Source organism: Burkholderia sp. SIMBA_062, assembly GCF_046534765.1.
In the GTDB taxonomy this organism is placed as follows: domain Bacteria; phylum Pseudomonadota; class Gammaproteobacteria; order Burkholderiales; family Burkholderiaceae; genus Burkholderia; species Burkholderia ambifaria.
The window spans coordinates 1-46,518 of the sequence record NZ_JAWRYD010000048.1; the positions used below are offsets into that span (position 1 = coordinate 1).

At 66.9% G+C, this 46,518-nt stretch carries 45 protein-coding genes and 3 tRNA genes; 34 read left to right on the plus strand and 14 right to left on the minus strand.

Annotation, left to right across the window (positions count from 1 at the left end; translation table 11 throughout):
- Positions 1 to 114: 114 nt before the first annotated feature.
- The 3 genes from SB786_RS32680 to fdxA all read right to left on the minus strand — a co-directional run bounded on the left by SB786_RS32680 (position 115) and on the right by fdxA (position 766).
- Positions 115 to 190, minus strand: a tRNA-Asn gene (locus SB786_RS32680).
- Positions 191 to 261: 71 nt separating this feature from the next.
- A tRNA-Asn gene (locus SB786_RS32685) sits at positions 262 to 337 on the minus strand.
- A 105-nt stretch (positions 338 to 442) separates the two neighbouring features.
- Positions 443 to 766, minus strand: a complete 324-nt coding sequence (fdxA, locus tag SB786_RS32690; RefSeq protein ID WP_006753067.1) for a ferredoxin FdxA — start codon at positions 764 to 766, stop codon at positions 443 to 445.
- 285 nt (positions 767 to 1,051) lie between these two features.
- Here fdxA and pncB point away from each other — a divergent pair, with 285 nt between their 5' ends.
- The 5 genes from pncB (at position 1,052) to SB786_RS32715 (ending at position 7,078) form a co-directional block, all read left to right on the plus strand.
- Complete coding sequence (gene pncB, locus SB786_RS32695; protein ID WP_410731078.1) at positions 1,052 to 2,251, plus strand: nicotinate phosphoribosyltransferase; 1,200 nt, start codon at positions 1,052 to 1,054, stop codon at positions 2,249 to 2,251.
- A gap of 86 nt (positions 2,252 to 2,337) precedes the next feature.
- Positions 2,338 to 3,000: a LutC/YkgG family protein gene (locus SB786_RS32700; RefSeq protein WP_410731079.1), complete on the plus strand. Its 663-nt coding sequence runs from the start codon at positions 2,338 to 2,340 to the stop codon at positions 2,998 to 3,000.
- 92 nt (positions 3,001 to 3,092) lie between these two features.
- Positions 3,093 to 4,523: a sodium:proton antiporter gene (locus tag SB786_RS32705; protein ID WP_410731080.1), complete on the plus strand. Its 1,431-nt coding sequence runs from the start codon at positions 3,093 to 3,095 to the stop codon at positions 4,521 to 4,523.
- 81 nt (positions 4,524 to 4,604) lie between these two features.
- Complete coding sequence (locus SB786_RS32710; RefSeq protein ID WP_410731081.1) at positions 4,605 to 5,594, plus strand: 2-hydroxyacid dehydrogenase; 990 nt, start codon at positions 4,605 to 4,607, stop codon at positions 5,592 to 5,594.
- A complete protein-coding gene (locus tag SB786_RS32715) occupies positions 5,591 to 7,078 on the plus strand; it encodes a DNA recombination protein RmuC (RefSeq protein ID WP_410731082.1) in 1,488 nt (495 codons plus the stop codon). Before SB786_RS32710 ends, SB786_RS32715 begins: the two co-directional genes overlap by 4 nt.
- A gap of 94 nt (positions 7,079 to 7,172) precedes the next feature.
- Here SB786_RS32715 and SB786_RS32720 read toward each other — a convergent pair whose 3' ends face one another.
- From SB786_RS32720 to SB786_RS32745, 6 genes are all read right to left on the minus strand, one after another.
- The gene (locus tag SB786_RS32720; RefSeq protein WP_410731083.1) at positions 7,173 to 7,658 is read right to left on the minus strand and encodes a GNAT family N-acetyltransferase; all 486 of its coding nucleotides are present in this window, start codon (positions 7,656 to 7,658) and stop codon (positions 7,173 to 7,175) included.
- On the minus strand, positions 7,655 to 7,930 hold the full coding sequence (locus tag SB786_RS32725; protein WP_006476519.1) for a hypothetical protein: 276 nt from the start codon (positions 7,928 to 7,930) through the stop codon (positions 7,655 to 7,657). The genes SB786_RS32720 and SB786_RS32725 overlap by 4 nt, the downstream gene beginning before the upstream one ends.
- A 37-nt stretch (positions 7,931 to 7,967) precedes the next feature.
- Entirely contained in the window at positions 7,968 to 9,263 is a 1,296-nt protein-coding gene (gene glp / locus SB786_RS32730; protein ID WP_410731084.1) for a gephyrin-like molybdotransferase Glp, read from the minus strand.
- 105 nt (positions 9,264 to 9,368) lie between these two features.
- The gene (gene mobA / locus SB786_RS32735; protein ID WP_410731086.1) at positions 9,369 to 9,986 is read right to left on the minus strand and encodes a molybdenum cofactor guanylyltransferase MobA; all 618 of its coding nucleotides are present in this window, start codon (positions 9,984 to 9,986) and stop codon (positions 9,369 to 9,371) included.
- Between the two features lie 28 nt (positions 9,987 to 10,014).
- Complete coding sequence (gene moaA, locus SB786_RS32740; RefSeq protein ID WP_410731087.1) at positions 10,015 to 11,127, minus strand: GTP 3',8-cyclase MoaA; 1,113 nt, start codon at positions 11,125 to 11,127, stop codon at positions 10,015 to 10,017.
- A gap of 130 nt (positions 11,128 to 11,257) precedes the next feature.
- Positions 11,258 to 14,425 (minus strand): Rne/Rng family ribonuclease, encoded by a 3,168-nt coding sequence (locus SB786_RS32745; protein ID WP_410731088.1) that lies wholly within the window; start codon positions 14,423 to 14,425, stop codon positions 11,258 to 11,260.
- A gap of 722 nt (positions 14,426 to 15,147) precedes the next feature.
- On the opposite strand from SB786_RS32745, the gene SB786_RS32750 reads away from it, so the two are divergent.
- The 4 genes from SB786_RS32750 to SB786_RS32765 are packed head-to-tail and all read left to right on the plus strand — an operon-like array spanning position 15,148 to position 18,229.
- Positions 15,148 to 16,152, plus strand: coding sequence for an RluA family pseudouridine synthase (locus tag SB786_RS32750; RefSeq protein WP_410731089.1), 1,005 nt, complete (start codon positions 15,148 to 15,150; stop codon positions 16,150 to 16,152).
- Positions 16,153 to 16,157: 5 nt separating this feature from the next.
- A complete protein-coding gene (locus SB786_RS32755; protein ID WP_034176397.1) occupies positions 16,158 to 16,817 on the plus strand; it encodes an HAD-IA family hydrolase in 660 nt (219 codons plus the stop codon).
- Complete coding sequence (locus SB786_RS32760; protein ID WP_410731090.1) at positions 16,814 to 17,224, plus strand: Rieske (2Fe-2S) protein; 411 nt, start codon at positions 16,814 to 16,816, stop codon at positions 17,222 to 17,224. The genes SB786_RS32755 and SB786_RS32760 overlap by 4 nt, the downstream gene beginning before the upstream one ends.
- A gap of 12 nt (positions 17,225 to 17,236) precedes the next feature.
- On the plus strand, positions 17,237 to 18,229 hold the full coding sequence (locus tag SB786_RS32765) for a S49 family peptidase (RefSeq protein WP_410731091.1): 993 nt from the start codon (positions 17,237 to 17,239) through the stop codon (positions 18,227 to 18,229).
- Between the two features lie 69 nt (positions 18,230 to 18,298).
- Here SB786_RS32765 and SB786_RS32770 read toward each other — a convergent pair whose 3' ends face one another.
- Positions 18,299 to 19,021, minus strand: a complete 723-nt coding sequence (locus tag SB786_RS32770; protein ID WP_175754845.1) for an SAM-dependent methyltransferase — start codon at positions 19,019 to 19,021, stop codon at positions 18,299 to 18,301.
- Complete coding sequence (locus tag SB786_RS32775) at positions 19,018 to 19,647, minus strand: Maf-like protein (RefSeq protein ID WP_006759763.1); 630 nt, start codon at positions 19,645 to 19,647, stop codon at positions 19,018 to 19,020. Before SB786_RS32775 ends, SB786_RS32770 begins: the two co-directional genes overlap by 4 nt.
- Positions 19,648 to 19,903: 256 nt before the next feature.
- Between SB786_RS32775 and SB786_RS32780 the strand changes: the two genes are divergently transcribed.
- The 22 genes from SB786_RS32780 to nagZ all read left to right on the plus strand — a co-directional run bounded on the left by SB786_RS32780 (position 19,904) and on the right by nagZ (position 39,777).
- A complete protein-coding gene (locus tag SB786_RS32780) occupies positions 19,904 to 20,539 on the plus strand; it encodes a DUF177 domain-containing protein (protein ID WP_410731092.1) in 636 nt (211 codons plus the stop codon).
- A 98-nt stretch (positions 20,540 to 20,637) separates the two neighbouring features.
- A complete protein-coding gene (gene rpmF / locus SB786_RS32785) occupies positions 20,638 to 20,817 on the plus strand; it encodes a 50S ribosomal protein L32 (protein WP_006759765.1) in 180 nt (59 codons plus the stop codon).
- Between the two features lie 129 nt (positions 20,818 to 20,946).
- Entirely contained in the window at positions 20,947 to 22,053 is a 1,107-nt protein-coding gene (plsX, locus tag SB786_RS32790) for a phosphate acyltransferase PlsX (protein WP_006759766.1), read from the plus strand.
- Positions 22,054 to 23,043 carry a beta-ketoacyl-ACP synthase III gene (locus tag SB786_RS32795; protein ID WP_410731093.1) on the plus strand — a complete coding sequence of 330 codons (990 nt, stop codon included), beginning with the start codon at positions 22,054 to 22,056 and terminating at the stop codon, positions 23,041 to 23,043.
- An 85-nt stretch (positions 23,044 to 23,128) separates the two neighbouring features.
- Complete coding sequence (fabD, locus tag SB786_RS32800; protein WP_410731094.1) at positions 23,129 to 24,061, plus strand: ACP S-malonyltransferase; 933 nt, start codon at positions 23,129 to 23,131, stop codon at positions 24,059 to 24,061.
- A 36-nt stretch (positions 24,062 to 24,097) separates the two neighbouring features.
- Complete coding sequence (gene fabG / locus SB786_RS32805) at positions 24,098 to 24,847, plus strand: 3-oxoacyl-ACP reductase FabG (protein WP_006752487.1); 750 nt, start codon at positions 24,098 to 24,100, stop codon at positions 24,845 to 24,847.
- Positions 24,848 to 24,991: 144 nt separating this feature from the next.
- Positions 24,992 to 25,231, plus strand: a complete 240-nt coding sequence (gene acpP / locus SB786_RS32810; protein WP_004197638.1) for an acyl carrier protein — start codon at positions 24,992 to 24,994, stop codon at positions 25,229 to 25,231.
- A gap of 162 nt (positions 25,232 to 25,393) precedes the next feature.
- On the plus strand, positions 25,394 to 26,626 hold the full coding sequence (fabF, locus tag SB786_RS32815; protein WP_410731095.1) for a beta-ketoacyl-ACP synthase II: 1,233 nt from the start codon (positions 25,394 to 25,396) through the stop codon (positions 26,624 to 26,626).
- Between the two features lie 12 nt (positions 26,627 to 26,638).
- Positions 26,639 to 27,103, plus strand: a complete 465-nt coding sequence (locus SB786_RS32820) for a hypothetical protein (protein ID WP_410731096.1) — start codon at positions 26,639 to 26,641, stop codon at positions 27,101 to 27,103.
- Positions 27,104 to 27,194: 91 nt separating this feature from the next.
- Positions 27,195 to 27,794, plus strand: coding sequence for an RNA polymerase sigma factor RpoE (gene rpoE / locus SB786_RS32825; RefSeq protein WP_006752490.1), 600 nt, complete (start codon positions 27,195 to 27,197; stop codon positions 27,792 to 27,794).
- Positions 27,795 to 27,881: 87 nt separating this feature from the next.
- The gene (locus tag SB786_RS32830; RefSeq protein WP_006759771.1) at positions 27,882 to 28,499 is read left to right on the plus strand and encodes a sigma-E factor negative regulatory protein; all 618 of its coding nucleotides are present in this window, start codon (positions 27,882 to 27,884) and stop codon (positions 28,497 to 28,499) included.
- A gap of 5 nt (positions 28,500 to 28,504) precedes the next feature.
- Positions 28,505 to 29,557: a MucB/RseB C-terminal domain-containing protein gene (locus SB786_RS32835; RefSeq protein WP_410731097.1), complete on the plus strand. Its 1,053-nt coding sequence runs from the start codon at positions 28,505 to 28,507 to the stop codon at positions 29,555 to 29,557.
- A 16-nt stretch (positions 29,558 to 29,573) separates the two neighbouring features.
- The gene (locus SB786_RS32840) at positions 29,574 to 31,073 is read left to right on the plus strand and encodes a DegQ family serine endoprotease (RefSeq protein ID WP_410731098.1); all 1,500 of its coding nucleotides are present in this window, start codon (positions 29,574 to 29,576) and stop codon (positions 31,071 to 31,073) included.
- A gap of 7 nt (positions 31,074 to 31,080) precedes the next feature.
- Positions 31,081 to 31,317, plus strand: coding sequence for a glutaredoxin family protein (locus tag SB786_RS32845; protein WP_410731099.1), 237 nt, complete (start codon positions 31,081 to 31,083; stop codon positions 31,315 to 31,317).
- A gap of 213 nt (positions 31,318 to 31,530) precedes the next feature.
- The gene (lepA, locus tag SB786_RS32850; RefSeq protein WP_006759775.1) at positions 31,531 to 33,324 is read left to right on the plus strand and encodes a translation elongation factor 4; all 1,794 of its coding nucleotides are present in this window, start codon (positions 31,531 to 31,533) and stop codon (positions 33,322 to 33,324) included.
- A 16-nt stretch (positions 33,325 to 33,340) separates the two neighbouring features.
- Positions 33,341 to 34,234: a signal peptidase I gene (gene lepB, locus SB786_RS32855; protein WP_410731100.1), complete on the plus strand. Its 894-nt coding sequence runs from the start codon at positions 33,341 to 33,343 to the stop codon at positions 34,232 to 34,234.
- 160 nt (positions 34,235 to 34,394) lie between these two features.
- Entirely contained in the window at positions 34,395 to 35,663 is a 1,269-nt protein-coding gene (gene rnc, locus SB786_RS32860; protein ID WP_410731101.1) for a ribonuclease III, read from the plus strand.
- A 60-nt stretch (positions 35,664 to 35,723) separates the two neighbouring features.
- On the plus strand, positions 35,724 to 36,623 hold the full coding sequence (gene era / locus SB786_RS32865) for a GTPase Era (protein WP_034177432.1): 900 nt from the start codon (positions 35,724 to 35,726) through the stop codon (positions 36,621 to 36,623).
- A complete protein-coding gene (gene recO / locus SB786_RS32870; protein WP_410731102.1) occupies positions 36,610 to 37,449 on the plus strand; it encodes a DNA repair protein RecO in 840 nt (279 codons plus the stop codon). The genes era and recO overlap by 14 nt, the downstream gene beginning before the upstream one ends.
- A complete protein-coding gene (pdxJ, locus tag SB786_RS32875) occupies positions 37,446 to 38,222 on the plus strand; it encodes a pyridoxine 5'-phosphate synthase (RefSeq protein WP_410731103.1) in 777 nt (258 codons plus the stop codon). The genes recO and pdxJ overlap by 4 nt, the downstream gene beginning before the upstream one ends.
- 69 nt (positions 38,223 to 38,291) lie before the next feature.
- Entirely contained in the window at positions 38,292 to 38,732 is a 441-nt protein-coding gene (gene acpS, locus SB786_RS32880; protein ID WP_410731104.1) for a holo-ACP synthase, read from the plus strand.
- A gap of 16 nt (positions 38,733 to 38,748) precedes the next feature.
- The gene (gene nagZ / locus SB786_RS32885) at positions 38,749 to 39,777 is read left to right on the plus strand and encodes a beta-N-acetylhexosaminidase (RefSeq protein ID WP_410731105.1); all 1,029 of its coding nucleotides are present in this window, start codon (positions 38,749 to 38,751) and stop codon (positions 39,775 to 39,777) included.
- Positions 39,778 to 39,934: 157 nt separating this feature from the next.
- On the opposite strand, the gene SB786_RS32890 is transcribed toward nagZ, so the two are convergent.
- The 3 genes from SB786_RS32890 to earP form a co-directional block, all read right to left on the minus strand.
- A complete protein-coding gene (locus SB786_RS32890; RefSeq protein WP_410731106.1) occupies positions 39,935 to 41,320 on the minus strand; it encodes a sigma-54-dependent transcriptional regulator in 1,386 nt (461 codons plus the stop codon).
- Between the two features lie 272 nt (positions 41,321 to 41,592).
- The gene (efp, locus tag SB786_RS32895; protein WP_410731107.1) at positions 41,593 to 42,150 is read right to left on the minus strand and encodes an elongation factor P; all 558 of its coding nucleotides are present in this window, start codon (positions 42,148 to 42,150) and stop codon (positions 41,593 to 41,595) included.
- Positions 42,151 to 42,291: 141 nt separating this feature from the next.
- Entirely contained in the window at positions 42,292 to 43,479 is a 1,188-nt protein-coding gene (gene earP, locus SB786_RS32900) for an elongation factor P maturation arginine rhamnosyltransferase EarP (protein WP_410731108.1), read from the minus strand.
- Positions 43,480 to 43,555: 76 nt separating this feature from the next.
- Between earP and uvrC the strand changes: the two genes are divergently transcribed.
- The 3 genes from uvrC (at position 43,556) to SB786_RS32915 (ending at position 46,517) form a co-directional block, all read left to right on the plus strand.
- Positions 43,556 to 45,604 (plus strand): excinuclease ABC subunit UvrC, encoded by a 2,049-nt coding sequence (gene uvrC / locus SB786_RS32905; RefSeq protein ID WP_410731109.1) that lies wholly within the window; start codon positions 43,556 to 43,558, stop codon positions 45,602 to 45,604.
- Between the two features lie 108 nt (positions 45,605 to 45,712).
- Complete coding sequence (gene pgsA, locus SB786_RS32910; RefSeq protein WP_410731110.1) at positions 45,713 to 46,300, plus strand: CDP-diacylglycerol--glycerol-3-phosphate 3-phosphatidyltransferase; 588 nt, start codon at positions 45,713 to 45,715, stop codon at positions 46,298 to 46,300.
- A 141-nt stretch (positions 46,301 to 46,441) separates the two neighbouring features.
- A tRNA-Gly gene (locus tag SB786_RS32915) sits at positions 46,442 to 46,517 on the plus strand.
- Position 46,518: the final 1 nt, after the last annotated feature.

The following is a 46,518-nucleotide window of genomic DNA, read 5'->3' on the forward strand; positions in this document are numbered from 1 at the left end:
GGCCTACGGCTACCGCGACAGCGCTTACTTCTTCCTCAAGATCAAGGCCGCCTATCCCGGTAATCCGTGAAGAACCAAACAAAAGGCCCGTCGAATGACGGGCCTTTCGCTGTCTGGCTCCCCGACCTGGGCTCGAACCAGGGACCTACGGATTAACAGTCCGGCGCTCTACCGACTGAGCTATCGGGGAATAAATCGGTACATCTGCTTGGTTTGTTTCCAACAAGAAACCCGCGCACATTCAACGGGCCTTTGCTTTTTTGGCTCCCCGACCTGGGCTCGAACCAGGGACCTACGGATTAACAGTCCGGCGCTCTACCGACTGAGCTATCGGGGAACAAACAACAACAGCAGAGAAACGAGATTTTATGGGGCGTTGGCTAACCTGTCAATACCTTTGGGCGGCGGTGCGCAAAAAATATTGCGCGGCGCCGCTGCGCGATCAGCGCTCGAGCAGGTGCAGCTTTTCCTGCACGTCCTTCCACTCGTCCGCGTCGGCCGGTGCCGGCTTGGTCTTCGTGATCGACGGCCAGTTCTTCGCCAGCTCGGCGTTCAGCTCGGTGAACTGCTGCTGGTCGCCCGGAACGTCTTCTTCGGCATAGATCGCATTGGTCGGGCACTCGGCGACGCACACGGCGCAGTCGATGCACTCGTCCGGATCGATGGCGAGAAAGTTGGGACCTTCACGGAAGCAATCCACCGGGCACACATCCACGCAGTCCGTGTATTTGCACTTGATGCAGCCTTCGGTCACAACGTGAGTCATTAAAACGCTCCTGCTTGGCGGTATATATGGGGTGGCGTTTGCGCCAAAAGCGGCATTGTAACTGAAGCGCAAAACCCGCATGACGTGGTCGGCTTTCCGGCTTATATCGTTTCGTGATTAGTTTATGGGGCCCACGGGGGATGCCGCGCGTGCGGCAATGGCGGCCCGGCCGGAGCGGGCAGGGGCGCTTTCACGATGGTCCGGCCCGCATTCGGGTAACATGGCCGACGACCGGGCGGCGCGCGGTGTGCCGGACCCTGTCTCGATATTGGCGGTGCCGCAATCATGATCATTACTTCGCTGCTCGACACGGATCTCTACAAGTTCACGATGATGCAGGTCGTCCTGCATCACTTTCCCGCCGCAAACGTCGAGTACCGGTTCCGGTGCCGCACGCCCGGCGTCGATCTCGTCCCGTACATCGACGAGATCCGCGACGAGGTGCGCGGCCTGTGTTCGCTTCGCTTCACCGACGTCGAACTCGACTATCTGCGGCGGATGCGCTTCATCAAGAGCGATTTCGTCGACTTCCTCGCGCTGTTCCACCTGAACGAGAAGTACATCTCGATCACGCCTTCGCCGAAGGGCAGCGGCGAGATCGACATCGTGATCGAGGGGCCGTGGCTGCACACGATCCTGTTCGAGATTCCGGTGCTCGCGATCGTCAATGAAGTCTATTTCCGCAACACGCAGCGCGAGCCCGACTATCGCGAAGGCCGCGAGCGGCTGCGCGAGAAGATCAAGCTCCTCGGCGCGAAGCCCGAGTTCGCCGACTGCAAGATCGCCGACTACGGCACGCGCCGGCGTTTCTCGAAGGTGTGGCACGAGGAGGTCGCGCTGACGCTGCGCGACGGGCTCGGGCCGCAGTTCGCGGGCACGAGCAACGTGTTCTACGCGATGAAGCACGAGCTGACGCCGCTCGGCACGATGGCGCACGAATACCTGCAGGCATGCCAGGCGCTCGGCCCGCGGCTGCGCGATTCGCAGACTTACGGTTTCGAGATGTGGGCGAAAGAGTATCGCGGCGACCTCGGGATCGCGCTGTCGGACGTCTACGGGATGGATGCGTTCCTGAACGACTTCGACATGTACTTCTGCAAGCTATTCGACGGCGCGCGCCACGATTCGGGCGATCCGTTCGAGTGGGGTGAGCGCATGCTGCGCCACTATGAGGCGAACCGCTGCGACCCGCGCACCAAGGTGCTCGTGTTCTCGGATGCGCTCGACATCCCCAAGGTCATGCAGCTGTACGAACGATTCCGCAACCGCTGCAAGCTCGCGTTCGGCGTCGGCACCAACCTGACGAACGATCTCGGCTACGTGCCGCTGCAGATCGTGATCAAGATGGTTCGCTGCAACGGGCAGCCGGTCGCGAAGCTGTCGGATTCGCCGGGCAAGAGCATGTGCGACGACCGCGCGTATCTCGCGTACCTGCGCCAGGTGTTCGGCATCGCGCAGCCGGCCGGCGACGACGCATCGCAGTAGGCGTCGGCCGTCCGGCCAGGTGCGTCGCGGCGAGGGCGGCCGGTATAATCCGACGGTATCGCACGCTCATGTCACGAGGACCGTTCATGGACACTTCCGCTGCCCGTCGCCAGATCCTCGCACGCATTCGCGCGGCGCAAGGACGCGCGCCCGAACCCGATGCAGCGGAACGCGACGGCGTCGCCGAGTATCTCGCTCGCCATCCCGAAGGGCCGCGCCCGCCGATGCCGGCCGACCTCGTCGCCGCATTCGTCGATGAAGCGGCGCGCCTGTCGACGACGGTCGACGAAGTCGCGACGCTGGCCGATGCGCCCGCCGCCGCCGCCCGCTATCTTGCCGCTCACAGCCTGCCGATGCAGGCCGTCGCATGGCGCACGCTCGCCGAGCTCGACTGGGCCGGCGCGGGCCTGACGGTCGAATGTCGCAAGCCGCGCGACGGCGATCTCGTCGGCCTGACCGGCTGCTTTTGCGCAACCGCCGAAACGGGTTCGCTGGTGCTGCTGTCCGGCCCCGACACCTACGCATCGGCCGGGTTGCTGCCGGAGACGCACATCGCGATCGTGCCGGCGTCGCGGATCGTCGCGGGCCATGAAGATGCCTTCGCGCTGATTCGCGCGGAGCGCGGCGAATTGCCGCGCGCGGTCAATTTCGTATCGGGCCCGTCGCGCACGGGCGATATCGAGCAGACCATCGTGCTGGGCGCACACGGCCCGTACCGCGTTCACGCGATCGTCGTGCGCGGCGCATGACGCGCGCGCCGGCTTCAATCTCGTCGTGCGCGGCGCATGACGCGCGCGCCGGCTTCATCCTCACTCGACTCACTCGCACAAGGAAGTTCTGCATGAAACGACATGCCGCCTGGGCGGGCATGGCGTCGGGAGCCGCGCTTGGCGCCGTTCCCGCGCTCGCATCGGCCGCCACGCTCGACGGTGCCACGCTGTCCGCACTCTGGGGTATCCCGTTCGCCGGGATCCTGCTGTCCATCGCGGTGTTCCCGCTCGTCGCGCCGGTGTTCTGGCATCACCACTTCGGCAAGATCGCCGCGGCGTGGGCGATCGCGTTCCTGGCGCCGTTCGCGGTCGCATTCGGCGCGGGCACGGCGTTCGGTACGCTCGTGCACGCGCTGCTCGAGGAATACATTCCGTTCATCGTACTGCTGACCGCGCTCTATACGGTCGCCGGCGGCATCTGCGTCAACGGCAACCTGCACGGCACACCGAAACTGAACACCGCGATCCTCGCGCTCGGCACGCTGCTCGCGAGCGTGATGGGCACGACCGGCGCCGCGATGCTGCTGATCCGCCCGCTGCTGCGCGCGAACGACAACCGCAAGCATGTCGTGCACGTCGTGATCTTCTTCATCTTTCTCGTCGCGAACGCGGGCGGCTCGCTGTCGCCGCTCGGCGATCCGCCGCTGTTCCTCGGCTTCCTGAACGGCGTGAGCTTCTTCTGGACGACCACGCATCTCGCGCTACCGATGCTGTTCATCTGCGCGGTGCTGCTGACGCTGTTCTTCGTGCTCGATACGTACTTCTACCGGAAGGGTGGCGAGGAGCGGCCGGCCGCGCTCGACCCGACACCCGACGGCGCCGCGCTGTCGATCGACGGCAAGGTCAACTTCGTGCTGCTCGCGGCCGTGATCGGCCTCGTGCTGATGAGCGGCATCTGGAAGCCGGGCATCACGTTCGACGTGTGGGGCACGCACGTCGTGCTGCAGAATCTCGTGCGCGACGTCGCGCTCGTCGTCGTGGCGCTCGCGTCGCTCGCGTTGACGCCGCGCTCGGCGCGCGAAGGCAACGCATTCAATTGGGCGCCGATCGAGGAGGTCGCGAAGCTGTTCGCCGGGATCTTCGTGACGATCGCGCCGGTGATCGTGATCCTGCGCGCGGGTGCGCAGGGCGCGTTCGCGCAGATCGTCCATCTCGTCACGGGCCCCGACGGCAAGCCGATCGACGCGATGTACTTCTGGGCGACCGGCCTGCTGTCGTCGTTCCTCGACAACGCGCCGACCTATCTCGTGTTCTTCAACCTCGCGGGCGGCGACGCGCAAGCGCTGATGACGACGGGTGCGACGACGCTCGCTGCGATTTCCGCGGGGGCGGTATTCATGGGCGCGAACAGCTACATCGGCAATGCGCCGAACTTCATGGTGAAGGCGATCGCGGAGTCGCGCGGCGTGAGGATGCCGAGCTTCTTCGCGTATCTCGGCTGGGCGCTCGTGATACTGGTACCGGTATTCCTGCTGACGTCGTGGCTCTTCTTCCCGGCGTAGGCTGATTATTTTCAACCAAGCGCGGACGGTTTCGGCGGCGCACGATGCGCCGCGTTCCGGCCGCGGCATGCGGAGATGGCGATGCAGAAGATCCTGGTCGCACGTCCGATCTTTCCGGACGTGATCGAACGGCTCGAGCAGTATTTCGAAGTCGACTGGAACAACGGCGACGCACTCGCGCCCGATGCGCTTGCCGCGCGTCTCGCCGACAAGGACGGCGCGCTGACGGCGGGCGACCCGGTCGGCGCGGCCGCGCTGGCGGCGGCGCCGCGCCTGCGCGTCGTGTCGAACATGGCGGTCGGCTACAACAACTTCGACATGGCCGCGTTCAACGCGGCGAACGTGCTCGGCACCAACACGCCCGACGTGCTGAACGAGTCCACCGCGGATTTCGGCTGGGCGCTGATGATGGCGGCCGCGCGCCGGATCGCCGAATCCGAGCACTGGCTGCGCGCCGGGCACTGGCGGAAGTGGGCGTACGACGGTTTCCTGGGCAGCGACATTTACGGCTCGACGCTCGGCGTCATCGGCATGGGGCGCATCGGCCAGGCACTCGCACGCCGCGCGCGCGGCTTCGGGATGCAGGTGATCTATCACAACCGGTCGCGGGTCGCACCCGAGATCGAGGCCGAGCTGAACGCCGAATACGTGGCGAAGGACGCGCTGCTGGCGCGCGCCGATCACGTCGTGCTCGTGCTGCCGTACACGAAGGAGAACCATCACACGATCGGCGCGGCCGAGCTCGCGAAGATGAAACCGACCGCGACGCTGACCAACATCGCGCGCGGCGGCATCGTCGACGACGCGGCACTGGCCGCCGCGCTGCGCGACGGGACGATCGCCGCGGCCGGCCTCGACGTATACGAAGGCGAGCCGAGCGTTCATCCGGCGCTGCTCGAGGTGCCGAACGTCGTGCTGACGCCGCACATCGCGAGCGCGACCGAGAAGACGCGCCGCGCGATGGCGAACCTCGCGGCCGACAACCTGATCGCCGCGCTGGGCGTCGGGCCGCGCGCGGGGCAGCCGCCGAATCCGATCAACCCTGACGTGATCGGGAAGCCGCGCGCATGACGACGACGTTGTTGCTGGCGGCGGTCGTCGTGCTGGCCGTCGCGCTCGCGGTGGCGATCGTCGCGCTCGTGCGCGGCGGCGGCCGCCATGACGATGCGGCCGTGCTCGGCGACCAGATCGAGGACGCCGCGCACGCGCAGGCGCTCGCGGTCGAACGGCTCGAACGCGAGCTGCGCGGCGAAATCGTCGAGAACGCGCGCGGCTCGCGCACCGAGCTGGCTGGCAGTTTCTCGCAGCTTCAGCAGACGCTCGCGACCCAGCTGACCAGCATTGCGACCGTGCAGAACAACCAGATCGATGGTTTCGCGCAACAGCTCGGCAAGCTCGTCGCCGGCAACGCGCAGCAGTTCGACGCGATGCGCGAGAGCGTGCAGCGCCAGGCGCAGCAGGCGCGCGAAGAGCAGACGGTCGCACTGCGGCTGTTCGGCGACACGCTGAACCGGCAGCTCACGCAACTGACCGAGGCCAACGATCGCCGGATCGGCGAAGTGCGCGCGACGCTCGAGCAGCGGCTGAAGGACATCGAGACGAACAACGCGGCGAAGCTCGAGGAGATGCGCCGCACCGTCGACGAGAAGCTGCATGCGACGCTCGAACAACGGCTCGGCGAATCGTTCAAGCTCGTGTCGGACCGGCTCGAGCAAGTGCACCGCGGGCTCGGCGAGATGCAGACGCTCGCGGCCGGCGTCGGCGACCTGAAGAAGGTGCTGACCAACGTGAAGACGCGCGGCACCTGGGGCGAGGTGCAGCTCGAGGCATTGCTCGAGCAGATGCTCACGCCCGACCAGTACGCGAAGAACGTCGCGACGGTGCCGAAGAGCAGCGAACGCGTCGAGTTCGCGATCCGGTTGCCGGGGCGCGCCGCCGGTACGGGCGATGCGCCGCCGGTGTGGCTGCCGATCGACGCGAAGTTTCCGCGCGAGGACTACGAGCGGCTGATCGATGCGCAGGAACGTGCCGATTCGGTGGCGGTCGAGGAAGCGGCCCGTGCGCTCGAGGCGCGCGTGCGGATGGAGGCGAGGACGATCGCCGAGAAGTACGTCGCACCGCCGCATACGACCGATTTCGCGCTGCTGTTCCTGCCGACCGAGGGGCTCTTTGCGGAGATCCTGCGCCGCCCGGGGCTGACCGACCTGCTGCAGCGCGACTATCGCGTGACGGTGGCCGGCCCGACCACGCTGACCGCGTTGCTGAACAGCCTGCAGATGGGCTTTCGCACGCTCGCGATCGAGCAGCGCTCGAGCGAAGTGTGGCAGGTGCTCGGCGCGGTGAAGACCGAGTTCGGCAAGTTCGGCGATGTGCTTGCGCGCACGAAGGCGCAGCTCGAAACGGTCACGCGCTCGATCGAGGCAGCCGAGCAGCGCACGCGCGTGATGAACCGCAAGCTGAAGCAGGTCGAGGCGTTACCGGGCGATACGGCGGCCGGGCTGCTGGGTGCGGAAGTCGCGGACGGCGCAGACGGCGCCGATGCGGACGAGGCATGACGCACGACGTATGCGGCCGCAACCGGCTGAAACGAAAAACGGGCGCCGCGGCGCCCGTTTTTTTGCAGCGGCGACCGGCGTGGCCGGCCCGCGTTCAGCGTGCGGCGAGCGCATCCAGTGCGTCGCCGGTTACGCGCACGATGCGCCACTCCGGCAGCACGGTCGCGCCCATCTTCTCGTAGAGATCGATCGCCGGCTGGTTCCAGTCGAGCACCGACCATTCGAAGCGCCCGCAGCGGCGTTCGACGGCGAGTGCCGCGAGGTGTTGCAGCATCGCGGTGCCGAGACCCGTGCCGCGCTGCGACGGCTGCACGTACAGATCCTCGAGATACAGCCCGCGACGGCCGAGGAACGTCGAATAGTTGTGGAAGAACAGCGCATACGCGACGATCGCGCCGTCGCGCTCGGCGACGAGCGCTTCGGCGGCGGGGCGCGCACCGAACAGTGCGTCGGCCAGATCGGCGTCGCTCGCGACGAACAGGTGCGTGAGCTTCTCGAACTCGGCCAGCTCGCGCATCAGCGCAAGGATCGCGCCGACGTCGCGCGCTTCGGCCGCGCGGATCAGCGGCGTGCCGCTCATGCTTCCTCCGGCGGATCGGACAGCACGATCTCGATGCCGCCGAAACGCGATGCGACCCAGTTGTATGCGTGGCAGGCGATCCACAGCAGCACGAAACCGAGGATCGCGTTCAGCAGCAGCGCGCTCAGGATCGTGCTCAGCTCCACCATCCCGTAGCGGATGTACGCGACCAGGATGCCGAGCAGCACGATCGGCACGCTGAACGTCAGATAGACGAGGATCAGCGCCTTTGCGGTCTGCCCCGCGGCGATCGACGAGATTTGTTTCTTCATGTGCGGATTGCCCCCGTAGAGATATATCGATTGGAATTCAGATCAGGCCGTCGAGCGGCAGGATGTCGACCGGGGCGCCCGCGTCGACTGCCGCGGAATCGTGGCCCAGGACGATGAAACAGTTGGCGGCCGCGAGACCGCTCAACGATGCGGAACTCTGCGAACCGGCCGGCGCGACGTGCCACTGGCCGTCGGCGGCACGCGTCGCCACGGCGCGCAGGTATTCGGTGCGGCCCGGACGCTTTTTCAACGCCAGTGTGCTGAGCGCCGTGTACGTCGCGGGCGGCGGCGTGTGCGCGCCGGCCAGCGTCAGCAGCGCGGGGCGCACGATCGCGTAGAACGTCACGGCGGATGCGACCGGGTTGCCGGGCAGCCCGAAGAACAGCACGTGGCCGGCGCCGTCGCCCGCGCGCGCGAGCGTGCCGCATGCGAGCGGGCGGCCCGGCCGCAGCGCGAGGCTTGCGAAGGTCACGTCGCCGAGCCGCGCCATCACGTCGCGCGTGAAATCGGCTTCGCCGGCCGATACGCCGCCCGACGTGATCACCGCGTCGGCCCGTGCGTCGGCGGCATCGCGCAGCGCGCGTTCGAGCGCGGCCGGATCGTCGCGGACGATCCCGAGATCGAGCGCGTCGATGTGCAGCCGTTCGAGCATCGCGACCAGCATCGCGCGATTGCTGTCGTACAGCGAGCCGGGGCCGAGCGGTTCGCCGGGTTCGCGCAGTTCGTCGCCGGTCGAGAACACGGCGACGCGCACGCGGCGGCGCACCGTGGCTTCGCGCAACCCGAACGATGCGAGCAGGCCGAGATCGGACGGGCGCAGGATGCGGCCGGCGGCGAGCGCGCAGGCGCCGCGCGCGAGATCCTCGCCGGCCCGGCGGCAGTTTGCGCCGCGTGCGACGTCGTGTGCGGCGAAGCGGATCACATCGCCGTCGACGCGCACGCGTTCCTGCGGGATGACCGTGTCGCACCCGGCCGGCATCGGCGCGCCGGTCATGATGCGAATGCACGCGCCGGCCGTCACGGATCCGTCGAATGGATGGCCGGCGAACGCCGCGCCGGCGACCGTCAGCGTGATATCGGCGGTCGCTGCCAGCGCGCCTGCGCTGCCGTCGAACGCGTAGCCGTCCATCGCCGAGTTGTCGTACGCGGGAATGTCGAACGGCGCGTTCACATCGACCGCGAGCACGCGGTCGAGTGCGTCATGCAGCGACACCGTGTCGCACGCGTCGACCGGCACCGCGAACCGGCACGCGAGCGCCTGCGCGTCGGCGAGCGACAGCGGGGCGGCGGAATCGGGTGCGGTTCGGGAGGCGGGCGAGGATTGCGTGATCATCAGTCGGACTGCGCCGCAAGGCGTATCGGGTTCGTGGCCGGTGGCGCGCGGAGGGCGCCTGAGCGCGAAGGCGCATGCGGCGGGCGGGAACGGATGCCGGTGCCGTCAGCGGCGGGCAAGCGCGGCGAGTTCATGCCAGGAATTGGCATTGTAAAACGCACGCTCGTCGCGAAACTCGACTTCGACCGTCTTGTGGCGTGCGTACCACGCACGGACCTTGCGCTCGCCGGCCGCGAGCGCGGCGGCGAGATCGTCCGCAAGCGACGTACGCAGCAGCGCGCAGGTCGGCTGCGGTGAACGCACGTGCTGCGCGTCGACGGTCACGGCCACCGCGATGTCGGCCCGCTGCGCGTCGAGCGCCGCGTGCAGCCGCGCGACGAGGTCGGCCGGCAAGTAGGGCGTATCGCACGGCGCGCACGCGACGAGCGGTGCGCGCGCCGCCCGCATGCCGGCGAGCAGGCCCGCGAGCGGGCCGGGGAAATCGGGTGTTTCGTCCGCCACGACGCGCGCGTCGACAGGCCCACCGAGCTCGGCGTAGCGATCGGCGTTGCGATTCGCGCTGATCAGCATCTCGTCGACCTGCGGCGAGAGCCGGTGCAGCACGTGCAGCGCGAGCGGCGTACCGTCGAGCAGTTGCAGGCCCTTGTCCGCGCCGTCCATGCGCGTGGCACGGCCGCCTGCGAGCAGCAGGCCGGCGATGGAGGGCGAGGTGGAAGCGGACATCGCGGGAAGTTGCCTCGGGCGACGCGCGTCAGCCGCCGATGTAGGACATTTCGACGCGCTTGCCAGCGCCGTCGGGCACGCCGTTGGCGGCCGCGCTGCCGCGCAGCTGCGAATAGCAGTCGGTGCGGGCCTGCCAGATCCGGGCGATCGCGGTCGCGATCTCGGCGTCGCTGGCGCCGCCGCGCACCAGGGCGCGCAGGTCATGGCCCGTCGATGCGAACAGGCACAGGTACAGCTTGCCTTCGGTCGACAACCGGGCGCGCGTGCAGTCGCCGCAGAATGCCTGCGTGACGCTCGAGATCACGCCGATCTCGCCGCCGCCGTCCGCATAGCCCCAGCGCTGCGCGGTTTCCGCCGCCGTGTGCGCGTCGAGCGGCACGAGCGGGAACCGCTCGGCGATCCGCGCGACGACGTCCGCGGACGGCAGCACCTCGGTCATGTTCCAGCCGTTCGACGTGCCGACGTCCATGTATTCGATGAAGCGCAGGATTACGCCGGTGCCGCGGAAACGCTCGGCCATCGGCAGGATCTCGCCGTCGTTGGTGCCGCGCTTCACGACCATGTTCACCTTGACGGGCGCGAGGCCCACGGCCTGCGCGGCGAAGATGCCGTCGAGCACGTCGGCGCTCGCGAAGTCGGCGTCGTTCATGCGCTTGAACAGCGTGTCGTCCAGTGCGTCGAGACTGACCGTCACGCGCGTGAGGCCGGCGTCCTTCAGCGCGCGCGCCTTGCGCGCGAGCAGCGAGCCGTTGGTGGTCAGCGTCAGGTCGAGCGGGCGGCCGTCGTGAGTCGTCAGGCGCGCGAGACGCTCGATCAGGAATTCGAGGTTCTTGCGCAGCAGCGGCTCGCCGCCGGTGATCCGGATCTTTTCGACGCCGTGGGCGACGAACAGCCGCGCCACCCGCTCGATCTCTTCGTGCGTGAGCAGCGCGCTGTGGGGCAGGAACGGGTAGTCCTTGTCGAATACGTCTCGCGGCATGCAGTACACGCAGCGGAAGTTGCAGCGGTCCGTCACCGAGATGCGCAAGTCGCGCAGCGGCCTGGCGAACCTGTCGGCCAGCGCGCCGTCGGGGGTATGCGCGACGCCGGAGATATCCGGCATCCCGCTGACGTCGGCGAGGGGAATGATGCGTCGGGACATGTTGAAAGAAGTGCGAGTCAGGCCTCTATTTTAGCCGCAAGCGGCCGGCCGGGCCGGGGGGCGGAAACCCGCAGCGCGGAAATGAAAAAGCCCGCCGGAGGCGGGCTTTTCTGGTCGGGCGATGCGCCGCTTAGCGGTGCGTTTCGACCTGCTGCATCGGCGTCGGGTCGACCGGCGGCTGCGCCTTGCGCTCGCGCGGCACGCGGGCCGGACGCGGCAGGCGCGATGCGGCTTCCTGTGCAGCGCGGAACTTGTCGGCGTCCGTGTTCACCCACACGAGACCGGCTTGCTCCAGCACGGCATCGAGGCTCGCCGAAGCAGGCGCGGCGGCCGGCTGGGCGGGCGCCGGAGCCGGCGTGGCAACGGTTTCGGCCGGTGCGGCTTCGACGCGAGCCGGTTCGACGTGAGCCGGAGCGACCGGTGCCGGAGCAACGGGTGCCGGAGCGACTTCAGCTGCGACGACCGGTGCCGGTGCGGCTTGCTCGACGGGCGCGGACTGCGGCGCTTCGACGCCAGCCGGTGCGGCCGGCACTTCGAACGCATCGGTCGGCGAAACCGCGACCGGAGCCGGGCCGGCTTCCGATTCAGCGGCCGGCGTGACCGGTGACGGTTCGGCTGCCGGTGCGACCGGCGCGGGCTCGAGCGGTGCGACCGGCGTCGCTTCGACACGAACCGGTGCCGTTTGCGACTCGACCGCGGCCGGTGCGACCGCTTCGGCACGCTCCTCGACTTCGGCTTCCGCAACCGCGGCGCCTGCTGCCGAAACGGCTGCCATGGACGCCACGGCGACCGGTGCGGCCGCACGGGCCGGCTCGACCGCGTTCGGGGCTTCCGTCGTCACGGCGTGCACGGGGGCTTCGCCGTCCGCGCCTTGCTCGGCGTGCTCGACCGCCGAGCCTTCGTCCTCGCGCTCGCGACGACCACCGCGGCGGCCGCGGCGGCGACGGCGACGTTCCTCGCCGTCACGTGCGCCGGCTTCCGCGTCGGCACCGACATCGGCGCCCGGCAGCGCTGCGACAGCCTGGTCGGCTTCCGCTTCCGGATGGTTCTCGCCACGGTTGACGGTCTCGAGCGTCGCCGCGTGCTGCACCGGCTTGCGGCGCTCACCACGCTCGCGACGTTCGCCGCGTTCCTGGCGCTCGCCGCGGCCGGCTGCCTCGACGGCTTCGGGCTGCTCGACGCGCTCACGCGGTTCGCGGCTCTCGCGCGGCTCACGGCTTTCACGCGGCTCGCGCGGTTCGCGGCCTTCGCGCGGGCCTCGGCCCTCACGACCTTCGCGACCCTCGCGGCTTTCGCGCGGCTCGCGGCTTTCACGCGGTTCACGACCCTCGCGCGGTTCACGCGGTTCACGAATTTCCTTGCCTTCGCGTTCCTGGCGTTGCGGCTGGCCACGGCCCGTCGCTGCCTGCTCGCGGCCACCCTGGGCCTGCTGGACACCGCCGCGGCGGTTGCGGTTGCGATCGCCGCCGCGCTGCTCGGTCTTCTCGGTCCGCTCGCGGGCCGGACGGGCAGCCTGTTCCTTCGCCGGTGCCGGTGCAACCGGCGCGGGCGCCGGAGCCGGCGACACGCCGAACAGACCCTTCAACCAGCCGATGAAGCCGCCGCTGCTTGCCACGGCGACCGGGGCGGGCGCCGCAACCGGCTCGGCCGGGCGCTGCGGTGCCGCGCCCGGAGCCGGACGCTCGGGCGTGATGCCCTTGACCGCCGCTTCCTGCTTCGGCTTCACGTCGGCCGTGCGCTTGCTGTAGCCGGTTTCCGACTCCAGTTCGCGGGCGGCTTCCTCGGCCATCTTCCAGGACGCGCGCGGATCGTCGAGGCGCGCGTCGTCGTGGCGCAGGCGCTCGAGCTTGTAGTGCGGCGTATCGAGGTGCTTGTTCGGGATCAGCACGATGCCGACCTTGAAGCGCGACTCGATCTTGTTGATTTCCTGACGCTTTTCGTTGAGCAGGAAGGCGGTCACCTCGACCGGCACCTGGCAGTGGATCGCCGCGGTGTTTTCCTTCATCGCTTCTTCCTGAATGATCCGCAGGACCTGCAGCGCGGACGATTCGGTATCGCGGATGTGGCCGGTGCCGTTACAGCGCGGGCACGTCACGTGGCTGCCTTCCGACAGCGCCGGACGCAGGCGCTGGCGCGACAGTTCCATCAGGCCGAAGCGGGAGATCTTGCCCATCTGCACGCGCGCACGGTCGTGCTTGAGCGCGTCCTTCAGGCGCTGCTCGACTTCGCGCTGGCTCTTGGCCGACTCCATGTCGATGAAGTCGATCACGATCAGGCCGCCGAGGTCGCGCAGGCGCAGCTGGCGGGCTACTTCGTCCGCCGCTTCGAGGTTCGTGCGGGTCGCCGTTTCCTCGATGTCCGCGCCCTTGGTCGCACGCGCCGAGTTCACGTCGATCGCGACGAGTGCTTCGGTGTGGTCGATCACGATCGCGCCGCCGGACGGCAGCGGCACCGTGCGCGAGTACGCGGTCTCGATCTGGTGCTCGATCTGGAAGCGGGAGAAGAGCGGCACGTCGTCGTGGTAGCGCTTCACCTTCGACACGTTGTCCGGCATCACGATGTCCATGAACGCACGGGCCTGATCGTGGATCTCGGTCGTGTCGATCAGGATTTCGCCGATATCGGGCTGGAAATAGTCCCGGATCGCGCGGATCACGAGGCTCGATTCCAGATAGATCAGCATCGGCTGGCCGGCATTGCCGCTTTGCGACGCCGCTTCGATCGCGCGCCACAGCTGCAGCAGGTAGTTCAGGTCCCACTGCAGTTCCTCGGCGCTGCGGCCGATGCCCGCGGTGCGGGCGATCATGCTCATGCCGTCCGGAATCTGCAGCTGCGCCATGGTTTCGCGCAGTTCCTGGCGCTCGTCGCCTTCGATCCGGCGCGACACGCCGCCGCCGCGCGGATTGTTCGGCATCAGCACGAGGTAGCGGCCGGCGAGCGAGATGAACGTGGTGAGGGCGGCGCCCTTGTTGCCGCGCTCTTCCTTCTCGACCTGAACGATCAGTTCCTGGCCTTCGCGCAGGGCATCCTGGATGCGCGCCGAGCGCATGTCGATGCCGTCCTTGAAGTACTGCCGGGCGACTTCCTTGAACGGCAGGAAGCCATGGCGGTCTTCGCCGTAGTTGACGAAGCACGCTTCGAGCGACGGCTCGATACGGGTGATGACACCTTTGTAGATATTGCCTTTGCGCTGTTCGCGCCCGGCTGTCTCGATGTCGATGTCGATGAGCTTTTGCCCATCGACGATGGCGACGCGCAGCTCCTCCTGCTGCGTCGCATTGAACAGCATGCGTTTCATGAACGACTCCAGGCGGCTCCGCTGCCGGCGCCTCGCGGTTGTCAGTCGCGAAGGCGGGAACGACGGCAGGCCGCACCTTGTTGTGTTGTCACCAGCACGCTGGAGCGGGAAGGATGGCGGGGAGAATTGCCTGAAGAGGCGCTTGGGCCCCGAAAGACGGGGCCGGCGGCCGTTGGGCACCTGCGAATACGGTTTCAAAGCACGGCGTTCACACACCGCACGCTGCACAAGCGCGCTAAGCCTGAGTCCGGGCATCGCCACGGGCGCGCGCAATGCGTCGCGCGCGCCGACGGGCGGCAGATGCTGCGGCTTGGGCCGCAGCGGGGAGTATCGAATCCAACCCGACTTTCCCGCTTGGGGTGTACTTCCCTGGTTTGACGTCGCCAAGCCCCGCACCTTCGCGGGGCCAAATCAGGCGCAACGCCGTAATTTTCGCAACCGGCAGCCTGCGGACGCACTTCGCGCCGTCGGGCTGCCGATCAAATTCTTTTCAACCAACTTTCCGTTACCGCGGCGCCTTGCCGACCGAATCCGCCTGTGGGCGCGATCCTTGCCGACGGGCGGCGCCGTGCGTGCAACTTGCTGCATCTCTTTGATTAGGGGCGAGCAGCGGACCCCCGGCGCAAGTAAAATAGCAGTTTGCGCTTGCGCCTTGCCCGATTCAGCCGGGGCCGGCCTGTCAGGCCACCCTCAACGTCAGGCTGGGCAAAATTATATTCAGTATGAATGAGTTAGGCAAAATATCCCAGAATTCAGTCGCAAGCGGCCAGGTATCGATGATCGAGATCGACGAAAACTCGGCCGGTCAGCGGATCGACAACTTCCTGTTGCGCGTCTGTAAAGGCGTGCCCAAAAGCCATATTTACCGGATCCTGCGCAGCGGCGAAGTGCGCGTCAACAAGGGTCGGGTCGACGCCCAGTACCGCCTCGCGTTCGGCGACATCGTCCGCGTGCCGCCCGTGCGGGTGGCGGCGGCCGATCTCGCGTGGGCCGACACGCCGATCGTGCCGCCCGCCCAGTTCGAGGTGCTGTACGAAGACGATGCGATGCTCGTCATCAACAAGCCGGCCGGCGTCGCGGTGCACGGCGGCAGCGGCGTCGCGTTCGGCGTGATCGAGCAGATGCGCCAGGCGCGTCCGCGCGCCAAATTCCTCGAACTCGTGCACCGGCTCGACCGCGAGACGTCCGGGATCCTGATGCTCGCGAAGAAGCGCACGGCGCTCGTGGGCCTGCACGAGCAGATCCGCGAAAACCGGATGGACAAGCGTTACTTCGCGTGCGGACACGGCGAGTGGCAGTCCGACTGGGGCCGCCGCCGCGCGGTGAAGGCGCCGCTGTTCAAATATTCGACCGCGGAAGGGGAGCGGCGCGTGCGCGTGCAGGACGACGGCCTGCCGTCGCACACGGTGTTCAACCTGCTCGAGCGCTGGCCGGATTACGCGCTGGTCGAAGCGGAACTCAAAACGGGCCGGACCCATCAGATCCGTGTGCACCTCGCGCATCTCGGCCTGCCGATCGCCGGCGACGCCAAGTACGGCGATTTCGCACTGAACAAGGCGCTGGCGCGCGCGAACGCGCAGCCGTCGCTGAAACGGATGTTCCTGCATGCGCACCGGCTGAAGCTCGCGCACCCGCTGACCGGCGAGCCGCTGCAGTTCGATGCGCCGCTGCCGGACGAATGCCGGCGCTTCCTCGATCAACTCCGCGCTTTGCGCGATAACGCATGACTCGCATGGCCCGACAGCAATTTGACCTGATCGTCTTCGACTGGGACGGCACGCTGATGGATTCGACCGCGCACATCGCGCACAGCATCCAGGCCGCGTGCCGCGATCTCGGTCTGCCCACGCCGTCGGACGAGGCGTCCCGCTACGTGATCGGCCTCGGCCTGCGCGATGCGCTGCGCATTACCGCTCCGACCCTCGATCCGTCCGACTATCCGCGGCTGGCCGAGCGTTACCGCTATCACTACCTGCTGGACGATCAGCGCATCGAATTGTTCGCCGGCGTGCGCGAACTGCTGGCGGAACTGCGCGATACCGGTTACCTGCTCGCGGTCGCGACCGGCAAGGGCCGGGTCGGGCTGAATCGTGTGCTCGACCAGTCGAAGCTGACGAGCCTGTTCGATGCGACGCGCTGCGCGGACGAAACGTTCTCGAAGCCGCACCCGGCGATGCTGCACGAACTGTCCCGCGAATTGGGGCAGGATCTGGCGCGTACCGTGATGATCGGCGACACCACGCACGACCTGCAGATGGCGGCGAGCGCGGGGGCGGCCGGGGTCGGCGTCTCGTACGGCGCGCATACGGCCGATGCGCTGGCCGCGCTGACGCCGCGCTTCGTCGCGCCGGACGTCGTCGCGCTGGCGGCGTGGCTGCGGGAGCACGCGTGAGCGCGGCGCCCGAAGCCGTGCGCGTGTGCGCGTCGGACGCCTTGACCGACGGCGGCGCCGGCGTGCGCGTCGACGCGACGCTGCGCGGCGAGCAGGCGGTCGTGTTCTTCGTGCGCTACGACGGCCGTGCATACGGCTACCTGAACCGCTGCGCGCACGTGCCGATGGAGCTCGACTGGGCCGAAGGGCAGTTCTTCGAGTCGTCGGGCCTCTACCTGATGTGCGCGACGCACGGTGCGATCTACGCGCCGGATACCGGCAAGTGCGTCGGCGGCCCGTGCCGCGGCGGCCGCCTGCGGCCGGTGGAGGTCGACGAGCGCGACCTGCCGGACGGCCGTGCGGTATTCTGGGTGCCCGATGCCGACCTGCGTCCCGCCGCTTCACCCCCTCCCGCCACGACCGACTGACGACACCACTGCATGGCCGACCAACCGAATATTCCTGATTCCTCGTCCCGTCCCGACAGCCGCGAGCCGAACTGGGAGCGCGCGGCGCTCGAGCGGATCGCGCTCGCGGCCGTCAAGGAACAGCGCGCGGCGCGGCGCTGGAAGATCTTCTTCCGCTTCGCGTTCCTCGGCGTGTTCCTGCTGCTCGCATTCGCGCTGATCGATTTCTCGAGCGACGCGAAGTTCGCGTCGAGCGGGCGTCACACGGCGCTCGTGACGATCGACGGCGAGATCGCGGCAGGCACCAACGCGAACGCCGAGGACATCAATACGGCGCTCGATGCCGCGTTCGACGACGACGGCGCGGCCGGCGTCGTGCTGCGGATCAACAGCCCGGGCGGCAGCCCGGTGCAGGCCGGGATGGTCTACGACGAGATCCGTCGGCTGCGCACGAAATATCCGGACAAGCCGCTGTACGTCGTCGTGACCGACATGTGCGCATCGGGCGGTTATTACATTGCGTCCGCCGCTGACAAGATCTTCGTCGACAAGGCGAGCATCGTCGGCTCGATCGGCGTGCTGATGGACGGGTTCGGCTTCACGGGCCTGATGGGCAAGCTCGGCGTCGATCGCCGCCTGCACACGTCGGGCGAAAACAAGGGCTTCTACGACCCGTTCTCGCCCGAGACGCCGAAGATGGACGCCCATGCGCAGGCACTGCTCGACCAGGTCCATGCGCAGTTCATCAAGGCCGTGAAGGACGGTCGCGGCAAGCGGCTGCACGAAACGCCCGACATGTTCTCGGGCCTGTTCTGGACGGGCGAGAAGAGCGTCGAACTCGGGCTCGCCGACGGCTACGGCACGACCGACACGGTCGCGCGCGACGTGCTGAAGGCGCCGGATCTCGTCGACTACACGGTGAAGGAAAGCCTGACGAACCGCGTCGCGCGCAAGTTCGGTGCGGCGGTCGGCGGGGCGGCGATGAAGGCGCTCGCCGCGGGCGGCACGTCGTTCAGCCTGCGCTGAGCGAGGGCTCGCGCGGCGGCGAACGCGGCCGGGCGCCCCGTGCCGCGAAGCGGCTGCGGGGCCGGCGCGTCAGTTCGCGAGCAGCAGGAAGATGGCGGGGCGCTTGTGAAGATTCGGCGCCGGCGCCTTTTTCCAGTCCGCCACCGAACGGCTGGCGATCGTCTCCGTCTCCAGGGTCAGATCGGCCGCGACGCAGATCTGCGTCGACGGCGCGCAGGTCGCGACGAGCGTGTCGAGCATCGCGTGGTTCCGGTACGGCGTCTCGATGAAGATCTGCGTCTGGCGGCCCTTGCGCGACAGTTGCTCGAGCTCGCGCAGGCGTTTCGCGCGCGCGGCTGCGTCGACCGGCAGGTAGCCGTTGAACGCGAAACTCTGGCCGTTCAGGCCCGACGCCATCAGCGCGAGCAGGATCGAACTCGGCCCGACGAGCGGCACGACCTTCACGCCGCGTTCGTGCGCACGGCGGACCAGCAGCGCGCCGGGGTCGGCAACGGCGGGGCAGCCGGCCTCGGACACGAGCCCGGCGTCCGTGCCCGCGAGCACCGGTGCGAGCAGCTTGTCGATCTCGCCGGCCGGCGTGTTGACGTTCAGTTCGCGGATCCCGATTTCCTGGATCGGCCGCGTCGTGCCGATCTTTTTCAGGAACGCGCGGGTCGTTTTCGCGTTTTCGCCGATGTAATAGCCGAGCGTGCCGGCGCGCGCCTGCACGGCCGCGGGCAGCACGGCCGCGAGCATCGATTCGTCGCCTTCGCCGAGGGTGTTCGGGACGAGATAAAGTGTGCCGGCCGTCATGCGCGGTCTCCGTGGGTGGTGAAGAGCGGATAGCCCGCGGTGCGCAGCATCCGGGTGAGCGCGATCAGCGGCAGGCCGACGAGCGCCGTCGGGTCGTCGGAGTCGATCGCGTCGAGCAGCGCGATGCCGAGTCCTTCGGACTTCGCGCTGCCGGCGACGTCGTACGGCGTTTCCGCGCGCAGGTACGCATCGAGTTCGGCTTCGGGCAGCGAACGGAAGCGCACGTGCGTGACGACGTCCTCGCTCTGCGTTTCGCCCGTGCGGCTGTCGTACAGGCTGAGCGCACTGTGGAACTCGACGTCGCGGCCCTGCATCGACAGCAGCTGCGCAAGCGCGCGCTCGTGCGTGCCGGGCTTGCCAATCTGGAGGCCGTCGAATGTCGCGACCTGGTCCGACCCGATCACGAGCACGCCGTCCGGCGCGTCGATGGTCGCGGCGACCGCGCGCGCCTTCGCACCGGCGAGACGCAGCGCGGTCGCGGCCGGCGTTTCACCCGCGAGCGGGGTTTCGTCGAGGTCGGGCGATACGACGTCGAACGGCAGACCGAGGCGCTCCAGGAGCGTGCGGCGGTAGCGGGAACTGGAGGCGAGAATCAGCCGCGGCGGGCGGCAAACGGTATGCGGCATGGTCGATTGGGTCGGTGAGTCGTCAGGTGTGGCGCGGCGTTGCGAGGGCGCAAGCATAAGTGATTGACCGCAAAAGGTAAAACAGGTATGCTTTCCCGCTTTTCGTCGGCAGGCTTTCGCAGTGGTGGCGCCTGCCGGGTCTTCGGAAGTAAAGTTACGTAATCGTACGTGGCGTAGATCACGTCCGTGGGCGGCGCCAAATGAGCGGCGCCAGCAAGCCGGATCCCGCAAGTCAGCCTGGAGGCAGGAGCGCAACATGAACACTTCTTCTGGCAAGCCGGCGGCACCGCTTGATCCGCACGCAGTCGACCTGTTCGAATTCGCCCGCAGTGGGCGGCAGGCAGCGGGTGCGGTGCGCCTGTCGCAATTGCCGCGCATGTTAAACGAAGTGGCGGCGGACGCGCCAGATCGCGACACGGTCTTCACGTGGCAGGCCGAAGGGTTCACCCAGAAGGAGTTGCAGGACGACGGCGCCGATGGGCAGCAGCCGTATCTGCGACTCGCGGTGCATGGCCATGCGTGGCTCACGTGCCAGCGCTGCATGACCCCGTACGACCAGACGTTCGACGTCGACATGACGTACCGTGTCGTTGCGACCGAAGAAGAAGCTGAAGAATTTCCGCTCGACGACGATGAAGCCGATGTGATCGTGGGCACACGCCAGTTCGATCTCGTCGACTTGATCGAAGAGGAGTTGCTGCTTTCGTTGCCGCTCGTGCCCAGGCATGAGGTTTGCCCGGCAGTTCACGAAAGCCTCGTGTCGGGTGTGAGCGGTCCTTTGGAAGACGCGGACGAGGAGTCCGTCGAAGACGAGGGCGAAGGCAAACGGCCGAATCCGTTCGCAGCGCTGCAAGCGTTGAAGAAGGACGGGGACGGCGGCAAGAAACACTAAGCAGTTGTGGCACGGGAAGGCGTAAAGGCTTTGGGCCAGGGTAGTTAAGCGCCGGATCGGGCTGTGTTAGAATCCGGAAAATCAATTAGGAGTTAGTCATGGCAGTCCAGCAAAACAAGAAGTCGCCGTCGAAGCGCGGCATGCATCGTTCGCACGATTTCCTGACGGCAACGCCGCTGGCAGTCGAGCCGAGCACGGGTGAAGTGCACCTGCGTCACCACGTCAGCCCGAACGGCTACTATCGCGGCAAGAAAGTCGTCAAGACGAAGAACGACTAAGCGTCAAGTCACGCGTTGCGCGCTACGCTCGCCGTTCGCGTGACAACTGGTTCGCTTGACACTTTCCTGGCTCAACAAAAAGGCGGCATTCAACTGCCGCTTTTTTGTGCCTGAAATTCGTCGCATTCCATGACCGTAAAGCTCACAATCGATTGCATGGGAGGCGACCACGGCCCGTCCGTGACCGTTCCCGCGGCAGTCAAGTTCGTCCGCGCGCATCCTGATGCGCACCTGATGCTCGTCGGCATCGAAAGCGCGATCCGCGCTCAGCTGAAAAAGCTGAAAGCCCTCGACGATCCCGCGCTGACCATCGTGCCCGCCACCGAAGTCGTGGCGATGGACGACCCTGTCGAAGTGGCGCTGCGCAAGAAGAAGGATTCTTCGATGCGTGTCGCGCTCAATCAGGTCAAGGAAGGCGCGGCCCAGGCCTGTATCTCCGCCGGCAACACCGGCGCGCTGATGGCCGTGTCCCGTTATGTGCTCAAGACGCTGCCCGGCATCGAGCGGCCTGCGATCGCGTTCGCGCTGCCGAACCCGACCGGCTACACGATGATGCTCGACCTCGGCGCGAACGTCGACTGCGAGCCACAGCATCTGCTGCAGTTCGCAGAGATGGGGCACGCGCTCGTCGCCGCGCTCGAGGGCAAGGAGCGTCCGACGATCGGCCTGCTGAACATCGGCGAAGAGGTCATCAAGGGCAACGAGACGATCAAGCGCGCGGGTGAACTGCTGCGCGCCAGCACGCTGAATTTCCGCGGCAACGTCGAAGGCAATGACATCTACAAGGGTACGGTCGACGTGATCGTCTGCGACGGGTTCGTCGGCAACGTCGCGCTCAAGACGTCCGAGGGGCTCGCGCAGATGCTGTCCGACATCATCCGCGAGGAGTTCGGCCGTTCGCTGATGTCGAAGCTGATGGCGTTGCTCGCGCTGCCGGTGCTGATGCGCTTCAAGAAGCGCGTCGACCATCGCCAGTACAACGGCGCGGCGCTGCTGGGACTGAAGGGCCTCGTGATCAAAAGCCATGGTTCGGCCGATGCCTACGCGTTTGAGTGGGCGATCAAACGGGGTTATGATGCCGTCAAAAACGGCGTGCTGGAGCGCCTCGCGCGCGCGATGGCGGACAATTCGGTGTCGCTCGGCGACGGTGGACACGACGCGGGCGGCGTGGCTCCGACGAGCCCGGCCGCAGGCCATCACGCTGAACCTTCCGCTGCGCAATCCTCTAAAGCATAAATGGCCCAATCGACTCTCTATTCCCGCGTGCTCGGCACGGGCAGCTACCTGCCGCCCGACCGCGTCACGAACCAGCAACTCGCCGATCGTCTCGCAAAGGAAGGCATCGAGACGAGCGATGAGTGGATCGTTGCGCGCACGGGCATCCATGCGCGTCATTTCGCCGCACAGGACGTCACGACGAGCGATCTCGCGCTCGAAGCGGCGCGTCGTGCGATCGAGGCGGCCGACATCGATCCGCAATCGATCGATCTGATCATCGTCGCGACTTCGACCCCGGATTTCGTGTTCCCCAGCACGGCGTGCCTGCTGCAGAACAAGCTCGGCATCAGGAACGGCGGCGCGGCATTCGACGTGCAGGCCGTGTGCTCCGGCTTCGCCTATGCGATGGCGACGGCCGACAGCTTCATCCGCAGTGGCCAGCACCGTACGGCGCTCGTGATCGGCGCGGAGACGTTCTCGCGCATTCTCGATTTCAAGGACCGCACGACCTGCGTGCTGTTCGGCGACGGCGCGGGCGCGGTGATCCTGTCCGCATCGGACGAGCCGGGCGTGCTCGGCAGCGCGCTGCACGCGGACGGCAGCTATTCGCACATCCTCTGCACGCCGGGCAACGTCAATCGCGGCGTGATCGACGGTAGCGCGTTCCTGTACATGGACGGGCAGGCCGTGTTCAAGCTCGCGGTCAACGTGCTCGAAAAGGTCGCGATCGAGGCACTTGCCAAGGCGAATCTCGCACCCGAGCAGGTCGACTGGCTGATTCCTCACCAGGCCAACATCCGCATCATGACCAGCACCTGCCGCAAGCTCGGCCTGCCGCAGGAGCGCATGGTCGTGACGGTCGATCAGCACGGCAACACGTCGGCTGCATCGATCCCGCTGGCGCTCGACACCGCGGTGCGCGACGGTCGCATTCAGCGCGGCCAGCACGTGCTGATCGAGGGCGTCGGCGGCGGCTTCACCTGGGGCGCGTCGGTCTTCCGCTTCTGATCCGCGGCGCGCGACTGCCGCGCGCGGCTCCCAAACCGGCGCGCCGTTCGCGCGCGCCGTTCGAATCGATTCAATTGGGGACGATATGAAATTTGCATTCGTTTTTCCGGGGCAGGGCTCGCAGTCGGTCGGCATGCTCAACGCATTCGCCGATCTGGCCGTCGTGCGCGAGACGCTCCAGGAAGCATCCGATGCACTCAATCAGGATCTCGGCAAGCTGATCGCCGAAGGTCCGGCCGAAGAGCTCAATCTGACCACCAACACGCAGCCGGTGATGCTGACGGCCGCCTATGCGTGCTATCGCGCGTGGCAGCAGGCTGGCGGCCCGGCACCGTCGATCGTCGCAGGTCACAGCCTCGGCGAATACACGGCGCTCGTCGCCGCGGGCGCGATCGCGTTCAAGGACGCGGTGCCGCTCGTGCGCTTCCGTGCGCAGACGATGCAGACGGCCGTGCCGGTCGGCCAAGGCGGCATGGCCGCGATCCTGGGCCTCGATGACGACACGGTGCGCGCGGTGTGCGCCGAAGCCGCGGAAGCGGGCGTCGTCGAAGCCGTGAACTTCAACGCGCCGGCGCAGGTCGTGATCGCGGGCGCGAAGGCGGCCGTCGAGAAGGCGTGCGAAATCGCGAAGGCGAAGGGCGCGAAGCGCGCGTTGCCGCTGCCGGTATCGGCGCCGTTCCATTCGTCGCTGCTCAAGCCGGCGTCGGACCAGTTGCGCGACTATCTCGCGAACGTCGACGTGAAGGCGCCGCAGATTCCGGTCGTCAACAACATCGACGTCGCGGTGGTCGGCGATCCGGCCGCGATCAAGGACGCGCTGGTGCGTCAGGCCGCGGGCCCGGTGCGCTGGGTCGAATGCGTGCAGCACATCGCGGGCACGGGCGTCACGCACGTGATCGAATGCGGTCCGGGCAAGGTGCTGGCGGGCCTGACGAAGCGCATCGACGGCAACCTGGTCGGCGCATCGGTGTTCGATCCGGCGTCGCTCGACGAAGCACTGAAGCTGGCGACCGCCTGACGCGGCGCCTTTCCTCAAGAGACGGATATTCGATTCATGGAAAAGACTCTCGATAAACAGGTCGCGATCGTGACCGGCGCATCGCGCGGCATCGGCCGTGCAATCGCGCTCGAACTCGCGCGCCTGGGCGCGACGGTGATCGGCACCGCGACGAGCGAATCGGGCGCCGCCGCGATTACCGCCGGGTTCGCGGAAGCGGGCGTGACGGGCCGCGGCGCGGTGCTGAACGTCAACGACGCGGCGGCTGCCGAAGCGCTGATCGACGCGACCGTGAAGGAATTCGGCGCGCTCCACGTGCTCGTGAACAACGCCGGGATCACGCAGGACCAGCTCGCGATGCGGATGAAGGACGAGGACTGGGACGCGGTGATCGACACCAACCTGAAGTCGGTGTTCCGTCTGTCGCGTGCGGTGCTGCGGCCGATGATGAAGGCCCGCGGCGGCCGCATCATCAACATCACGTCGGTGGTCGGTTCGGCCGGCAACCCGGGCCAGGCCAACTACGCGGCCGCGAAGGCCGGCGTCGCGGGTATGACCCGCGCGCTCGCGCGTGAAATCGGCAGCCGTGGCATCACGGTGAACTGCGTCGCGCCGGGCTTCATCGACACCGACATGACGAAGACGCTGCCGGAAGAACAGCAGGCCGCGCTCAAGACCCAGATTCCGCTCGGCCGACTCGGCAGCCCGGAAGACATCGCCCATGCCGTCGCGTTCCTCGCATCGCCGCAGGCCGGTTATATCACCGGCACGACGCTGCACGTGAACGGCGGCATGTACATGTCGTAACGATTTTCGTTTACCATCCGCGCCGTATCCCGTTTTTCAGACGGATCGGTGCTTGATCGACCATCAAGCCAACGCGCGTTTTGGCGTCAGCAAACCTGATAAAATGCGCGCACTTGTAAATCTGAACTTTCCCTCGGAGGGGTAATGGATAACATCGAACAACGTGTCAAGAAGATCGTCGCTGAGCAACTGGGCGTCGCAGAAGCCGAGATCAAGAACGAAGCATCGTTCGTGAACGATCTGGGCGCTGACTCGCTCGACACGGTCGAACTGGTGATGGCGCTCGAAGACGAGTTCGGCATGGAAATCCCGGACGAAGAAGCAGAGAAGATCACGACGGTTCAGCAAGCGATCGACTACGCTCGCGCAAACGTCAAGGCGTAAGCGCCTTTCGCGCTTATCCGCAACGTCGCCGCGATCTTCGCGATTGACGCGCCATCCTGCCGGCATTCGCGCCGGACGGACTAACAGCCACAGGGCTCGCAGGGCTGGTTCCTGGGGCCGCTGTGGCTTTTGTTTTTGTCATCCAATGGAAAAGAGGTTACCGTGAGCCGCCGTCGTGTTGTCGTTACAGGCCTGGGGCTGATTTCGCCCGTTGGCAATAATGTTGCCGACGGCTGGGCCAATCTCGTCGCCGGCAAGTCCGGTATCGCCACCGTCACGAAGTTCGATGCGTCGAACCTCGCCTGCCATTTCGCGGGTGAGGTGAAGGGTTTCAGCGCCGAGGAATACATCCCGGCGAAGGAAGCCCGCAACATGGATACGTTCATCCATTACGGCATCGCAGCCGGCGTCCAGGCAATCCGGGACAGCGGCATCGAGGTGAACGAAGCCAATGCGGAACGCATCGGCGTGCTGGTCGGCTCCGGCATCGGCGGCCTGCCGATGATCGAGGACACGCACCAGACCTACGTCGATCGCGGCCCGCGCCGGATTTCGCCGTTCTTCGTGCCGGGTTCGATCATCAACATGATCTCGGGTCACCTGAGCATCATGTTCGGCCTGAAGGGCCCGAACCTCGCGGCCGTGACGGCCTGCACGACCGGTCTGCACAGCATCGGCCTCGCGGCACGCCTGATCCAGGCCGGCGACGCCGACGTGATGGTCGCGGGCGGCGCCGAATCGACGGTGTCGCCGCTGGGCATCGGCGGCTTCGCGGCCGCGCGGGCGCTGTCGACCCGCAACGACGATCCGGCCAGCGCGTCCCGTCCGTGGGACAAGGACCGCGACGGCTTCGTGCTGGGCGAGGGTTCAGGCGTGATGGTGCTCGAAGAGTACGAGGCGGCGAAGGCACGCGGCGCGAAGATCTATGCGGAAGTCTCGGGCTTCGGCATGACGGGCGACGCGTACCACATGACCGCGCCGAACATGGACGGTCCGCGCCGCTGCATGGTTGCGGCCCTGCGCGATGCCGGCATGAACCCGGACGAGGTCCAGTACCTGAACGCGCACGGCACGTCGACGCAGCTCGGTGACAAGAACGAGTCCGACGCGGTGAAGGCGGCATTCGGCGAGCACGCGTACAAGCTCGTCGTGAACTCGACGAAGTCGATGACGGGCCACCTGCTGGGTGGCGCGGGTGGTCTGGAGTCGGTGTTCACGGTGCTGGCGCTGCACAACAACGTGTCGCCGCCGACCATCAACCTCTTCAACCAGGACCCCGAGTGCGATCTCGATTACTGCGCGAACACCGCGCGGGACATGAAGATCGACGTGGCCGTGAAGAACAACTTCGGCTTCGGCGGGACCAACGGCACGCTGGTGTTCAAGCGCGTCTGACGTCGAAATCGCTTGACGAGTCCAATCGATGCTCCGGCCGGGCGTCCGCAGCGCTTTGCGTTGCGGGCCTCGGCCGTGTCGTATGTCGTGCTGGCCGCGTTCGTCGCGGCGGCTGCCGCATCCGTGTACCTGTTCTGGGCGCCGCGGGCCGGTGCCGCCGCCGGTGCGTGTGTGGCCGCGGCGACGGCCGCGCTGCTTGCCGTGTGTGCCGCGCGGGCCTGCGCCCGTCGGCTGCCGGCCGAATTGCGGATCGATGCATTCGGGGAGATTGCGGCGTTTGGCCGCACCGGGCGCCTGCTGGCCCGGGGCCGCGTGACCGGCCACGCGCACTGGAGCAGCCTGCTGCTCGTGCTGTCGGTCGGGCAGGGCGCCCGGCGCGCGCGGCCGCTGCTGATTCCGGCCGATGCGCTCGACGCCGCGTCGTTCAGCGCGCTGTCCGTGCTGGCGCGTACCGCGGGCACGGCGGGGCGGGCATGACGGCGGCTCGGTTACCGACCGTAACCAGCGGCCGGCGCCGGAACGCTACAATAACGCTCCGCGTTGCATCCCTAGTTAACGGATTTGTCAGGTGAGTGAAAAAGAAATCGATCAGGCTCTGGTCGAGCGCGTACAGAAAGGCGACAAGGCGGCGTTCGAACTCCTGGTCTCCAAATACCACCGCAAGATCATTCGGCTGATCTCGCGCCTCGTGCGGGATCCCGCCGAGGTCGAGGATGTGGCCCAGGATGCGTTCATCAAGGCGTATCGTGCGCTGCCGCAATTCCGCGGCGAGTCGGCGTTCTACACGTGGTTGTACCGGATTGCCGTCAATACGGCGAAGAACTACCTTGCGACGCAGGGCCGCCGGGCACCGACCTCCACGGAGGCCGATGCCGAGGAAGCGGAAACTTTCTCCGACGCAGACCAACTAAGGGATATCAACACGCCTGAGTCGATGTTGATGAGCAAGCAGATTGCCGAGACGGTCAACGCTGCAATGGCCGTCCTGCCCGAAGAGTTGCGCCAGGCGATTACGCTGCGCGAGATCGAGGGCCTGAGCTACGAAGAGATCGCGGAAATGATGGATTGTCCGATCGGGACGGTCCGGTCGCGGATTTTCCGGGCGCGCGAGGCAATCGCTGCTAAATTGCGTCCGCTGCTCGATACACCCGAAGGCAAGCGCTGGTAAGCGCGACGGGTGTAACGACGCGGTCAGGGTCTAGTTACGGATAGAGTCGTGAAATCACGACGGGGTGTGTGCAAGATGGGGAGCATCATGGGGTCGGTCAATAAGCAGTCGCAAGCGTACTCGCGCGGCGAGCGTCTTTCCGCTCTGGTCGACGGTGAGCTGTTCGACGGCCCGGATCACGGGCAGTTTCTGGCTGAGCTCGATCGTGCGGATCGCGCGACGTGGGCCCACTACCACCTGATCGGCGATGCGTTGCGCTCGGACGAGCTCGCGCTGTCGCCCGCGCTGAGCGTCGCGTTCACTGCGCGCATGTCCGCCGCGCTCGAAAGCGAGCCGCACCTGCTCGCGCCGGCCGCCGCGCCGGTCGCGCGCAAGCTGCTGTCGCTGCGCCGCCGTGTCGTGCCCGCTTTCGCGGTGGCCGCCGCGGCCGCCACGCTGACGTGGATCGTCGTTCCGCAAATGCAGACGGCCGGTGCGCCCGGCGCCGTCCAGGTCGCCTCGGCAGGCGCGCCGCAGAGCGGCAACCTGCAGCGCGTGACGGTCGCACAGGCATCGGCGCAGCCGGGCCTGCAGGACGTCAACATCATCCGCGACGCAAGTCTCGACCAATACCTTGAAGCGCACCAGCAATTCGCGCAGCAGCCCGTCGTCACAGGCTCGATGCCGCTGATCCGCGCTGCCGTGACCACCACGCCAGGCCAATAAACTCGATGCGGACATTGCAGTTGAATCACGCCATCTCCGGATGGAAGCGGCTGCCGGCCCTCCTGCTTTGCGCAGCCGCCCTGTTGTCCGTTCAATCCCTCCCTGCCAGCGCCCAGCAACCGGACGATCCCGTCGCGACCCGCAAGGGTGCGGCGGAGTGGCTCGACCGCATCCAGCAGGCGGCGCAGCAGCAGAGCTACGAGGGCACGTTCGTCTACCAGCGTGGCGCGTATGTCCAGTCGTCGCGCATCGCGCACGTGGCGTCGCGCGACGGCGAGTTCGAGCGGATCGAGACGCTCGACGGCAAGCCGCGCAGGGTGCTGCGGCATAACGACGAGCTGTACACGTTCGTACCGGAGCGCAAGCTGTGCGTGGTCGAGCGCCGCCAGACGCGCGACTCGTTTCCTTCGCTGCTCGGCGCGGGCGGCGAGCACGTGATGTCCGTCTACGACGCGAAGCTGCTCGGCAAGGACCGTGTGGCGGGGCTCGACGCGCAAGTCGTCGAACTCGTGCCGAAGGATGCGTACCGCTTCACGTACAAGCTGTGGACCGATGCCCGGACCGGGCTGCTGCTGCGTTCGCAGACGCTCGACGCGAGCGATCACGTGCTCGAGCAGATCGCGTTCTCGCAAGTCCAGACCGGCGGCACGTCCGGCGACAAGTCCGCGATCGCGGCCGGCATACGCAACCTGAGCGGCTGGACGGTGGTCCGCCCGCCGGTCGCGACGGTCGACATGGAAGCGCAGGGCTGGCAGATCGCGCCGACCGTCGCCGGCTTCCGGAAGATTCGCGAGGTGCGCCGCCCGATGGCCGCGCGCGACGCAGGCGATCCGCCGATTCCGGTCGACCAGGCCGTCTTCACCGACGGGCTCGCGACGATCTCCGTCTTCATCGAGCCGGCCGAAAAGAATACGCGCAAGGAAGGCGCGGGCAGCACCGGTGCGACCCACGTTCTCGTGAAGCGTCGCGGCGACTACTGGATCACCGTGCTCGGCGAAGTGCCGCCGGCCACGTTGCAGCAGTTCGCGGCTGCCATAGAATACAAGGCTTCCAAGTAACGCTACGGCTTCCGACATGACGAAACTCACGCTGCGCAAAGTGTTCGCGGCGGCGGTGCTGTGTGCCTGCCTGCCCCTCGTCTCGCATACCGCGGCGGCGGCCACGCCGCCCGCCGCCAGCCTTCCCGACTTCGCCGATCTGGTCGAAAAGGTCGGGCCGGCCGTCGTGAACATCCGGACCACCGCGAACGTGCCGATGCCCGGCCCGCGCGGCGTGCTCCCGCCGGGCTTCGACAACGGCGACATGTCGGAATTCTTCCGGCGCTTCTTCGGCATTCCGCTGCCGCAGGCGCCGGGCAACGGTAGCGGCAACGGTAATCCGAAGAACGCGCCGACGCCGGACAATCCGCCCGACACCGAGCAGAACCGCGGCGTCGGTTCGGGCTTCATCGTGTCGGCGGACGGTTACGTGATGACGAACGCGCACGTCGTCGACGATGCGGACACCATCTACGTGACGCTGACCGACAAGCGCGAATTCAAGGCGAAGCTGATCGGCGTCGACGACCGCACGGACGTCGCGGTGGTCAAGATCCAGGCGTCGAGCCTGCCGGTCGTCGCGATCGGCGATTCGAACAAGGTGCGCGTCGGCGAGTGGGTCGTCGCGATCGGTTCGCCGTTCGGCCTCGACAACACCGTGACGGCCGGCATCGTGAGCTCGAAGAGCCGCAACACGGGCGACTACCTGCCGTTCATCCAGACCGACGTCGCGGTGAACCCCGGCAACTCGGGCGGCCCGCTGATCAACATGCAGGGCGAGGTGATCGGCATCAACTCGCAGATCTACAGCCGCACCGGCGGTTTCATGGGCATTTCGTTCGCGATTCCGATCGACGAGGCGATGCGTGTGGCCGACCAGCTGAAGGCGACCGGCAAGGTCACGCGCGGCCGCATCGCGGTGGCGATCGGCGAGGTGACGAAGGACGTGGCCGACTCGATCGGGCTGCCGAAGGCGGAGGGCGCGCTCGTCAGCAGCGTCGAGCCGGGCGGTCCGGCCGACAAGGCGGGCATCCAGCCGGGCGACATCATCCTGAAGTTCAACGGCCGGCCGGTCGAGACGGCGTCGGATCTGCCGCGCATGGTCGGCGACACGAAGCCGGGCACGAAGGCGACCGTCAGCGTATGGCGCAAGGGTCAGGCACGCGATCTGCCGATCACGATCGCCGAGACGCCGGCGGAGACGACGGCGAAGGCCGAGCAGCGCAAGAACACGCCGCAGAAGCCGCGTCAGGCAAATTCGCTCGGCTTGACGGTCAGCGACATTCCGGCGGATCAGATGAAGTCGCTGAAGCTGAAGAACGGCGTGCAGATCGACGCCGTCGACGGCCCGGCTGCCCGTGCGGGCCTGCAGCGCGGCGACATCGTGCTGCGCGTCGGCGACACCGACATCACGAGCGCGAAGCAGTTCGCCGAAGTGACCGCGCAGCTGGATTCGCAGAAGGCGGTCGCGGTGCTCGTGCGGCGCGGCGACAACACGCAGTTCGTGCCGGTGCGCCCGCGCCCGACCCAGAAGTAACGCGCCGATGTTCACGCTCTACGGCCGCGGCTGGTGCCACCTGTGCGACGACATGCGCGACGCGCTGGCGCCGGTGGCGGCCGAATCCGGCGTCGAGGTCCACTACGTGGACATCGATGCCGATCCGGCGCTCGTTGCCCGCTACGACGAGGACGTGCCCGTGCTGCTGCTGGACGGCACGGAAGTGTGTCGCCACCGGTTCGACGAGGCGAGGGTGCGCGGCGCGCTCGCGGCGCGGCGCTGAACCGGCCCCGGGCACCGGCCGGCCGCCCCGCGCGCGGGGCTTCCGTCGGCGGGACCTTGCGCCAAGGGCTCCCGCGGGGTGCTCCGGGCCGGGGTGGCCCAAATTACCGCCCGGCAAAGGCCTTTTCGGCTAAAATAAGCCGTTTTTTCACCGACTTACACAAGGCGTGCTCCGCAGTCGTCGAGCGCGCCTTTTTCGCTTGATCGGCACTGAATGGATCATATTCGCAATTTCTCGATCATCGCGCACATCGACCATGGCAAGTCGACACTCGCGGATCGCATCATCCAGGTATGCGGCGGTCTCGCCGACCGTGAAATGGAGGCGCAAGTGCTCGACTCGATGGATATCGAGCGCGAGCGCGGCATCACGATCAAGGCGCAGACGGCGGCACTGTCCTATCGCGCCCGCGACGGCAAGGTCTACAACCTCAACCTGATCGATACGCCGGGGCACGTCGACTTCTCGTACGAGGTCAGCCGTTCGCTGTCCGCGTGCGAAGGCGCGCTGCTCGTGGTCGACGCGAGCCAGGGCGTCGAGGCGCAGACGGTCGCGAACTGCTACACGGCGATCGAGCTCGGCGTCGAGGTCGTGCCGGTGCTGAACAAGATCGACTTGCCGGCCGCGAACCCCGAGAACGCGATCGAGGAGATCGAGGACGTGATCGGCATCGATGCGACCGACGCGACGCGCTGCAGCGCGAAGACGGGCCTCGGCGTCGAGGACGTGCTCGAGTCGCTGATTGCGAAGGTGCCGCCGCCGAAGGGCGATCCGGCCGCCCCGCTGCAGGCGCTCATCATCGATTCCTGGTTCGACAACTACGTCGGCGTCGTGATGCTCGTGCGTATCGTCAACGGCACGCTGCGCCCGAAGGAAAAGATCAAGATGATGGCGACCGGCGCGCAGTATCCGGTCGAGCACGTCGGCGTGTTCACGCCGAAGTCGCGCAATCTCGAATCGCTGTCGGCAGGGCAGGTGGGCTTCATCATCGCCGGCATCAAGGAACTGACGGCTGCGAAGGTCGGCGATACGGTCACGCATGTGGCCAAGGCCGCCAGCGAGCCGCTGCCAGGCTTCAAGGAAGTGAAGCCGCAGGTGTTCGCGGGGCTGTATCCGGTCGAGGCGAACCAGTACGATGCGCTGCGCGAATCGCTCGAGAAGCTGAAGCTCAACGACGCATCGCTGCAGTACGAGCCGGAAGTGTCGCAGGCGCTCGGCTTCGGTTTCCGCTGCGGCTTCCTCGGGCTGCTGCACATGGAAATCGTGCAGGAGCGGCTCGAGCGCGAGTTCGACATGGATCTCATCACGACCGCGCCGACGGTCGTCTACGAGGTCGTGCAGAGCGATGGCTCGACTATCATGGTCGAGAACCCGGCGAAGATGCCGGAACCCGGCCGCATCGCCGAAGTCCGCGAGCCGATCGTCACCGTGAACCTGTACATGCCGCAGGATTACGTCGGCTCGGTGATCACGCTGTGCGAGCAGAAGCGCGGCTCGCAGATCAACATGCAGTATCACGGCCGGCAGGTGCAGCTCACGTACGAGATCCCGATGGCCGAGATCGTGCTCGACTTCTTCGATCGCCTGAAGTCGGTGTCGCGCGGCTATGCGTCGATGGACTACGAGTTCAAGGAATACCGTTCGTCGGACGTCGTGAAGGTCGACATGCTGATCAACGGCGACAAGGTCGATGCACTGTCGATCATCGTGCACCGGTCCCAGTCGCAGTATCGCGGCCGTGAAGTCGCCGCGAAGATGCGCGAGATCATTCCTCGCCAGATGTACGACGTGGCGATCCAGGCCGCGATCGGCGCGCACATCGTCGCCCGAGAAAACATCAAGGCACTCCGCAAGAACGTGCTCGCGAAGTGCTACGGCGGCGACATCACGCGAAAGAAGAAACTGCTCGAGAAGCAGAAAGAGGGCAAGAAGCGCATGAAGCAGGTGGGTTCGGTCGAGATCCCGCAGGAAGCGTTCCTCGCGATCTTGCGCGTCGAAGACAAATAACAGGACTGATGCTTTTATGAATTTTGCGCTGATTCTTTTTGTGCTCGTCGTCTTGACGGGCGTAGCGTGGGTGCTGGACAAACTGGTGTTCCTGCCGCGGCGACGCAAGGCGGCCGACGTGGCGATCGAAGAGTTCGATCGCCAGCAGTCGCGCATCGACAAGCGCTTCGCGGACGAAAACGCGGTGCAGACGCGTTCGAAGCTGCGCGATGAAAAGCTGCGCCAGCCGTGGTGGCTCGAGTACACCGCGAGCTTCTTCCCGGTGATCCTGGCCGTGTTCGTCGTGCGTTCGTTCATCGTCGAGCCGTTCAAGATCCCGTCGGGCTCGATGGTGCCGACGCTGCTGGTGGGCGACTTCATCCTCGTCAACAAGTTCGAATACGGTCTGCGCCTGCCGATCACGAACACGAAGATCACGCAAGGCAGCCCGCTGTCGCGCGGCGACGTCGTCGTGTTCCGCTATCCGAAGGACGAGTCGGTCGATTACATCAAGCGCGTGATCGGCCTGCCGGGCGACACGGTCGCCTACCAGGGCAAGCAACTGACGATCAACGGCCAGCCGGTGCCCGAGGCGCCGCTGCCGGATTTCTTCGACGACGAGCGCCAGAACTACGCGAAGCAGTTCGAGGAAACGATCGGCACGAGGAAGAACGCGATCCTGAACAATCCCGCCGTGCCGCCGTTCGTGATGGGCGCGTACGACTATCCGTATCGCGACAATTGCACGTACAACAGCCGCGGCGTGATCTGCAAGGTGCCGCCGGGTCACTACTTCATGATGGGCGACAACCGCGACAACAGCGCGGACAGCCGCTACTGGGGTTTCGTGCCGGACAACAACATCGTCGGCCGCGCGTTCTTCATCTGGATGAACTTCGGCGACCTGAAGCGGATCGGTTCCTTCAACTGATCGCGTTCGACTCGCATGCAACCTGCAATACGCGACGCACGGGCCGCGTCGCGTATTGCCGAACGACTTTAAGAACCGGCGGTAACACCGCTCCGTCACGCCTTTTCGCGTCCGGCCGTGCCGCTTCGGCCCGACCGGCGCCCGCGTTATACTCCTGCACATGCCCCCATCCCAGTTGGAAAGCCGGCTGCGCTACGAATTTCGCAATGTGGAATTGTTGCGCCAGGCTTTGACCCATCGCAGTCACAGTGCCACGCATAACGAACGGCTCGAGTTTCTCGGCGATTCCGTTCTGAATTGCGCGGTGGCCGCCCTTTTGTTCCAGCGGTTCAGCAAGCTGGACGAAGGCGACCTGTCGCGCGTGCGCGCCAATCTCGTCAAGCAGCAGTCGTTGTATGAAATCGCTCAGGCCCTGAATATCTCCGAAGGGTTGCGGCTGGGCGAGGGCGAGCTGCGCAGCGGCGGTTTCCGCCGCCCGTCGATCCTCGCGGACGCGTTCGAAGCCATCATCGGGGCCGTATTCCTCGATGGCGGCTTCGAAGCCGCCCAAGGGGTCATCAAGCGCCTCTATATCCCGATTCTCGACCACATCGATCCGCGTACGCTCGGCAAGGACGCGAAGACGCTGCTGCAGGAGTATCTGCAGGGGCACAAGATCGCGCTGCCCACCTATACGGTCGTCGCGACGCATGGTGCGGCGCACAATCAGCAGTTCGAGGTCGAATGCACGGTGCCGAAGCTCGACGTGAAGGTGTCGGGCTCCGGCGCGAGCCGGCGGGCGGCGGAGCAGGCCGCCGCGAAGAAGGCGCTCGACGAGGTGCTGGCGGCCGCGCCGATGCTGGCCGCGAAGCCGAAGCGTTCGAAGAACGCACGCGGGTCGAAGCATGTCGAGCCCGAAATCGTGCCGGGCGTGAAGGGTGTGCAGGAGGCGCTCGACCTGCGTTCTCCGGAACGCAAGGAGCGTGCGGCGGCGCGCGACGCGAAGGCGGCCGCGGCTGCGTTTGCAGCGACCGACACCGGAGCGCCGACGAGCGAGCGATCGACGCCGGCGCCGATGGCCGCGATTCGCGCGGCGCATGTGGAAACGGCCGCGGACAAGGCTGACCGTTCCGCGAAGCCGGCGGCCGACAAACCTGCCGAGAAAGCGTCCGACAAGCCGTCGGATCGCGGCGAAACCGGCTCTCGCGCGGCGGACAAGCCGGCCGAGCGTGCCGACAAGCCCGCGGAAGGCGCACCGCGTCCAGCCGACAAGCCGGCGGGCCAGGCGGCCGATCCGGCCGTGTCGTCCGCGGACAAGCCGGCTGCCGGTTCCGATGCCGCAACGCGCGCGACGCCGCGCGCCCGCGACGCCGCGGCGCCCGATGCCGAGACGCCGGGCGGCGCCACCCTCGCCGCCGCGCAGGCGCGCGCGGCCGATGCCGACCACTGAATTGCCCACCGATCGGGCCGCGCGCCGCGCGGCCGGTTCAGAACCTGTCTCCCAAACGATATGAACACTCCCGCTCCTACCGGTTTCCGTTGCGGCATGATCGCGATCGTGGGCCGTCCGAACGTCGGCAAGTCGACGTTGATGAACGCACTCGTCGGCCAGAAGATCAGCATCACGTCGCGCAAGGCGCAAACGACCCGCCATCGCATCACCGGCATCAATACGTTCGACGACGCGCAATTCGTGTTCGTCGACACGCCGGGCTTCCAGACCCGACACAGCACCGCGCTGAACCGCTCGCTGAACCGCGCGGTCACGTCGACGCTCACGTCGGTCGACGTGATCCTGTTCGTGATCGAGGCCGGCCGCTTCGGGCCCGACGATCAGAAGGTGCTCGACCTGATCCCGCCCGGCATGCCGACGCTGCTGATCGCGAACAAGATCGACCGCGTGAACGACAAGGCCACGCTGTTCCCGTTCATGCAGAAGGTGAGCGAACTGCGCGAATTCACCGAGCTCGTGCCGCTGTCGGCGCAGCGGCCGGAAGACATCAAGCGCCTGCTGGACACGATCAAGCCGTACCTGCCGGAAGGCGAGCCGATCTACGGCGAGGACGAGCTGACCGATCGCAGCTCGCGCTTCCTCGCGGCCGAAATCCTGCGCGAGAAGGTGTTCCGCTGGACCGGCGACGAACTGCCGTACACGAGCACCGTGCTGATCGACAAGTTCGAGGAGGAAGGGCGGCTGAAGCGCATCTTCGCGACGATCCTCGTCGAACGCGATTCGCACAAGGCGATGGTGATCGGCAAGAAGGGCGAGAAGCTCAAGCAGATCAGCACCGAGGCGCGGATGGACATGGAGAGGTTGTTCGACGGCCCCGTGTATCTCGAGACCTTCGTGAAGGTGAAGAGCGGCTGGGCCGACAACGAGGCGGGGCTGCGCGCCTATGGGTACGAATGACGCGCCGACGCCGACCGAAGACGCGGTGACCGCCGGCGCGAACGACGCGCCGCTGCCGGCACCGCCCGAACCGCCGCGTCGCAAGGCGCGGCGCGCGACGTCTCGCACGTCCGATTTCCGCGTCGCCGAGCAGCCGGCGTTCGTGCTGCACAGCTATCCGTACCGGGAAACGAGCCTGATCATCGACGTGCTCACGCGCGATCACGGCCGCCTCGCGCTCGTCGCGAAGGGCGCGAAGCGCCCGCACTCCGCGCTGCGCGGCGTGCTGCAGACGTTCCAGCCGCTGCTGCTGTCCTGGTCGGGCAAATCCGAAGTGCGCACGCTGACGGGCGCCGAGTGGGTGGGCGGGATGCTGCCGCTCGGCGGCGACGGGCTGTTGTGCGGCTTCTACGTGAACGAGCTGCTCGTGAAATTCTGTGCGCGTGAGGATCCCCAGCCGCCGCTCTTCAATCATTACGTGCTGACGCTCACGCGCCTCGCGCACGGCGAACCCGCGGTGCAGGTGCTGCGCTCGTTCGAGCGTGTGCTGCTGCGCGAGACCGGCTATGCGATGGCGTTGAACCGCACGGTCGCGCGCCGCGCGGTCGAACCCGATCGCCGCTACGTGTTCGATCCCGAGCGCGGCGTGCGCAATGCCGACGACGACGTGCCGTCGCACTGGCCGGTGATTACCGGACAGACGTTGCTCGATATGGAGCAGGACGATTACCATCGAGCCCACACGGTTGCGCAAAGCAAGACGCTGATGCGCTTCCTGCTGAACACCTATCTCGGCGGTACGCCGCTTGCCACGCGTCAGATCCTGATCGACCTGCAAAACCTATGAGCTTCTTCCTGACAACGCCCACCGCCATCGATCTCGGCGTGAACATCGACCACGTCGCGACGCTGCGCAACGCGCGCGGCACGGCCTATCCCGATCCGATCCGCGCGGCGCTCGCCGCCGAAGAGGCCGGTGCGGACGTGATTACGCTGCACCTGCGCGAGGACCGCCGCCACATCGTCGACGCCGACGTGCGCAAGCTGCGCCCGCTGCTGAAGACGCGCATGAACCTCGAATGCGCGGTGACGGCCGAGATGCTCGACATCGCGTGCGAAGTGCGTCCGCACGACGCGTGCCTCGTGCCCGAGAAGCGCGAGGAGCTGACGACCGAAGGCGGCCTCGACGTCGCCGGCCGCTTCGAGGCCGTGCGTGCGGCCTGCAGGCAGCTCGCGGCCGCCGGCGTGCGCGTGTCGCTGTTCATCGATCCGGACGAAACGCAGATCCGCGCCGCGCACGAAGCCGGTGCGCCGGTGGTCGAGCTGCATACGGGCCGCTACGCCGATGCGCACGACGAAGCCGAGCAGCAGCGCGAATACGAGCGCGTCGTCGCAGGCGTGCAGGCCGGCGCGCGACTGGGCCTGAAGGTCAACGCGGGCCACGGTCTGCATTACACGAACGTACAGCAGATCGCCGCGATCGACGGCATCGTCGAACTGAACATCGGCCACGCGATCGTCGCGCACGCGCTCTTCGCGGGCTGGGACAACGCCGTGCGCGAGATGAAGGCGATCATGGTCGCCGCGCGTGTCGCCGCGCTGCACGGCGGCGCGCGCTGACGATGCGTTCCCTGCGCGCGCGCTTCGCTCGCCATGCGGCATCCTCCGCGCATCACGGCGGGCGCTGACATGGCGATCTACGGCATCGGCACCGACATCGTCCAGGTGAGCCGCATCGCGGCCGTGCTCGAGCGCACGGGCGGCCGGTTTGCCGAGAAGGTGCTGGGCCCCGACGAGCTGCGCGTATTCCATGCGCGCCGCGCGCGCTCCGAGGCGCGCGGCATCGCGTTCCTCGCGACGCGCTTTTCCGCGAAGGAAGCGTTCTCGAAGGCGATCGGGCTCGGCATGCACTGGCCGATGACCTGGCGCGCGCTGCAGACCCTCAACCAGCGTAGCGGCGAACCGTACGTCGTCGCGTCGGGCGAGCTGGCCGACTGGCTCGCCGCGCGCGGCATCACCGCACGCGTGACGGTCAGCGACGAGCGCGACTACGCGGTGTCGTTCGTGGTCGCCGAAACCGACGCCGCGCCGCTGCCCGCACCCGCATCTGTTTCCCGAACCACTCCCTGACGGACTTCCCGATTCGATGAAAACGACTCCCGGCCCGGTCATGCTCGACGTCGTCGGCACGACCCTGTCGCGCGACGATGCGCGGCGTCTTGCGCATCCGAACACCGGCGGCGTGATCCTGTTCGCGCGGCATTTCCAGAACCGCGCGCAACTGACCGCGCTGACCGATTCGATCCGCGCGGTGCGCGAGGACATCCTGATCGCCGTCGATCACGAGGGCGGCCGCGTGCAGCGGTTCCGCACCGACGGCTTCACGGTACTGCCCGCGATGCGCCGCCTCGGCGAACTGTGGGACCGCGACGTGCTGCTCGCGACGAAGGTCGCCACCGCGGTCGGCTACATCCTGGCCGCCGAGCTGCGCGCGTGCGGGATCGACATGAGCTTCACGCCGGTGCTCGACCTCGATTACGGGCACTCGAAGGTGATCGGCGATCGCGCGTTCCATCGCGATCCGCGCGTCGTCACGCTGCTCGCGAAGAGCCTGAACCACGGGCTGTCGCTCGCGGGCATGGCGAACTGCGGCAAGCATTTCCCGGGGCACGGCTTCGCGGAAGCCGATTCGCACGTCGCGCTGCCGACCGACGACCGGCCGCTCGACGCGATCCTCAAGCAGGACGTCGCGCCGTACGACTGGCTCGGGTTGTCGCTGTCCGCGGTGATTCCCGCGCATGTGATCTACACGCAGGTCGACAAGCGGCCGGCCGGCTTCTCGCGCGTGTGGCTGCAGGACATCCTGCGCGGGCAGTTGGGCTTCACGGGCGCGATCTTCAGCGACGACCTGTCGATGGAGGCGGCACGCGAAGGCGGCACGCTCACGCAGGCGGCCGACGCGGCGCTCGCCGCCGGCTGCGACATGGTGCTCGTCTGCAACCAGCCGGAGGCGGCCGAGGTCGTGCTGAACGGACTGAAGGCGCAGGCGTCGGCCGAGTCGGTGCGACGCCTCAAGCGGATGCGGGCGCGCGGCAAGTCGCTCAAGTGGGACAAGCTGATCGCGCAGCCCGAGTATCTGCAGGCGCAGGCGCTATTGAGCAGCGCACTGATGTAAGCGGGGAAGAACGGCGCGATGCCGCTCTCCCGTTGAAGAAAACGAAAAGCCGCGCATTTGGCGCGGCTTTTTTCATTGGGGCGTGAAACGCGGGGCGATACGCTTTGACGCAACTAACCGTCAGCTCCAGCCAGCGCCTCCAACAACGGCGGGCCGGTCAGTTGACCTTCATCCGCTGCAGCTTGTTGTACAGCGTCTTGGGACTGATGCCGAGCAGCGTCGCCGCGCGATGGCGCGTGCCGCCGACCGCGTCGAGCGTCGCGCGGATCAGCAGATCCTCGACGTCGGACAGCGGGGTGCCGACCTTGATCTGCACGCTGCTGCCGTTCAGTGCGGCGCCGGCCGCGAAGCTCGCTTCGCCGGCGCGCAGCGTCTCGATGAAGTCGCCGGACGCGTCATAGGCAAACCGCACCCGCTCCTGCAGCTCGCGCACGTTGCCGGGCCATTCGTACGACAGGCATTCGCGCACGAAGCCCTGCGCCGCGCGCTTGTCGGTCGTGCCGCGGCCGGTGGCGCGCGCGTCGCGGTTCAGTTCGTCGATCAGGGAGTCCGCGATGGCGAGCGCATCGCCGTCGCGCTCGCGCAGCGGCGGCATCGTGATCGATGCCGCATCGAGACGCAGCCACAGATCCTCGCGCAGCATGCCGTTCGCGACCGCGTCGCGGGCCGGGCGGCGCGTGGTCGCGATCAGCCGGAAGTCGCTCGCGATCGAGCTCGTGCCGCCGATCCGCATGAAGTTCTGCGAGTCGAGCGCATGCAGCAGCGCCTCCTGCAGCACGAGCGGCAGTGCGGTGATCTCATCCAGGCACAGCGTGCCGCCGCCGGCCTGTTCGAACAGGCCCGATTCGCGCCGCTCGGCGCCGTCGAACGCGCCACGCTCATGGCCGAACAGGATGCTGTCGAGCGACGCGCCGTGACGGCCGGCTTGCGCGATCGTGCGGCAGTCGAACGACACGAACGGCCCCTTGCGGCGCCGGCTCAGGTCGTGCAGCGTGCGCGCGGCCAGCTTCTTGCCGGTGCCGGCTTCGCCTGCGAACAGCACGGCCGTTTCGGTGCCCGCGTTGTGCTCGATCATGTCGAACACGTGCTGCATCGCCTCGCTGCGGCCGACCAGCGCGCCGAAGCGGCCGAGGTGGCGCAGCGACGCGCGCAGCGTCCGCACTTCGTCGATCAGTTCGTAGGGCCGCGGAATCCGGGCCAGCAGGCTGCGCAGGCGCGGAATGTTGATCGGCTTCAGCAGGTAGTCCCAAATGCCGTGACGCAGGCCCTCGATCGCGCTCTCCACCGTCGCGTTGCCCGTCAGCACGATCACTGGCAGCGACCCGTTCGGCGGCTGCTGCGGCAGATGCTGGAGCAGGTCGAACCCGCTGCCGTCCGGCAGGTTCAGATCGACGAGTACGACATCGGGAATCGAGCGGCCGAGCGCCGTGCGTGCCTCGGCGAGCGACGTGGCCGTGTCGACCGAGAAGCCGTCTGCGGCAAGCAGCGCGGTCAGGCCGGACAGACTGTTTGGATCGTCTTCGACAATCAGGGCGTGTGGCATGGTGGACGCGAGTCGAGTCAAGAGAGGCGGGCTGTCGGCCGTCGAGCCGGCCGCAGCCGCATGTCAGAATAAAAACTGATTTTATGCCCCGCTGCACGCCTGACGTGCATTATTTCTCCATCGCTATAAAACAGTTACCGATGATACAAATTGAATACCTTTAGTGCTGGATTTTGTGTTGCCTATGGTGCCCACGCCCCCGGTGCTGTTGACGGCAGGCAAACAAAAAGCGCCCCGAAGGGCGCTTTGTTCGATACGGAAATCGTAGGCGATTACGCGCGGCTGCGGTATTCGTTCGTACGCGTATCGATTTCGATCTTGTCGCCCGTGCTGCAGAACAGCGGCACTTGCAGTTCGAAGCCCGTTGCGAGCTTGGCGTTCTTCAGCACCTTGCCCGACGACGTGTCGCCCTTGACGGCCGGTTCCGTGTAGGTGATCTCGCGAACCAGGATCGTCGGCAGTTCGACCGAGATCGCCTTCTCGTTGTAGAACACGACTTCGCAAGCCATGCCGTCTTCGAGGTAGTTCAGCGCTTCGCCCATCATTTCCGCTTCGACTTCGTACTGGTTGTAGTCGGCGTCCATGAACACGTACATCGGGTCGGCGAAGTACGAGTACGTCACTTCCTTGCGGTCGAGCATGACGACGTCGAACTTGTCGTCGGCCTTGTAGACCGATTCCAGGCCTGCGTTCGTCAGCAGGTTCTTCATCTTCATCTTGACGACGGCGGCGTTACGGCCCGACTTGTTGTATTCCGTCTTTGCGATGACCCATGCGTCGCTGCCGATCTGCACGACGTTGCCTACGCGGAGTTCCTGTGCGGTCTTCATAAAAAAACTGTCCTGATCCAATCAAATAAATAGATGCCTGAGCGTTGCGCAACGGCTGACGGCGCAAGCGGGGGGTGAGTTCCGATGGGCGCCAAGCGCCTCGAACGCGAGCGCTTGCGTGGTCAGCCGCCGGATAACCGCTTATTTTAACTGAGATTTTGCGAATTCCGCCAGCTTTCCGGCGAGATCGCCGACGCTCGCCAGTGCGTCGGCCCAGCGGGCCGCGTTGGCGTCGAGCGCGGCACGATGCTGGAGCAAATCGCCCCAATCGGGCGTGCCGGCGCCATTCCACGCGTGCCAGAAGCGCTCGAGCGCCGTGCGCGGCGCGTCGGCGAGGCCGGCCGACAGGTGCGCGAGCGCGGCGTCGAGCTTCGGCAGATGTGCATCGTCGGCCTGCGGGTAGATGTGCCATACGAACGGCTTGCGCGCCCATTGCGCGCGGACGAACGAATCCTCGCCACGCACGAAATTGACGTCGGCCACCCACAGCAAAGGGTCATAGTCGGCCTGCGGGACGAACGCGAGCCCATGTGCGGTCAAGTTGCCGCTCGTCGCGCGTGTGCCGGCACCGAACGATTCGACCCCGAAAAAGTGGGCGACGGCCGGAGACACGCGGCCGGCCGGCACGAGCGCGACGACGGGCGACGGGCTGTCACGCCACTGTGCGAGCAGTGCGCCGACGGCCGGATTTTCATACGCGAACAGGCTGACGACCGTCGTGCCGGGCGCCGGCGGCGTGTCGCCCGTCGCATGCCGCCACCACGCGGCACGCGCCGCCGCGTCCGCTTCGAAGGCCGTGCGGCGCGCGTCGAGGTCGCGTTCTTTCAGCACGCCGCCCGTGCCGGCCGACAGCCCCGGGAAGAAGAACGTCTTCAGCAACGGGTAGCGCGGATGGGGCGACGGCCGCAAATGGAAATCGGCGACCCAGTCCTCGGCGCTCAGATATTCGAGATTGATCCACACGGGGCGGCGCGTGCGGCGGGCCATCGCCGCAAGATACGCGCCGGGCAGCTCGCACGCGAACGCCTCGATCACGACATCGGCGATCTCGAGCGCGTCGCCGACTTCCGCATGCCAGTGTTCGACCACGATGCCGTCGATCGTCTGCCGGCCCGCGTCGGGGTCGACTCCCGCCAGCAGCCGCGCGAACGTGTGCAGGTCGTCGATGAAGAGGCGCACCTGCCAGCCGTGTTCGTGCGCGAGCTGGCGGCCGAGGCGCCAGCACACGCCGATATCGCCGAAGTTGTCGATCACGGTGCAGAAGAGGTCGCATGCGATCGGTTCGTCGGGCGCGAGCGGTGCAGCGGAAGCGGGGGCGGTGCGGGGCATCGAAGCGGGCCGGTGAATGCTCTAAACTGGCGATTCTAATGGACCCGTTCCGCGCCACAAGGCCCCCGGATCACGCATGACATCCCCAGAAGCCGCCGACATCCCGTTCGAACCGAAGAAGATCCTCGCCCAGTTGCCGCACATGCCGGGCGTCTACCGCTACTACGACACGGCGGGCGCCGTGCTTTACGTCGGCAAGGCGCGCGACCTGAAGAAGCGCGTGTCGAGCTATTTCACGAAGACGCAGCTGTCGCCGCGCATCGCGATGATGGTCACGCGCATCGCGCGCATCGAGACGACCGTCACGCGCTCGGAGGCCGAGGCGCTGCTGCTCGAGAACAACCTGATCAAGGCGCTCGCGCCGCGCTACAACATCCTGTTTCGCGACGACAAGTCGTACCCGTACCTGAAGCTCACCGCGCACCGCTTTCCGCGCATGGCTTACTACCGCGGCTCGGTCGACAGGCAGAACCAGTACTTCGGCCCGTTCCCGAGCGCGTGGGCCGTGCGCGAGAGCATCCAGATCCTGCAGCGCGTATTCCAGTTGCGCACCTGCGAGGATTCGGTCTTCAACAACCGCACGCGGCCGTGCCTGCTGCATCAGATCGGGCGCTGCACGGCGCCGTGCGTCGGCGCGATTTCCGCGGACGACTACGCGATCGACGTGTCGAACGCCGCGCGCTTCCTGCTCGGCCGGCAGTCGGAAGTGATGAAGGAGCTCGAGCAGAAGATGCACGCGTTCGCGGCCGAGCTGAAGTTCGAGCAGGCGGCGGCCGTGCGCAACCAGATGAGCTCGCTCGCGACGGTGCTGCACCAGCAGGCGATCGAGGTCGGCAGCGACAGCGACGTCGACATCCTGGCGGTGGTCGCGCAGGGCGGACGCGTGTGCGTGAACCTGGCGATGGTGCGCGGCGGCCGGCATCTTGGCGACAAGGCCTATTTCCCGGCGCATGTCGAAAGTGCGCTGACGCTTGCCGAAGGCGGGCTCGGCGACGAAGCCGACGGGGTGGACGGTGGCGACGAAGCCGCCGCGGCGTTGCCAGGGGAACCCGCGGATGAAGCGGCCGCCGCGCATGGCGGGGCGGCGTCGGGGGTGGCGGGGGCATCGGTCGAAGCGGAGGTGCTCGATGCGTTCATCGCGCAGCACTATCTCGGCAATCGCGTGCCGCCCGTGCTGGTCGTGAGTCATGCGCCCGCGAGCCGCGACCTGCTCGAACTGCTGTCCGAGCAGGCTGGTCACAAGGTATCGCTGGTGCGGCAGCCGCAGGGGCAGCGGCGCGCATGGCTGTCGATGGCTGAACAGAATGCCCGCCTCGCGCTGGCACGGCTGCTGTCCGAGCAGGGCTCGCAGCAGGCGCGCACGCGCGCGCTCGCGGAGACGCTCAGCTTCGAATGCGACGATCTCGCGATGCTGCGGATCGAGTGTTTCGACATCAGTCACACGATGGGTGAGGCGACGCAGGCGTCGTGCGTGGTCTACCACCATCACAAAATGCAGTCGGGCGAGTACCGTCGCTACAACATCACCGGCATCACGCCGGGCGACGATTACGCGGCGATGCGGCAGGTGCTGACGCGCCGTTACGAGAAGATGGTCGAGCAGGCCGCACAAGCGGCCGCCGCCGATGACGCCGCCGGCATCGACGGCGAATCGACGCGCCAGGCCGAGGCATCGAGTCTGTTGCCGAACATCGTGCTGATCGATGGCGGCAAGGGACAGGTCGAGATCGCGCGACAGGTATTCACCGAGCTCGGGCTCGACACGTCGATGCTGGTCGGCGTCGCGAAGGGCGAGGGGCGCAAGGTCGGCCTCGAGACGCTCGTGTTCGCGGACGGCCGCACGCCGCTGGAACTCGGCAAGGAGAGCGCCGCGCTGATGCTCGTCGCGCAGATCCGCGACGAGGCGCACCGTTTTGCGATCACCGGGATGCGCGCGAAGCGGGCGAAGGCACGCCAGACGTCGCGGCTCGAGGAGCTGGAAGGGATCGGCGCGAAACGCCGTCAGCGGCTGCTCGCGCGGTTTGGTGGGCTGCGCGGCGTGGTCGCCGCGAGCGTCGAGGAACTGGCGAGCGTCGAGGGCATCTCGCACGCGCTCGCCGAGCAGATCTACAAGCAGCTTCACTGATCCGGGCCGTGCGACCGGCCGCGCCTGCCCGCGCTCTCGCGTTCTTGCGTTCTTGTAGCAGGCCGGTCGACACGGCACAATTGCGAATCCTTTACTGACCCGCATGCCATGCCGTTCAATTTCCCGATTTTCCTGACGTGGGTCCGGATCGTGCTGATTCCGCTCGTCGTCGGCGTGTTCTATCTGCCGGACACGGTGATGACCGGCGCGCACCGCAACCTCGCGGCAGCGGCGATCTTCATCCTCGCCGCGCTGACCGACTGGTTCGACGGGTTTCTCGCCCGCAAGTGGAACCAGACGTCGTCGTTCGGCGCCTTCCTCGATCCGGTAGCGGACAAGCTGATGGTGACGGCCGCGCTGCTGATCCTCGTGCAGATTTCGCGGGTCGATGCGGCGATCGCGCTGGTGATCGTCGGTCGCGAGATCGCGATCTCGGCGCTGCGTGAATGGATGGCACAGATCGGCGCGTCGAAGAGCGTCGCGGTGAACCAGCTCGGCAAGTTCAAGACCGCGTGCCAGATGGTCGCGATCCCGATGCTGCTGTACTACGGTCCGCTGCCGCTCGGCATCGCGACGATCGATACGCGCGTGTGGGGCGAGTGGCTGATGTATCTCGCGGCCGTGCTGACGATCTGGTCGATGCTGTACTACATGAAGCTCGCATGGCCGCAGATCCGCGAGCGCGGTGGCGCATGACGCGATCCGCCGATTCGATCGCGCCGGTTTTTGGAAAAAGGGCTGGAAAAGCCCTTGACACACGAATGTGCCTTCGCCATAATCTCGCTTCTCCGCTGCACGACGAAGTAAGTGTGTGACGGAAGCAGTAGGCAGCAATACGCGGGAGTAGCTCAGTTGGTAGAGCGCAACCTTGCCAAGGTTGAGGTCGCGAGTTCGAGACTCGTCTCCCGCTCCAG

Bases quoted from the DNA above. Each gene is read 5' to 3' on its own strand.
- fabG (WP_006752487.1), top strand. From the start codon at position 24,098: ATGGAAAAGACTCTCGATAAACAGGTCGCGATCGTGACCGGCGCATCG.
- SB786_RS32845 (WP_410731099.1), top strand. From the start codon at position 31,081: ATGTTCACGCTCTACGGCCGCGGCTGGTGCCACCTGTGCGACGACATG.
- SB786_RS32720 (WP_410731083.1), bottom strand. From the start codon at position 7,658: ATGAGCGGCACGCCGCTGATCCGCGCGGCCGAAGCGCGCGACGTCGGC.
- SB786_RS32835 (WP_410731097.1), top strand. From the start codon at position 28,505: ATGCGGACATTGCAGTTGAATCACGCCATCTCCGGATGGAAGCGGCTG.
- fdxA (WP_006753067.1), bottom strand. From the start codon at position 766: ATGACTCACGTTGTGACCGAAGGCTGCATCAAGTGCAAATACACGGAC.
- era (WP_034177432.1), top strand. From the start codon at position 35,724: ATGAACACTCCCGCTCCTACCGGTTTCCGTTGCGGCATGATCGCGATC.
- earP (WP_410731108.1), bottom strand. From the start codon at position 43,479: ATGCCCCGCACCGCCCCCGCTTCCGCTGCACCGCTCGCGCCCGACGAA.
- moaA (WP_410731087.1), bottom strand. From the start codon at position 11,127: ATGTCCCGACGCATCATTCCCCTCGCCGACGTCAGCGGGATGCCGGAT.
- SB786_RS32830 (WP_006759771.1), top strand. From the start codon at position 27,882: ATGGGGTCGGTCAATAAGCAGTCGCAAGCGTACTCGCGCGGCGAGCGT.
- SB786_RS32715 (WP_410731082.1), top strand. From the start codon at position 5,591: ATGACGACGACGTTGTTGCTGGCGGCGGTCGTCGTGCTGGCCGTCGCG.
- SB786_RS32725 (WP_006476519.1), bottom strand. From the start codon at position 7,930: ATGAAGAAACAAATCTCGTCGATCGCCGCGGGGCAGACCGCAAAGGCG.
- efp (WP_410731107.1), bottom strand. From the start codon at position 42,150: ATGAAGACCGCACAGGAACTCCGCGTAGGCAACGTCGTGCAGATCGGC.
- SB786_RS32770 (WP_175754845.1), bottom strand. From the start codon at position 19,021: ATGACGGCCGGCACACTTTATCTCGTCCCGAACACCCTCGGCGAAGGC.
- SB786_RS32750 (WP_410731089.1), top strand. From the start codon at position 15,148: ATGAATGAGTTAGGCAAAATATCCCAGAATTCAGTCGCAAGCGGCCAG.
- SB786_RS32765 (WP_410731091.1), top strand. From the start codon at position 17,237: ATGGCCGACCAACCGAATATTCCTGATTCCTCGTCCCGTCCCGACAGC.
- SB786_RS32710 (WP_410731081.1), top strand. From the start codon at position 4,605: ATGCAGAAGATCCTGGTCGCACGTCCGATCTTTCCGGACGTGATCGAA.
- mobA (WP_410731086.1), bottom strand. From the start codon at position 9,986: ATGTCCGCTTCCACCTCGCCCTCCATCGCCGGCCTGCTGCTCGCAGGC.
- rpmF (WP_006759765.1), top strand. From the start codon at position 20,638: ATGGCAGTCCAGCAAAACAAGAAGTCGCCGTCGAAGCGCGGCATGCAT.
- pgsA (WP_410731110.1), top strand. From the start codon at position 45,713: ATGCCGTTCAATTTCCCGATTTTCCTGACGTGGGTCCGGATCGTGCTG.
- SB786_RS32700 (WP_410731079.1), top strand. From the start codon at position 2,338: ATGGACACTTCCGCTGCCCGTCGCCAGATCCTCGCACGCATTCGCGCG.
- uvrC (WP_410731109.1), top strand. From the start codon at position 43,556: ATGACATCCCCAGAAGCCGCCGACATCCCGTTCGAACCGAAGAAGATC.
- SB786_RS32755 (WP_034176397.1), top strand. From the start codon at position 16,158: ATGGCCCGACAGCAATTTGACCTGATCGTCTTCGACTGGGACGGCACG.
- pdxJ (WP_410731103.1), top strand. From the start codon at position 37,446: ATGAGCTTCTTCCTGACAACGCCCACCGCCATCGATCTCGGCGTGAAC.
- SB786_RS32780 (WP_410731092.1), top strand. From the start codon at position 19,904: ATGAACACTTCTTCTGGCAAGCCGGCGGCACCGCTTGATCCGCACGCA.
- SB786_RS32705 (WP_410731080.1), top strand. From the start codon at position 3,093: ATGAAACGACATGCCGCCTGGGCGGGCATGGCGTCGGGAGCCGCGCTT.
- lepB (WP_410731100.1), top strand. From the start codon at position 33,341: ATGAATTTTGCGCTGATTCTTTTTGTGCTCGTCGTCTTGACGGGCGTA.
- SB786_RS32890 (WP_410731106.1), bottom strand. From the start codon at position 41,320: ATGCCACACGCCCTGATTGTCGAAGACGATCCAAACAGTCTGTCCGGC.
- lepA (WP_006759775.1), top strand. From the start codon at position 31,531: ATGGATCATATTCGCAATTTCTCGATCATCGCGCACATCGACCATGGC.
- pncB (WP_410731078.1), top strand. From the start codon at position 1,052: ATGATCATTACTTCGCTGCTCGACACGGATCTCTACAAGTTCACGATG.
- plsX (WP_006759766.1), top strand. From the start codon at position 20,947: ATGACCGTAAAGCTCACAATCGATTGCATGGGAGGCGACCACGGCCCG.
- SB786_RS32745 (WP_410731088.1), bottom strand. From the start codon at position 14,425: ATGAAACGCATGCTGTTCAATGCGACGCAGCAGGAGGAGCTGCGCGTC.
- SB786_RS32795 (WP_410731093.1), top strand. From the start codon at position 22,054: ATGGCCCAATCGACTCTCTATTCCCGCGTGCTCGGCACGGGCAGCTAC.
- SB786_RS32840 (WP_410731098.1), top strand. From the start codon at position 29,574: ATGACGAAACTCACGCTGCGCAAAGTGTTCGCGGCGGCGGTGCTGTGT.
- rnc (WP_410731101.1), top strand. From the start codon at position 34,395: ATGCCCCCATCCCAGTTGGAAAGCCGGCTGCGCTACGAATTTCGCAAT.
- acpP (WP_004197638.1), top strand. From the start codon at position 24,992: ATGGATAACATCGAACAACGTGTCAAGAAGATCGTCGCTGAGCAACTG.
- SB786_RS32775 (WP_006759763.1), bottom strand. From the start codon at position 19,647: ATGCCGCATACCGTTTGCCGCCCGCCGCGGCTGATTCTCGCCTCCAGT.
- glp (WP_410731084.1), bottom strand. From the start codon at position 9,263: ATGATCACGCAATCCTCGCCCGCCTCCCGAACCGCACCCGATTCCGCC.
- nagZ (WP_410731105.1), top strand. From the start codon at position 38,749: ATGAAAACGACTCCCGGCCCGGTCATGCTCGACGTCGTCGGCACGACC.
- acpS (WP_410731104.1), top strand. From the start codon at position 38,292: ATGGCGATCTACGGCATCGGCACCGACATCGTCCAGGTGAGCCGCATC.
- recO (WP_410731102.1), top strand. From the start codon at position 36,610: ATGGGTACGAATGACGCGCCGACGCCGACCGAAGACGCGGTGACCGCC.
- fabD (WP_410731094.1), top strand. From the start codon at position 23,129: ATGAAATTTGCATTCGTTTTTCCGGGGCAGGGCTCGCAGTCGGTCGGC.